We start from the raw sequence: 57,258 nt of genomic DNA, 5'->3' as shown, positions 1-57,258 counted from the left end.
AAGCGAATCGACATCAAGCAGGCTCGTCAGTTGCAGGAACAGCTATCAAAATGGGAGCTGCAACCACTTGAAGAGAAAAACGCATCCAAGAATTTCATGAAAAAGTGACGAGCGACGCCTCGTAAACTCTGACTCGCCTGCCTGTTACAGCCCGTAAGATGCAGCTCCAGTCATCAGGGAGGCTTCATGGATTTTTTAGGAAATCAGAGCAGCGAGATCAAAAAAATGAAGGCGCAGCTTCTGGCTCTCGAAGCGCTTAACTTGGCCTTGATTGAAGCGCTTCGCCCAGAACTGCGAGAAAAATTAGAAAAGCACTTTGAGTGCTATTCCGAAAAGATGAAAACCCAGGTGCTCAACTCCATGGCCACAGATGAGCTGTATGGGTGCTTGCTCGAATCCCTCGATTGTTACCAGCAAAGCCTCAAACAGACCACCGGCTAGCAAGTCCAAATCTGCTTACAAGCAACCCTCCATCATTACCACCGTACTGACTGCGCAGCCATCTGCCTTGTGCAAGGCGGTATGAGTGCAACTGATAGCTGATATAGCCGCCAAGGCATGTTCAGAAAGCATCAAGCAATTCATAATTGATAGCAATATGTGCTGATTGCATGCACATATATCAATAGTTGCACGCATGAGCCTTGGCCCTACACCTCCTTCCGCCTTACTGAACGAGCGCCCTCGACCTCGTCACCTGCGCGAACTGTTCTGGTCGCTGACCTTTCTGGCCCTGCAGGGCTTTGGCGGCGTACTGGCCGTGGTGCAGCGCGAGCTGGTCGAAAAGCGCCAGTGGCTGAGCAACGAGGAATTCATGGAGGACTGGGCCGTGGCCCAGATCATGCCCGGCCCCAATGTGGTCAACCTCTCCATCATGCTGGGCGAGCGCTACTTTGGCTGGCGCGGCGTGCTGGTGGGGCTGTGCGGCATGCTGGCCTTTCCCATGCTGGTGGTCATCAGCCTCACCCTGGTCTATGCGCAGTTTGCAGGCAACCCGGCTGTTGCCGGGGCGCTGCGCGGTATGGGCGCCGTGGCCGCCGGGCTGGTGGCGGGCATGGGCCTCAAGCTGGCGGGCACACTGCGCAAGCATCCGCTGGGCAAATGGTATTGCGCAGGCCTGGCCATTGCCGCCTTTGTGCTGGTGGCCGTGCTGCGTCTGCCGCTGTTCTGGGCTCTGGTTTTGGTGGGCGGCACGGGCTGCGTGCTGACATACCGGAGGCTGACATGAACAACTTGCTCATTCACCTGACGGCCATGGACTGGCTACACCTGCTGGTTTATTTTCTGACGCTGTCGCTGATGGCCGTGGGCGGCGCGATTACGGCTGCACCCGATATGCACCGCTATCTGGTCGACGGCAATCACTGGCTGACCGAAACACAGTTCACCAGCTCCATCGCCATTGCACAGGCCGCACCCGGCCCGAATGTGCTGTTCATTGCCCTGCTGGGCTGGAATGTGGGACTGAACGCTGGCGGCGGCAGCGGCCCTCAAGCATGGACCTTGGGCGCACTGGGCGTGACCATCAGCATGGTGGGCATCTTGTTGCCAAGCTCGCTACTGACCTGGCAAGCGTCGCGCTGGGGTCAGCGCAACCGTGACAAGCGCGGCGTGCGCGCCTTCAAGCAAGGCATGGCACCGCTGGTAATTGGCCTGCTGCTGGCCACAGGCTGGCTGCTAGGCAGCGCCAGCGGTCAGTGGCAAAAGGACTGGAAGCTGTGGCTGCTGAGCCTTGTGTGCACGCTGATGGTCTGGCGCACACGCATTCATCTGCTGTGGCTGCTGGGCGGCGGTGCCCTGCTGGGTGCGCTGCATTGGGTGTGAAAATCAAAGCAAAACAGGCCACTAGCGCTTATGGATAAAGCGCTAGCAGCTATCAATTTGATGCAAACCCATCAAAGTTCAAGACTTGAAAACAGCAAAGGCAACACCTGCGCAGACGGCATGGCGATGAGATGATCGGCCACAGAGTCCAGCTCGCTCGCATGGGGGTTGATGATGACCACGCGTGAATCCGTGCGACGCGCAATCTTTGCCAGACCCGCTGCGGGATAGACCGCCCCCGAGGTGCCCACCACCAGCATCAGCTGGCACTCTTCAGCCGCCTGCTCTGCCTTTGCCCAGGTAGCGCCGGGCAAGGACTCCCCAAACCACACCACCGCGGGGCGCAGCAAGTTGCCACATGCAGGGCAATGGGGCGGCTCACCCGGCGCGGGGTTGTCCAGATCACACTGGGCGCAACGGCGGTTCAGCCAGCGGTTTTTTCTCAGCTCGCCATGCAGACTCAGTACATCGCGGCTGCCCGCCTGCTGATGCAGGCCATCCACGTTCTGTGTAATCAGGGTCATTCGCCCGGGATGCTGCTGCGCCCATTGCGCCAGTGCCAGATGCCCGACGTTGGGCTGCACACCGGCGATCTGCGCACGTCTGTGCTCATACCAGCGCCAGACATAGGGCGGGTCCTTGCGATACCCCGCCTCGCTGGCCATTTCTTCGGGCTTGAACTTCGCCCAGTAACCACTGGTGTCGTCTCTGAAAGTCGGCACTCCCGATTCGGCGCTGACGCCGGCCCCCGTCAAAACGGCCACGTGCGGCGCCTCGTGAATCCACTGGCGTACGGTTGCAATGGAACTCGCCCACGTTGAAGAATTGTCAATAAGTGCTTGAACCAAGGGGAAGTCCTTAAAAATCAAGAAGCAACGTGAAATACTTAAAGTTCACTGCGAGACCTTACATTGCTAGAAATTGCAACCAACCAGCACATGAACGAATCGGGGCGACTTTTCGCACTTCAGCAAGCCATGATGCCAGCTGCCTTGGCATGGGGACTTGTTGATGCCCAAACGTTGGATTTAAGCTTTAGCAACCCGGCCTTGCAGCGTCACCTGCAGCTCTGCCGCCTGCCCACCCCCTTTAAACTGCAAATATTTACACAGGCTAGGCAGGCCATTGCCCAATGCATTGAAACGGGGCAAGACGTCAGCACCGCATTACCCGGCACCACCGGGTGCTGGCACTTTTCCCCGGTTCATGGCGATGCGGGCCTTGATGCCGTGCAGTGTTATGTGCTGCCGCCCTCAGTCACCCTCAACCAGCCCGAACTAGAGCTGGGACTTGGCCATGCCAACCACTTTGAAGCCTTTTTGGACCACCTGCCTTACCAGGTCTGGATTGCAACGCCGCACGGCGAGCTGACCTGGTTTAACCGCGCCCTGCATGAATATGCCTACGGGCAAGTGCAGACCTTGAATCTGAATGAAGGTATCTGGATCGATATCGTTCACCCCGATGATCTGGCCACCGTCAACACCGGTTTGTCACGCGCGCTGATCACGGAGAAGTCGACGGGCTACCGGCTGCGCATCAAGCAGCACGGCGGTGATTACCACTGGTTTTTTGCCTCGCTCTCGCCCGTCAAGAACGATGCAGGGCAAACGCTGTACTGGGTCGGTGCCAACCTCAGCATTGATGGCCTGCGGCAGTCCGAGAATCGGCTTCGCGATCAGGTCACAACGCTCAACCACCAGCTGATGCTCAAGCAGCGGGCGCTGGAGCAATCCGAGACCTATCTGGCACAGGCGCAGAAGATGAGCATGGTGAACCAGCTCTCGGCCGGCGTCGTGCATGACATGAAGAACCTGCTCTTCATCACCGGCCTGCATGCTGGTCTGCTGGAAAAGCATCTGGCCGAGCCCGAGCAGCGCGAGCATGTGGATGTGATTCTCGACACCATTCAGAAAGCTGGCAGTCTGGCCTCGAATTTGACCGGATTCAGTAGCCGCAAATCAATGCAGCTAGCCGCCGCCGATCCGCGTGCGCTAGTCCATGATCTGGAGCCCCTGCTGACCAAGGCCGTGGGGCAGAACGCAGGCCTGCAACTGCATATCGCCGCCAGCGTCTGGCCCATCAGCGTGGACAGGCTGTATTTTGAAAATTCGTTGATCAACCTCTGCATCAACGCACGCGATGCGACCGAAGCGCACGGCCAGATCACGTTGGCAATGGAAAACGTGCTGCTCAAGCGCCCCAGCCATGCGGGTGAGTATGTGATGGTCAGCGTGGCCGATAACGGCATGGGCATGAACGAAGAGGTGCTCGCCCGCGTCTTTGACATGTTCTTCACCACCAAGCCCGAGGGTAAAGGTGCGGGTCTGGGCCTGCCCATGGTGAAAAATTTCATAGACCATGTCCACGGCTTGATTGAGGTGGAAAGCACTCCGGGTCTGGGCACCACCGTCAGCCTTTATTTTCCCCGTGCCCAGCCTCTGCCTGCATCACCAGACTCGCACGAGAGCAGCGCTGAAGGCAAGCAGGCGGCGATATTGCTCATAGAACCCGACCTGGACACCCGCAACGCCATGGCTCAGCGCCTGTATGAACAGGGCTATGGGGTCGTCACGGCCTACCAGCCTGAAGTCGCGCTGCGCTACATCAGCAACGGCATGAAGGTGGATCTCATCATTGCCTCCGATCAGGTTCCCGGCCTGATGAGCGTTGCGCAGATGCAGGAAAAGCTCAGGCTGGAGGAGCGGCGCATCCCCATCGTCTTCACAACCGGCGCAGCCCCCACCGAACGGCCAGATGCCAGCGACTGCGTGGCCCTGCCCAAGCCGCTGGACATGGATTTGCTGGCTCGCACAGTGCAAGACCTGCTGGATGCGAATCGCGCAGACCCGGCCGAGTCCCCATTTGACCAGTCACCGGCCTGAAACCAGCCTGAAAGCGCAAGCTCAATCACTCATAAATAGCCATGAAAAAGGCGCCTCTGCTTTAGCAGAAGGCGCCTGTCTGGCTTAAAGCCGAGGCGGGAATCAGATCTTGGCTGTACCGGCAGCACCACCAACAGCCACAGCACCAGCTGCCACACGCTGGCGCAGAGCCTCGTACAGGCAAACACCGCTGGCCACGGACACATTCAGGCTTTCCACCGCACCCTGCATGGGGATGCTGACCAGCGCGTCGCAAGTCTTGCGGGTGAGCTGACGCATACCATCACCTTCAGCACCCAGCACCAGCGCCGTAGGGCCAGTCAGGTCCACCTGGTAGAGGTGCTTGTCGGCATCGCCGCTGGTACCAATGATCCAGACACCGCGATCCTTGAGTTCTTTCAGGGTGCGGGCCAGATTAGTGACCATGAAGTAAGGCACAGTCTCAGCCGCGCCGCTGGCCACCTTGGCCACAGTGGCGTTGATGCCAGCCGCATGGTCCTTGGGGGCGATCACGGCGTGCACGCCGGCGCCATCGGCCACACGCAGGCAGGCGCCCAGATTGTGGGGGTCGGTCACGCCGTCGAGTACCAGCAGCAAAGGCGCCTTGACGCCGTCGGCCTCAAGATCTTCCAGCAGCTCATTGAGCGTACGCGTGTCCTTGATTTCTTCCACGCGTGCAGCGACGCCCTGATGACCATGCGAGCCAGCCAGCTTGGCGATACGCAGGGAATCGGCTTCGATCAGGCGAACGCCGGCTTCCTTCGCACGGTCCAGAAACTGGCGCATGCGCGCATCGCGGCGCGAGGACTCGAAATAGACTTCGACGATGGATTGGGGGGCGGTCTTCAGACGCACGCCGACGGCGTGAAAGCCGAAAAGAACTTTGGGGGACGACATAGGGCCACATTATCCCGGCCTTTTCATCAAGCATGGATCGCGCAGGGCCATGCCTGGGCTGGCTGCTGTGTTTTTTTATTGCCGCTACACTGCGCCCCCTAAGGGCGAAGCCGCCACTCATCAAGCAGTACCTGCCATGTTTTTGCCGGGTGCAAGTCTTTACATGACGCGCTGAGATCGTCCCGCTGCGCAGGCACAGACCAGCGCCTCTGACCACGAAAACGGCAGGCCACCTTCTTCACCATGTGTATGCATGGCGAGATTTGCCCGTGCCCCCACTCACCCCTTCCACAATAAATACTCAGCATGCTCAACGCTTTGCTCGACAGGCTTAACCGCACCAGTCTGGTGCTACAGATTGTGATTGCCCTGGTTCTGGGCGGACTCGTGGCTTGGCTCGCGCCTGCTGCGGCCCAGCCTGCCTCCCTCTTGGGCACGCTGTTCATATCAGCCCTCAAGGCCGTCGCACCGATACTGGTGTTTCTGCTGGTGATTGCCGCCATCAGCAACCACCGCCCCGGCCAGGAGACGCAGATCAAGCCCGTCATCTGGCTGTACCTGATTGGCACACTGGCTGCGGCCTGCGTGGGCGTTGCTGCCAGCATGCTGTTCCCCTCGGTCATTCACTTTCGTGAAGCACCTGCCGCGCAGGGTGTGCCCGGCGCCATCAGCACGGTACTGATGAATGTACTCAAAAGCGCGTTCGACAACCCCGTCAACGCCTTGCTGCAGGCCAATTACATCGGCATTCTGGCCTGGGCCATTGCGCTGGGTGTTGCGCTGCGCCACGCCAATGAAGTCACGCGCACCGTGCTGGATGATCTGGGCAAGGGCATCACCCGCATCATTCAGGGCATTATTCGACTGGCACCTTTCGGTATCTTCGGTCTGGTCGTTGCTACCTTCTCTGAAGGGGGTCTGGATGCCCTCAAGGACTATGCGCACCTGCTGATCGTTCTGGTGGGCTGCATGCTGTTTGTGGCACTAGTGGTCAACCCCATCATCGTCTGGACCCAGACCCGCCGCAACCCCTACCCACTGGTTCTGACCTGCCTGCGCGAAAGTGCTGTCACGGCCTTCTTCACCCGCAGCTCGGCGGCCAATATCCCCGTCAATCTGGCTCTGGCTGAAAAGCTCAAGCTTGACGAAGACACCTACAGCATCTCCATCCCACTGGGCGCCACCATCAACATGGCAGGGGCGGCCATCACCATCAGCGTGCTGTCGCTGGCCGCCGCTCACACACTGAATATTGCAGTGGATATTCCCACCGCCATCTTGCTGTGCGTGCTGGCGTCCATCAGCGCCTGCGGCGCCTCAGGCGTTGCCGGTGGCTCGCTGCTGCTGATTCCGCTGGCCTGCAGCCTGTTCGGCATCTCTAACGATGTGGCCATGCAGGTTGTGGGCGTGGGCTATGTGATCGGCGTGATTCAGGATTCGACCGAGACCGCCCTCAACTCCTCCACCGACGTACTGTTCACCGCCGCCGCCTGCCGCGCTGCCCAGCGCAAGGCCGGTGAAGAAGTGCCCCGTATCTGATGCAGATTTGATAGCTTCAAGCGCATACTGCACCTACGCAAAAGGCCTGTTTGATACAGGCCTTTTGTGTTTTCAGGGCATCAAGATCAAACCGCCTGACCGGCCTCAATCGTGATACTGCGATCGCACTGTGCAGCAATCCCCCGGTCATGTGTGACCAGAATCAGCGTCGTGCCGCGCTCGCGGTTCAGGGCAAACATCAGCTCCATGATGGTCTGGCCGGTGGCGAAGTCCAGGCTGCCCGTGGGCTCGTCCGCCAGCAAGACAGCTGGCTCCACCACAAAGGCCCGCGCCAGGGCCACGCGCTGCTGCTCGCCGCCCGACATCAGCTTGGGGTAGTGATTGAGACGCTGGCCCAGCCCCACACGCTCCATCATCTGTGTGGCGCGTGCTCTGGCATCGCGCTGGCCATCCAGCTCCAGCGGCAGCATGACGTTTTCCAAAGCGGTGAGATTGCCCAGCAGCTGAAAGCTCTGGAAGACAAAGCCCATCTTCTGCGCCCGCACTGCTGCACGGTCGTCTTCGCTGAGCGAAAACAAGTCCTGGCCCTGGAGCTGAACCGTTCCACGGCTGGGGGTATCAAGACCCGCCAGAATCGACAGCAAGGTGCTTTTGCCCGAGCCCGATGCGCCCACAATGGCTACGGTTTCGCCCTCAGTGAAGCTCAGATTGATATCCCGCAAAATATCCAGCACGCCGGTGGAGTCGCTGACCGACTTGGACAGTTGCTCAACCGCAATCAAAGGAATGGCAAGAGTTTTGGACATGAATCAATTGGACAAAAATAACACCAAGGACAGCCGCCAGAACTTTGCTCTGCAGCGTCGTCACTGTATCGCTGTTGCGCTGATGCTAGCAATTTCGGGGACTTGCGGTGCAGCCGCCGCATCTCACGGAAAAGCCAAAGAAGCGGCCAAGCCCGCTGCATCGACCGCGCCTTTAAAGCCCGGCCCGGTGCTGGTGCTGGGCGATTCCCTCAGCGCCGAGTACGGGCTCACGCGCGGCAAGGGCTGGGTGCAATTGCTGCAGCAGCGTTTGGACGATGAAAAAATCCCGCGCAAAGTGGTCAACGCCAGCATCAGCGGCGAAACCACATCCGGTGGCAGGTCACGACTGCCATCGCTGCTGACCCAGCACCAGCCGGCGCTGGTAGTGCTTGAGCTGGGCGGCAATGACGCCCTACGCGGACTGGCGCTGCAAAGCACGCAGAGCAATTTGCAAGCCATGGTCAAAGCATCAAAAGACTCCGGTGCCCAGGTGCTGCTGGTGGGCATGCAGGTGCCCCCCAATTACGGTGCGGCCTACACCGAGCAGTTTGCCAGCGTGTTTGAAAAGATTGCCAGCGAGCAAAAGCTGCCGCTGGTGCCGTTTCTGCTCTCTGGCTTTGGCGATGCGCCAGATGCCGCGCAATGGTTTCAGTCAGACCGGATTCACCCCAACGCCAAGGCCCAGCCACTGATGCTGGGCAATGTCTGGCCCAAGCTCAAGCCGCTGCTGAAATAAGAGCAGCGGACTCAGTCGCCACTGCTGCCGCCGCCATCCCCGCCACCGTCGCTACTGCTGTCCGAGCAGCTTGAACTGTCGCTTTCATCGCCGCCTGAGCCGTTGAAGTAGCTGTCATTGAAGACATCGCTGCCATCATCGCGGCTGCTCGATGAAGTCCAGCCCTGGGATGCATCTGAGCCGCGCCCCATGTCTGCGGGCTGCGGCGTAAAGACTTTTTTCAACCAGTTCAAAAACTCCATGGCACTCTCACTTTTCTGATTCAGGCGGCAGCATCGGCTTTGGCCTTCACTTCAGCGCTGACGCTGGCGCGGTAAGCATGCCAGCTGGCGCAGCCCAGCACCGGCCCCACCACAATCAAGCCCACGCTGTAGAACAAGAAAGATGCGGCGATCAGCGCGGTGATGATCATCCCCCAGAGCAGCATCACCCCCGTGTTGCTGCCCACCACGCGCATGCTGGTGATGCAGGCCGTCAGTGCATCGGTATCCAGATCCAGAATGGTGGGCAAAGACACCACCATGCTGGCAAACACTAGGCCCGCAAACACGGCGCCGACCGCCGTGTAGATCAGCAAAAACTCCCAGTTTTCGGGTCGTAGCAGGGTCTGCAGCATATTGGCGGTGGTGGGCATGCCCGTATCAAAAGAAATAGCAAACACCACCATGGCGGCGCGGCCCCAGAGCATTTCCAGCACCATCAGCACCATGACCAGCATGCCCATGCTGGCCAGATGTGAATCCCAGCAGGTCAGCGACTCGGACAGCAGTGGCGGTTTGCCCTGCTCCAGCTGCTTGCTTACGTAATACAGGCCCATGGCCATGAAAGGCCCGATCAGCAGACAGCCGCTTGCCATGGACATCACATACTCAGGGCTGGCCCTGAATACCCAGACCATCATTCGCGCCATGCCCCAGAAGCACAGGCCATAAAACAGCGCAATGCCCGGCGCCCGGCGCACATCGCGCAGGCCTTGCGCCAGCCACCGCCAAGGGTAGGCCCAGCTCAACCGCTGTATTTGTAGATTGCCGGACTCTGCCTTGACTTCGGATACAGGGGACGCTTGCATGCGAGAACCTCCTTGTGACCCGTGCGCCGCAGTGCTGCGTGCACTTGATGAGTACAAGTTAACTGCTCACGCTTTAATCGGCATTGCGGAAAGCCCGCATCCGCCTGCGGGTGCGCCATTGATCAAAACAGAAGCGGCCAGCGCCTGTATCTGCTGAATTTCAGACATGAAGTGCCGTGAAATCAGCCTGTACAAGGCGCTGGCCGCTTTTATTTCAATAGCGGATCAATCGCATTACCTTCACTTTAGCCAAAGGCTTTGACCAAGGCCTGCGCCAAGTCAACCTGCAGATCGGCCGCATCTTCCAGGCCAATGGCGAAGCGCACCACCGTGCCGGGTTTGATATGCGGCGTAGCGCGGCTGCGCATTTCTGGCAGTTCGTAGGGCACAACCAGACTGACCGGGCCGCCCCAGCTGTAGCCCAGCTTGAACAGGCGCAGGCTGTCGCAGAAGCGGTCAACCGCCGCCTGGTCAAAGCGCTCGTCAATCACCACGCTGAACAGGCCAGCGGCCACGCCTTCTGCGTTCTGACCCTGAGCACACAGCTGCTTCCAGTGCACATGGCCCGGCGCATCAGGCATAGACGGGTGCAGCACCTGGGCCACGGCGTTTTGCGTGGCCAGCCACTGTGCCAGCTGGCGCGCGGCGCGGTCTTGGGCGTGGTAGCGCAGGCCAATGCTGGGCAGGCTGCGCAGCACGGATTCCGCATCATTGCCGCTCACACCCAGCCCCATGCGCATATGGGCCAGCTTGATGCGCATGTGCAGTGGCTGGTTGCGCGTGATGATGCTGCCCATCAGCACATCGCCGCCGCCACTGGGGTACTTGGTCAGCGCATGGGCGGTGACGTCCACGCCCAGACTGCCGTCGCCCAGCAAGTCAAAAGGACGGAAGGCCAGGCCTGCGCCCCAGGTGTTGTCCAGCACCGTCGTCACGCCTTTTTCGCGGCAAAGGCGCACCTGGGCGATGAGGTCAGGAAACTCCATGGTGACAGAGCCCGGCGCCTCCAGCCACACCAGCTTGGTAGCGGGCGTGATCTTGGCGGCCAGGTCCTCCACATTCATGGGGTCGAAATACTGGTGAGTGATTCCGAAATGGGCCAGCTCACCTTCGGTCAGAGTCTTGTTGGGGCCGTAGGCGTTGTCAGGCACCAGCACCTCATCGCCAGTCTTCAGCAGCGCCAGCGACACCGTGGCAATGGCCGCCAGCCCGCTGGGCACCAGCAGACACTGCAAACCCCCTTCAAGCGATGCCAGACGTTCTTCCAGCGTATAGGTGGTGGGCGTGCCGTGCAGCCCATAGGTGTAGCTGCTCTTGTCCAGCCAGCGACGATCGCGCATGGCCTGCACATTCTCGAAGTACACCGTCGAGGCCTTGTGTACTGCGGTCAGCGGGCCTTCAAAATCCGCTGGAGGCTTGTACGGATGGTGAATCAGATGGGTGGAGAGCTTTTGATCGGCTTGGGTCATGAAGCCATCTTAGCTGCCGCATCGACGAAAAAAAGCCAGAGGGCTTGCGCACTCTGGCTTCATACGAGACGGTAGCTGAAGAGTATCAGCCAGCCTTCACGGTCAGATTGTTGTTGACCGAGGTCACGCCCTTTGCGGCCTTGGCGATATCGCCAGCCTGTGTCTTGATGGCATCAGTCGGTACGGTGCCCGACAGGGTCACGGCGCCAGCCTTGGTGTCCACATTGATTTGCAGTGCGCTGATTTCAGGCGCCTTGATCAGATCGGTCTTGACCTGAGCGGTGATGCCTGCATCGTCCAGTGCTGCGCCAGCCTTGGCGGCGCCTTCTTCAATCTTGTTGCCTGCTGCATCAGCGGCGTTGCTGACTTTCTCGCCAGCCTTGTCCAGTGCATTTGCGGTGGCATCGCCAGCCTTGACTGCACCGTCTTCAATCTTGCTGCCGACATTTTCAGCGGCTTGCTGCGTCTGGGAGATTGCAGAGTCCAGCTTCTGGCCTGCAGTCTTGTCCTCCGACTTGCCGCAGGCAGCCAGGCCAAAAGACAGAGCAGTAATGGCAAGGATTTGTGCGGAACACTTAAAAAATTGAGTCATCGCTATTGCTCCCTTATTTCTTACATAAATTTGACGGTTAACTTTAACGACTCAATATTTGCACCCTCATACGAACTATTCGCGCATGACCGTAGGACAACTCTGATGCCGCCTCTGGAAATATGCTCGTTGACAACCTGGGCCGCAATAGTAGTTAGCCTGACATTTCAGGCCTCTGGCTTCGCCCTCATGCGTGGGTGCCGTACAAATGCCAGCCCCAGCACAGAGCCCAGCACCATCACAAAGCAGGCAAATGCGGTCACGGCCGCCTGAATGCCCCAGCGATCGGCAATCCAGCCCACCGCCATCATGGGCAGCATGGAGCCCAGCAAGCCAATCGTCTGATAGGTGGACAGCATGCCCGCCCGGTTATCGGGCCGCGCAATGCGGCCTACCATGGTCATGCCCGCCAGCATGCACATGCCGTGGCCCAGTGCGGTCAAGCTCACACCCAGTACAAACAACAAGGTTGATCCCATCTGCAAGTTCACAACCAGCATGGCGTTGCTGGCCACCAGCAGCGCCATCCCGGTGAATCCGCAGCGATGCAGCGCCAGCCGCGCAGCCACCAGCTGGATGCAGGCAGACACCAGCAAAATGACCGCAATCGCGGTGCCAATAACGACCGGGCCGCTCCACGGAATCATCTGCTGCAAGAACAGCGGTGCCATGGATGCATAAAGACCAAAAACGCCAAAGGCCACAAACGGATAGCCACAGGTCAGGATGAAGGCCAGAGAGTCCTCACCCGCAGGCCAGGTCAACCGGGGCCTGCAATCTTGCCAGCGCAGGCGGCTGGGTCCTGATGCAGCCTGTGATGCGGATTGCGGCAGCTTCAGCAAGGCGATGGCCGCGACACCCGCACAGCCCAGCACCAGTGGCGCTACATAGGCCATCATCAAGGGCTGCGGCAGCCACTGCCCGGCCATACCGCCAATCAGCGGCCCCAGACCAAAACCCAGCACATTGAGAAAGCTGGCTACCATGGCCACGCGCTGGGGGCGCAGCCCGGTAGAGCCGCTGGCGGCCAGCACCGTCAGCCCCGTGGTAGCGCTGATGGTGATCAGGCTGGAAGCCACTCCCACCATGAAGCGACCCACGATAAGACTAGGCAGATTCCACGCCAGCATGGAGATCAGCGTACCCACCAGCGTCAGCAACAAAAAGCACAGCAGCACGCGCTGAAAGCCAATGCGATCGGGCAGTCGCCCCAGAAACAGCAGCGCACACAGGCCGCCGCACATATAAAGCACATAGATCATCGAGATATCGCTGGCCCGCAACTGCCAGGCCTGCTGGTACAGCGCATACAGCGGGCTGATCAGCGCCGCGCCCATGACACCGACCACCAGGGCGAAGCCCACCCACCAGGCAGAGGCCTGCGTGGCTGCGGCGCCTGCCTGCCATGTATTGCTTTGCGGCATTGTTTTGTCTCTTTGATGAGGCTGTCAGGCACCGTCAATGAGCCATCGAATGACTCTGCGCGCATGCTCTGCAGCCACTTGCTTGTGATGAAAACATTATCTGCAGCAGAGCTTTGGCATGCATAGACCAAACAGAGGATATAAGCCTCCAGCGCTTATTGATCATGTGCATACAGCTATGTTTTCAGAAGCAAGAATGTCGCCATCAAAGCCAGAATAAACACCAAAAGCTATACTTTGCGGCCTAATGACAGCAGGATCCCCCGGCATGAGCCCGAATGCTTTTTTGCGCCCTTTGGTCTGTTTGAGCCTGCTTGGCCTTGCCGCCTGCGGCAGCAACCCACCCTCCCCCACCGCTGCGGCCAATGCGCCTTCCTCCTCGCCAGCCACCACGGCATCTGCGCCCCCAATCAAGATTGGTCTGGCTCTGGGCGGTGGTGCAGCCAAGGGCTTTGCCCACATCGGCGTCATCAAGATTCTGGAGGCCAACGGTCTCACCCCTTCGTTTGTCGCAGGCACCAGCGCAGGCAGCGTGGTGGGTGCGATGTATGCCAGCGGCATGAATGCGTTTGAGCTGCAGGAAAAAGCCGTGGCACTCGACGAAGCCAAGATTCGTGACCTGCAGTTTTCCTCGGGCGGCCTGGTGCTGGGCCAGAAGCTGGAAGACTATGTAAACGAGCAAGTGCAGCGCAAGCCCATGGAGCAGTTAGCCAAGCCCTTTGTGGTCATCTCCACCCGTCTTGAAGATGGCGAGCGCACCGTGTTTGCGCGCGGCAACGTGGGCCAGGCCGTGCGCGCCTCCAGCAGCGTGCCGGGTGTGTTCCAGCCCGTGACGATTGGCAAGTATCACTATGTGGATGGCGGTATCGTCAGCCCCGTTCCCGTGGATGCCGCGCGCAATCTGGGTGCCGACATCGTGATTGCCGTGGACATTTCCAACAAGGCCAGCGGCAAGACCCCTGCCAACATGCTGGGTGCGCTCAACCAGTCGATTGCCATCATGGGCCAGAAACTGGGGCAAGCCGAGCTGGCACGCGCCGACATCATCATTCGCCCCAAGGTTCTGGACATTGGCCCGGCCGATTTTGCGCAGCGCAGCCACGCGATTGTGGAGGGCGAGAAAGCCACCACTGCCCTGATGCCGCAAATCCGCGAACGCATTGCCCAGCTGCGCGCCGAACGTACCAAGGCCATGCAGACCGCACAGCTCAAGGCGCAGGAAGACAAACACCAGGAATGCCTGAAACAGCGCTCGAGACTGCAAAAGCTGTCCGGCATGGTTGGCATGAGTGATGACTGCGAAAAGCCCTGAAGCTGCACCTACTCCATAAAAAAGCCCGCTACTGCGGGCTTTTTTGATGCCAAAACTAGGTTTTCAGAAGGCTTCTTCTTCCATATTCGCACAAGTCATATCCCGTGCCTTGACCACCTGCAGCCATGCGCCGATACGCGGCAGCTCGTAGTGAAAGAAGTAGCGCTGCGCCGCCATGCTGCCGCGGTGGGCCGCAATCGCCAACCCCTCGTCCTTGGCCAGCACGGTCAGTGCCACATCCAGCCAGATCCAGCCCAGCACAACATGACCAAAGGCCTGCATATAGGGCACGGCATTGGCCAGCGCTTCCTGCGGATTGTCAGTGGCCCAGGCAGCCTTGGTGGTAGAGCCCACATCCGCCAGAGCCCGGGCCAGCTGGTTGGCATAGGTACTCAGCTTTGCCTGTTGCAGCGCCTTTTGAATCGTGGCGTTGATGCGCGTGGCCAGCAGTTGCAGACCCTTGCCGCCCTCCATGATGACTTTGCGGCCCAGCAAATCCATGGCCTGAATGCCATGCGTGCCTTCGTGAATCATGTTCAGGCGGTTGTCGCGCCAGTACTGCTCCACCGCAAAGTCGCGCGTGTATCCATAGCCGCCATGAATCTGAATGGCCAGAGAATTGGCCTCCAGGCAGAACTCGCTGGGCCAGCTCTTGGCAATGGGCGTCAGCACCTCCAGCAGCAGCTTGGCTTGTGCCGCCTGCTCGCCCTCGCCCGTGTTCTGCTCATCCACCAGTTTTGCGCACAGCAGGTTCAGCGCCAGCGCGCCTTCGCAATAGGCTTTTTGCGCCAGCAACATGCGCTTGACATCTGCGTGCTCAATGATGCGCGACTGCGGCTTGCTTGCATCTTTGCCGCCGCTACCAATCGGGCGACCTTGCGGGCGGCTTTGCGCATATTCCAGACTGGCGTAATAGCCCGCCATGCCCAGCATGGATGCAGCCATTCCGATGGAGATGCGCGCCTCGTTCATCATGTGGAACATGCACTTGAGACCCTCACCAGGCTTACCCACCAGATAGCCAATGGCTCCGGCCCCATGGCCGTCAAGCCCGCCACCCTGCTCGCCGCGGACCGGGTACTTGCCTTCACCAAAATTGAGCAGCGTATTGGTCGTGCCGCGCCAGCCCAGCTTGTGGTTCAGACCTGCCAGCGCCACATCATTGCGCTCGCCAGTCAACTGACCTTGGGTGTCGACCAGCTTTTTGGGAACGATGAACAGCGAGATACCTTTGACGCCGGGCACAGGCTTGCCATCGGGGCCGGGAATTTTGGCCAGCACCAGGTGCACGATGTTTTCGGTCAGCTCATGGTCTCCTGCGCTGATCCACATCTTGTTGCCCTTGAGGCGGTAACGTGGCCCCAGCGCTTCGCTTTCAAAATCAGCACCATCGGGCTCGGCCCGCGTGGCTATATCGGACAGGGATGAGCCCGCCTGCGGCTCGGACAGCGCCATGGTGCCAGCCCAGCGGCCGTTGAACTCATTGGCGGCAAACACGGTTTTTTGCAGCTCCGTTCCGTGGGCCATGATGGCGTTGGCATTGCCCGACGTCAGCATGTTCGAGCCAATGCTGATCGAAGCGGCGGCAAAAAAACAGTTGGCAGCTGACTCCACCACATAGGGCAGCTGCATGCCGCCAATTTCATAATCTTGCGCAGCGCTGAGCATGCCTGAGTCGGCATAGGCCTCGCGGGCGTCGTAGGTGCACTGGGGCAAGATGACTTTTTCGCCATCAAACTGCGGCTCCTGCGTATCCACCGTGCGATTGAACGGCGCGTATTTCTCACGGGCAATGCGCTCGCAGATGTCCATCACGGCATCAAAGGTGTCGCGCGAATGGTCAGCAAAACGGGGGCGGCGGCTCAAATCTTCGGCCTGCAGCCAGTCGTAGAGCAAGAAATCAATGGTGGAGCGCAGGCGCATATCAATATTCCATCAAAAACTGCTGCAGCGCTTTACCAGTCAGCGCTTACAGCTATCAATTTCAATAAACACAGGCCCATAAAAGGCCGCACCCTTGCGGGACTGCGGCCTTGAGCAGTGTTTAAAGAACTTCGAAAACAGCCGCTGCACCCATGCCGCCGCCGATGCACATGGTCACGCACACGCGCTTGGCACCGCGGCGCTTGCCTTCGATCAACGCATGGCCCGTCAGGCGCTGGCCCGAGACACCATAGGGGTGACCCACGGCAATCGCACCGCCGTTGACGTTGAGCTTGTCAGCAGGAATGTCCAGAAAATCGCGGCAATAGATAACCTGTACGGCAAAGGCTTCGTTCAACTCCCACAGATCGATGTCCTTCACCGACAGGCCCAATTTTTTGAGCACCTTGGGAATGGCATAGATGGGGCCAATACCCATCTCATCAGGCTCGCAACCAGCCACCGCAAAGCCCAGAAAGCGACCCAGGGGCTTAAGGCCCTTGCGCGATGCATAGGCTTCGCTGACCACGGCGCAGGCCCCGGCACCGTCAGAGAACTGGCTAGCGTTGCCGGCCGTAATCACACCGCCGGGCAATGCGCTGCGCAGGCCGCTGATGCCTTCTTTGGTAGTGCCTTCGCGAATGCCTTCATCCTGGCTGACGGTCACTTCCTTGGTGATCAAGCCGCGCACCTTGTCCACCACGCCCATCACCGTCTTCATGGGAGCGATTTCGGCTTCGAACAGACCGGCTGCCTGCGCGGCAGCGGCTTTTTGCTGGCTGGAAGCACCGTACTCATCCTGCGCATCGCGGCTGATGTTGTAGCGTTTGGCAACCTGCTCGGCCGTCTGCAGCATGTTCCAGTAGATCTCGGGCTTCATGGCAGTCAGCTCGGGGTCAAACGCCATATGCGGATTCAGGTGAGGCTGAACACAGGAAATGCTTTCCAGTCCACCGGCCACCAGCACATCGTTTTCGCCCGCGATGATGCGCTGGGCCGCCAGTGCGATCGACTGCAGACCCGAGGAGCAGAAGCGGTTGATAGTCATGCCGGATGTCGTCACCGGCAAACCAGCGCGCACGGCAATCAGGCGGGCGACGTTGGCACCGGTCGTGCCTTCGGGCAGCGACATGCCCATGATCACGTCTTCGACTTCAGCGCCATCGATGCCGGCACGCTCCACGGCGGCCTTGACTGCATGAGCGCCCATGGTCGGGCCGTAAGTCATATTGAAAGCGCCCTTCCAGCTCTTGGCCAGCGGGGTACGGGCGGTAGAAACAATCACTGCGGATGTCATGTTCTGTCCTTTAAATCTGGGAGTTGCTTGGCTTGATCATTCGCTTAAGCGAACTGCTTGCCTTCGGCAGCCAGTTGGGCCAGCAGCGGCGCGGGCTGCCAGAACTTGGCATCGTCATTGGGGTTCTGGGCAAAGCGACCCATGGCCTGCACCACGTTGAACAGGCCCACTTCGCCGGCGTAATGCATGGGGCCACCGCGCCACAGCGGGAATCCGTAGCCAGTCAGATAGACCATGTCGATATCGCCGGACTTACCTGCAATGCCTTCTTCCAGAATGTGCGCGCCTTCATTGACGAGAGCGAACACCAGTCGCTGCACGATTTCCTCATCTGAAATCTTGCGCGGCGTAATGCCAAGGCTCTTGCGGTGCGCATCAATCATTTGGGTGACCACATCAGACACCAGCGCATCGCGCTTGCCGGGCAGGTAGTCGTACCAGCCCGCACCAGTCTTCTGACCGAAGCGGCCCAGCTCGCACAGGCGGTCTGCGCTGGCGCTGTACTTCATGTCGGGCTTTTCCTGATAACGGCGCTTGCGAATGGCCCAGCCAATGTCGTTACCGGCCAGATCGCCCATGCGGAACGGGCCCATGGCAAAGCCGAATTTCTCGATGGCCTTGTCCACCTGCTGGGGCGAAGCGCCCTCGTCCAGCAGAAAGCCCGCCTGGCGCGAGTACTGCTCGATCATGCGGTTGCCGATAAAGCCGTCGCACACGCCCGAGACCACCGCCGTCTTTTTGATCTTCTTGCCCACCTTCATCACCGTGGCCAACACATCCTTGGCCGTGGCTTTGCCGCGCACCACTTCCAGCAACTTCATCACATTCGCGGGGCTGAAGAAGTGCATACCGACCACGTCCTGCGGGCGCTTGGTGAAGGCGGCAATCTTGTCCACATCCAGCGTGGAGGTGTTGGACGCCAGAATCGCACCGGGTTTGGCCACCTCGTCCAGCTGCTTGAACACGACTTCTTTGACACCCAGCTCTTCAAACACGGCTTCGATAATCAGGTCGCAGTTTTTGAGGTCCTCATAAGCCAGCGTGGTGCTCAGCAGCGCCATGCGCTGGGCGTATTTGTCTTCCTTGAGCTTGCCTTTTTTGACCTGCGCTTCGTAATTCTTCTTGATCGTGGCAACGCCGCGTTCCAGCGCCTCGGCTTTAGTCTCCAGAATGGTGACTGGGATGCCAGCATTCAGGAAGTTCATGGCGATGCCGCCACCCATCGTGCCCGCACCAATCACGCCCACAGCCTTGATGTCACGCACCGGCGTATCGCTGGGCACATCGGCAATTTTTGATGCCGCACGCTCAGCCATGAACAGGTGGCGCAGCGCGCGCGACTCGGGCGTCATCATCAGCTGCATAAAGGCCTCGCGCTCCAGCGCCATGCCTTCGTCAAACTTCTTGGTGGTGGCGTTCTTTACCGCTTCCACACAGCGCATGGGTGCCGGGAAGTTCTTGGACATGCCCTGCACCATGGTGGCTGCAAACTCAAAGTAGGCATCGCCCTTGGGGTGTTTGCATGGCAGGTCACGCACGCGTGGCAGGGGGCGCACATCGGCCACTTCCAGTGCAAAGGCTTTTGCCTCGGCCATCAGGGTCTCTGGCGATGCTGCCATCTTGTTGAACAGCTTCTGGCCCGGCTGCATGGCCAGCATTTCGCTCATCACGGTCTCGCCGCTGACAATCATGTTCAGTGCGGGTTCCACACCCAGTGCACGTGGCAGGCGCTGCGTGCCACCTGCGCCGGGCAGCAGGCCCAGCTTGACTTCAGGCAGGGCCACGGCCGTGCCGGGCGCAGCAATGCGGTAATGACAGCCCAGGGCCAGCTCCAGCCCACCGCCCATGCAGACGCTGTGAATGGCGGCGATCACAGGTTTGGTCGACAGGTCCAGTTCCTGAATGACGGAGATCAAATGCGGCTCGCGGTAGGCATCTTCCTTGCCGAACTCGGTGATATCGGCTCCGCCCGAGAAGGCCTTGCCAGCACCCGTGATGACAATGGCTTTCACCGCTGCATCTGCCAGGGCCTTGTTCAGACCATCCACAATGCCGCGGCGTGTGGACAGCCCCAGGCCATTGACCGGCGGGTTGTTCAAGGTAATGACGGCGATGGCACCGTCCACTTTGTATTCAGCAGTCATGCTGTTGTCCCCTATGCGATAGAAAAGAACGATCGTGCGTTTTTGATTGTAGGAATTTCTGGGCAATGCGCCACTGCGGTTTGTCCCGACCGAGACAAGCAATCACCAAGTCTTGGCAAAACCCTCCCCCCCAACCCAGAGACATCAAGCAAGGGCCGCCCCGCAGCGAAGATGTCGTCCCTCTCCCGCAAAGCAAGAGAGAGAGGGGGGAAGGCGCAAAGCGCCTCAGGAGGAACCTTCAGACTTCCAGCCACTCCTTGCGCACTTTTTCATTGGCGCGCAGGCTGTCAGGGGTTCCGTCAAAGACGATATGGCCATGGCCCATGACCAATGCCCGGTCTGAGATATTCATGGCGATGGTCAGCTTTTGCTCAATCAGCAGCACGGACACGCCGCGGTCCTTGATCTTTTTGAGGTACTCGCCCACCAGCTCGACGATTTTTGGAGCCAGACCTTCCGTGGGTTCATCAATGATGATGAGATCGGGGTCGCCCATGAGCGTGCGGCACAGCGTGAGCATCTGCTGCTCGCCGCCCGACATCACGCCCGCCTCGGTATGCTGGCGCTCCTTGAGTCGCGGGAACATGTTGTACATGTCGTCAAAACCCCAGCGGCTGCCTTTGCTCTTGCCTTTCTGACCCAGCATCAGGTTCTGATGCACGGTCAGGTTCGGGAACACATCGCGGCTTTCAGGCACATAGCCAATGCCCAGATGGGCGACCTCATAGGCTTTTTTGCCTTTGAGATTCTTGCCCTTCCAGTCAAGAGCGCCCTCCCAGTGCACCAGTCCCATGATGGCCTTGGCCGTCGTGGAGCGCCCCGAACCATTGCGCCCCAGCAGCGCCACAATTTCACCGGCATTGACCTGAAAGTCCACGCCATGCAGCACATGGCTTTTGCCGTAATAGGCATGCAGATCATTAATCTTCAGCATCTCAATGCCCTCCCGCCTGTTGATCTGCCACGGAAGAACCCAAATAGGCTTCCTGCACCCGCGCATTGGCACGCACCGCCTGTGGTGTGTCAAAGGCAATCACCTCGCCATAGACCACCACGGCAATCTTGTCCGCCAGCCCGAAGACCACGCCCATGTCGTGCTCCACCGTCAGCAGCGTTTTGCCTTCCGTCACTTTTTTGATGAGCTGGATGAAATGCGCGGTTTCGCTATTGCTCATCCCTGCCGTGGGTTCGTCGAGCAGGATGACGCTGGCACCGCCGCCAATGGTGATGCCGATCTCCAGCGCACGCTGCTCGGCATAGGTCAGGTTCACGGCCAGCGTGTCGCGCTTGCGGTGCAGGCCAATCATCTCCATCAGCTCATTAGCGCGCTCATTGGCGTCATGCAGATTGGAGAGAAAGCGCCAGAAGCTGTAGCGATAGCCCAGGCTCCAGAGCACGCTGCAGCGCAGGTTCTCAAACACCGACAGCTTGGGAAAGATATTGGTGATCTGAAAACTGCGCGACAGGCCCATGCGGTTGATCTCGAACGGCTTTTGCCCGTTGATACGCTGGCCGTGGAGCAAGATGTCGCCGCTGCTGGGCTCAAAGCGGCCGCTGATCAGGTTGAACAGCGTGCTCTTGCCCGCACCATTGGGGCCGATGATGGCAATGCGCTCGCCCGCATTCACAGCCAGATTGGCACCGCGAATGATTTCAGTCTTGCCAAAGTTCTTGCGCAGGTCGCGCAGCTCCAGCGCATAAGGCTTGCCTGCAGACTGAGTTGCTTGCGCAGTTGGTTGATGAATGGCAATGCTGGACATGGATCAACCCTCCCCTTTCTTGATGCTTTCTTCTATCGCTTCCTGAATCTGGCCCCAGCGGCGCGCCGTCACGCGACGCGCGGTCTCCAGCAAGCCCAGCCCCACTACAAAAATCACAATGGCAACCGTCCAGGTGGCGGCAACGCTGGTGTCCAGCTGCGTGCCCATGAATGGAACCTTGGAGCCCATCGCTGCGTTGAGCTGCATGTGATAGATCATCTCGATCAGCGAAGCCGCACCGACCAGCGTGATTGCGCCTGCCACCAGTACGCCCAGATAAGGCTTGATCAGGCGCTTGAAGTGGCCGAACTTGGCAACGCGCAGATTCATCATGATCAGGCTGGCTACGCCGCCGGGTGCATACATGACCATCAGCAAAAAGACCAGACCCAGATACAGCAGCCAGGCCTTGGTCAGCTCGGACAGCAGCACCGAGGCCAGCACCAGCAGCACAGCGCCGATGATGGGGCCGAAGAAGAAGGTGGCACCACCCAGGAAGGTGAAGAGCAGATAGCCGCCCGAACGCACCACGCTGACGCTATCCATGGCCGTGATGATCTCGAAATTGATAGCAGTCAACCCGCCACCAATACCGGCAAAAAAGCCCGCAATGATGAAAGCAAAGTAGCGCACACGCTGGGTGTTGTAGCCCACAAACTCCACACGCTCGGGGTTGTCACGCACAGCATTCAGCATGCGGCCCAGCGGTGTGCCGGTGAAGGCGAACATCGCTGCAGTGCAAACAAAGCAGTAGGCCGCAATCAGGTAGTAAACCTGCAGACCCGAGCCAAAGTCCAGCCCGAAGAACTTGCTGTAGACACGGTCCGTGGTGATGCCGCCCTCGCCACCAAAGAACTCTGGGAACATCAGCGCCATGGAGGCGACCAGCTCACCCAAGCCCATGGTGATCATGGCAAAGGTGGTGCCCGATTTTTTGGTAGTCACATAGCCAAACAGAGCAGCGAAGAACATGCCCGCAATGCCGCCCACAATGGGGATGAGCACCAGCGGAATAGGCATGGCACCGGCGGCCGCCTTGTTCATGGCGTGAATGGCCAAAAACGAGCCCAGACCCGTGTACACCGCATGCCCGAAGCTCAGCATGCCACCCTGCCCCAGCAGGATGTTGTATGACAGGCAAATGATGATGAGGTAGCCAATCTGGCTGAGCATGGTCAACGCCAGCGAGCTGGTGAAGATCATCGGTGCCACGATCAAGGCCAGCGCAAACAGACCCCAGATCAGGATACGCCCGATGTTCAGGGGCTTGAAGCGGTAGTGCGCCTGCGCCTCGCCCTTGTCTGCAGCAGAAGAATTCATGGAAGTTTTTGCAATCGAAGACATGGCTTAATCTCCTCTCGTGCCCAGCAGGCCCTTGGGGCGGAAGATGAGAATCAACACCAGAAACAGGTACGGCAGAATGGGCGCAACCTGCGACAGCGTCAGGCGCAGCACAGGCCAGCCAAAGGTGGATTCATTGACCGTCTGGCCCATGGAGGCAAACAGCCCGGCCAGCGACCAGTCCAGCGCCACGGCAAAGGTCTGCAGCACGCCAATCAGCAGCGAAGCGACAAACGCCCCTGCAAGTGAGCCCATGCCGCCCACGACCACCACCACAAAGATGATGGAGCCCACCGATGCCGCCATGGCAGGCTCGGTCACATAGGTATTGCCGCCCAGCACGCCCGCCAGCCCGGCCAGCGCACAGCCGCCGCCGAACACCATCATGAAAACGCGGGGCACGTTGTGGCCCAGCGCCTCGACCATGTCGGGGTTCTTCAGTGCAGCCTGAATCACCAGCCCAATACGGGTGCGAGTCAGCAGCAGCCAGACCGCCACCAGCATCAGCATGGCCACCAGCATCACAAAAGAGCGTGACTTGGGGAACTGCGTGCCGTACAGCGTAAACAGCGGGCCTTGCAGTGCGGTCGGCAGCGCATAAGGCACGGTGCCGCGGCCCCAGATCAGTTGCACCACTTCCAGAATCAGGTACGACAGGCCGAAGGTCACCAGCAGCTCTGGCACATGACCGTATTTGTGCACGCGGCGCAGGCAGTAGCGCTCAAACAGCGCGCCCAGCACGCCTACCAGCACGGGGCACAGAAGCAGTGCAGGCCAGAAACCCACAATGCCGCTGAGCGTGTACGCGAAATACGCGCCCAGCATATAGAAGCTGGTGTGGGCGAAATTGAGCACGCCCATCATGCTGAAAATCAGCGTCAGGCCCGAGCTAAGCATGAAGAGCAGCAGCCCGTAGCTCACGCCGTTGAGCATGGATATGGTGAAAAATTCAGGCGTCATCGACAAGCCTTGTTCTCAAAAAAGCAAAGAGATCGCTGCAGCCCGGCGCCTGTTGGGCTTTTTTATGGATGGCGCACCGGCTGCAGCACGAGGGTGATGGCTCAGCTCGGGCGCTTCATCTGGCAACTGGTGGGCGTGCTGGCCACATAGGGCTCGTAGTACTTCACCGGCGCAAAGGTGTAGCCGGTGTTTTCCGCGTCATACGGGAACTTGCCGCCAGCCTTTTGCCACTTGGTGATGTACAGGCCCTGTTGCAGCTGGTGGTCAGACTTGCGCATCTCAACGTTGCCGTTGAAGCTCTTGAGCTTCATTCCTTCGAGTGCCGCAGCGACCTTGACCGGATCGGTAGAACCCGTCTTCACAAAGGCGGCATCCAGCAAGGCAAACACGTGATAGATGGAGCTTTGCGTGAGGTCGTCGCTGAACTTCTTCTTGAAGCTAGCCATGCTGGCCTGAATGGGCTGACCCATGTTGTAGTGACCATAGGCCACCGTGTAGACCTTGCCATCAGACGCCGCGCCCATGGCCGTGGGCGAACCGGCGCCAAAGGCATAGTAGGTAAAGAACTTGACGTTGTTCAGACCCGCATCATTGGCGGCCTTGATGAGCAGCGACAGGTCGGCCCCCCAGTTGCCAGTAATGACGGTGTCGGCACCTGACTGCTTGATCTTGGCGATATAGGGGGCGAAGTCACGCACCTGCGCCAGCGGCGAAAAATCATCGCCCACAATTTGCACATCGGGGCGCTTGGCTTTGAGTAGCTCCTTGGCGTACTTGGATACCTGCTGGCCGTGGCCGTAGTTCTGGTTGATCAGATAGACCTTCTTGACCTCGGCATCGTCCTTCATGAAGGTGGTCAGCACTTCCATCTTCATGGAGGTGTCGGCATCAAGGCGGAAGTGCCAGTAGCTGCATTTGCTGTTCGTCAGGTCAGGGTCAACGGCTGCATAGTTGAAATACAGCAGCTCCTTGCCCTTGTTGCGGTTGTTGTGCTTTTCCAGCGCATCCATGATGGCCAGCGCCGGGCCGGAGCCGTTGCCCTGTGCGACATAGCGCACGCCCTGATCCATGGCGGAGCGCAGTGCGGCCGTGGTTTCTTGCGGGCTGAGCTTGTTGTCCAGCGCCACCACCTCGAACTTCACACCCGAGGCATTTTTTTGATTGAATTCTTCGGCCAGCAGCTGAAAAGTCTTGAGCTGATTGGTACCCACCGCCGCCATCAGGCCAGACAAGGGATCAATCCAGGCCATCTTGACCGTCTCGCCTTTTTGAGCCCAGGCACCACCCGCACTCACCGCCATAGCCGAAACGGCCACTGCACGCATAACCCATTTCATACTTGTCTCCTTACCTTGTTTTTGCTAGTTAATGACGCCAATCTACCGGCCGGTAGACTTTTCCCCGTGGGGGAAAGCCTTAGTAACTATCACGCAGGCGACTTTCATGGCGGTTTTGAGGCCGTTGCCGACACTTGGGTGACACATGCAGAAATTTGCACCGTGATGTGAAACACCCATCCACATGCCGCGCCCCCAGGGCAGAGACAAAAAAGGGTGCCGCGCGGGCACCCTTGGCATCCCTGCCGCTCAGGCTCAGGAAGGTCGTTTCATCTGGCAGCTGGTGGGCGTGCTGGCCACATAGGGCTCGTAATACTTCACCGGCGCAAAGGTGTAGCCCGTGTTCTCAGAATCCATGGGGTACTTGCCGCCTGCCTTATCCCAGCGCAGGATGTACAGACCCTGCTGCAGCTGGTGGTCGGTCTTGCGCATCTCGACATCACCGTTGTAGTTCTGGAACTTCATGCCCTCCATGGTTGCCGCCACCTTGACCGGATCAGTTGTCTTGGCCTTGGCAAAGGCGTGGTCGAGCATGTTCAGACCCGTGTAAACGGTGCCGGTGTACATATCGTCATTGACCTTGGCCTTGAAGCCCTTGACGATCTTTTCCATGGTGCCCGGGATATTCAGATGACCGTAGCCCACCATATAAACCTTGCCCGCAGCCGCTGCGCCCATGGCAGTGGGCGCTCCCGTGGCAATGCCGTAGTAGGTATAGAACTTGACGTTGTTCAAGCCCGCATCGTTGGCGGCCTTGACGAGCAGCGCCAGGTCAGAGCCCCAGTTGCCGGTAATCACCGTATCGGCACCGGACTGCTTGATCTTGGCCACATAGGGCGCAAAGTCACGCACCTGAGCCAGGGGCGAGAAGTCGTCGCCCACGATTTCCACATCGGGGCGCTTGCGCTTGAGCATTTCCTTGGCGTACTTGGAAACCTGCTGGCCGTGCGAATAATTCTGGTTGATCAGATAGACCTTTTTGACCTCGGGCACGTCCTTCATGTACGTGGTCAGCGCCTCCATCTTCATGGAGGTATCGGCATCCAGACGGAAGTGCCAGTAGCTGCACTTGCTATTGGTCAGGTCAGGATCCACTGCGGCGTAGTTGAGGAACACCACTTCCTTGCCCTTGTTGCGGGCATTGTGTTTTTCCAGCGCATCGATGATGGCCAGCGCCGGGCCAGAGCCATTGCCCTGAAACACATAGCGCACGCCCTGATCCATGGCTGAGCGCAGCGCGGCCGTGGTTTCTTGCGGGCTCAGTTTGTTGTCAATACCAATGATTTCGAACTTGACGCCTGAAGTGCTGGCCTTGTTGATCTCTTCGGCAGCGTACTGCAGACTTTTGAGCTGGTTGGAGCCCAGCGCAGCCATCAGGCCCGAAAGCGGATCAATCCACGCGACCTTGACGGTCTCCCCCTTTTGCGCCATTGCAGTTCCCGCGCACGCCAGGATCACCGATGCCGTCAAAGCCTTGTATGCAAACTTCATAGAGCGTCTCCATTGGTGTTTATGAGCGAGGGTCAGACTAAGCGGCAAGCCCGCCGTTGCCGCTTGGGGGTTGCCCTAGCGCATATCACGTTGGCGACTCTGGTAGGTTTGTGACGACCTGAACTATCAAAAAACATAGCTGCTTGCGCATACAGATAAAGCGCTACAGGCCTTTATATTTCGAAGCATGGCAAAACCAATGCCTCGCCTGCGCCTAGAGCGGCAGTTGGTTTTCCGTCAAAGGCAGGCCATTGGCAGCCGTCAGCACCTGCGGCTCAGACAGGTCCTTGCCCTCCAGCTTTGAGACGACCTCTTCCATGAATTTGTCAAAACTCAGCTTGCGTGCCTTTACCCGGACCAGCAGCTCTGCCACCTCAGGTATTTGATCAACACGCGCACCGCCGATCAAAGCCAGACACAGATAGTTCAGCAGATCACGCGTCCCCGTGAGCCCATAACGGCGAGCAAACACCAGTTGCTGCCGCGCAAACCAGTGCATGGCCAGCGGCGGCAATTTGTCGCGCAGCCGCACCTGATTCAGATTGACGTAATAGATCAGTAAATCGGGCACATTGCTCTGCACCAGCGCATCAACTTGCGCAGCACTCAGCTGCAGCGGCAATGGCGCAGCGGGCTCGTTAAAGTCCGTGACCGTATATTCATGCAGACGACCAGAGCGGCTCCAACACCACCAGCGCGAAATCAGCCCCAGCAAGGCGCGGCTCTGCGCGGGTTTCAGCACGGGCTCAATGCGGCTTTGGGTGTCCAGATCGCTCTGCCCCAGAAGGACTGCCAGCACCGCTGGGTCCCAGAAGGCCAGATAGCTGCTGTCCTTGTCCGGCATTTTCGGGTCCATGGCGCGGCGCAGATGGGCAATCAGCACAGCCATCTCGCACTCGCTCGCCAGCAAGGTCGCACAGGGGCTGGCCTGCACCATATCCAGCACCGCATTCAACAAATCTTGTTGCGGCTTTTTCAATGGCTGGCCGCTGCGCCCTAGGTGAACCAGCCAGGGGCTGACTTTGCCCTCCTTGGTGCTGCGCGTGAATGCAAACAAGGCCTCGGCACCGCTTTCGGGCACCAGCGCCAGCAAGTCACGGTTCTGCGCGGCATCCAGCAGCAAATACAGCTTCAAGGGCTTATTGGCAGGTTGACCCGAGGATTTGATCTGCGACCAGCGCTGCGGCCAGGTCTGGCGCGCCGGCTTCACCTCGTGCCAGGTTTGTACCTTGCTCATGGCAGCTCCTTGTTCACAAAAGGAGAACGCTGCTGGGCGCGACGCGCAAGGCATTCCATGCAGACCACACGCGGCGCAGCCACGCTGGCTGTCTGGGCCACGGCATCTGGCGAGCAGGCGGCGGCAGGCCCAGCTATTGCACCCAGCCCACCGAGTAAACCGGCACCCAGAAGATGGCGGCGCAGCAGGCCCGAAGCGGGCTCATCCAAGGATTGGCAACAACAGGCAGGCAACTGCGGCTGAACACTGTGCATAGCAAGAGCCCAAAAACGAAACGGCCATCATCGCATGATGATGGCCGGGGCTGCAGGGCTCTATGCGCCCAGAAAAGCCGCTATTAAAGCGTCGGCAGCTTGTAATCCTTCAGTTCCTCGCGCAGACGAGTCTTGAGCATCTTGCCCGTGGCACCAATCGGGATAGCCGCCACAAACACGACATCATCAGGAATCTGCCACTTGGCGGTCTTGCCTTCGTAGAACTGCAGCAATTCCTCACGCGTGACCTCGGCCCCCGGCTTTTTGACCACGGCAACAATCGGGCGCTCATCCCACTTGGGGTGCGGCATACCAATACAGGCGGCCATGGCGACAACGGGGTGAGCCATGGCGATGTTTTCAATGTCGATGGAGCTAATCCACTCGCCGCCGGACTTGATCACATCTTTGCTGCGGTCGGTGATCTGCATATAGCCATCGGCATCAATCGTCGCCACGTCACCCGTGGGGAACCAGCCGCGCCCATCCGCACCGCGTACCAAGGGGTTGCCGCTGCCTTTGTAATAGCTGTCGATGATCCACGGGCCGCGCACCAGCAGGTCGCCATAGCTCTTGCCATCCCAGGGCTGCTCCTCGCCAGCGTCGTTGACGATCTTCATGTCCACACCAAAGATGGCGCGGCCTTGCTTCTGGCGGACCTTCACTTGATCTTCAGAAGACAGCGCAAGATGCTTGTTCTTCAGCGTGCAAGCGGTGCCCAGCGGGCTCATCTCGGTCATGCCCCAGGCGTGCAGCACATCCACGCCATAGTCATCCTGAAAGGCGCTGATCATGGCCGGCGGGCAGGCCGAGCCACCAATCACCGTGCGCTTGAGTTTGGAAAAACGCAGGCCAGCGGGCTTCATATAGCTCAGCAGCATCTGCCACACCGTAGGCACACCAGCCGCAAAGGTCACGCCTTCTGCCTCAATCAGTTCATAGACCGATTTGCCATCCAGCGCCGGGCCGGGAAAGACCAGCTTACAGCCCGTGAGCGCTGCCGAATACGGCAGACCCCAGGCGTTAACGTGGAACATGGGCACCACTGGCAGCACAGAATCGCGCGCCGACAGGCACATCACATCAGGCAGCGCCGCTGCATAGGCGTGCAAGACGCTGGAGCGGTGGCTATAAAGCGCCGCCTTGGGATTGCCCGTAGTGCCACTGGTGTAGCACATGCTTGAGGCCGTGTTTTCATCGAACTGCGGCCAGGTGTATTGATCGGATTTGCCTGCAATCCAGGTCTCGTAGCTCACTAGACCCGGAATGCCACTGTCTGCCGGCACCTTGTCCGCATCGCACAGCACCACCCATTGGCTGACATGCGGACACTTGCTGTGCACCGCAGCAATGATGGGCAAAAAGCTCAGATCAAAGCACAGGGCCTTGTCCTCAGCGTGGTTGATGATCCAGGCAATCTGCTCAGGATGCAGGCGCGGGTTAATGGTGTGCAGCACCCGGCCCGAGCCGCTGACGCCAAAGTACATCTCCATGTGGCGATAACCATTCCACGCCAGACTGGCCACTCTATCCCCCTGCGCCAACCCCATTGCGTCCAGCGTATTGGCCAGCTGGCGCGCACGGCCTGCCATGTCCTTATAGGTATAACGATGGATATCGCCTTCCACACGACGGGAGACAATTTCCCCGTCGCTATGGTTGCGGGCAGCAAACTCGATCAGGGAAGAAATCAGCAGTGGCTGGTTTTGCATCAAACCCAACATAGGCACGTCTCCTGGATATCGTTGTGGTGGTCGGCAGCCATCCTAGCGCGAGCTTTCCGGACGTCACCCCAGAACTGTCACCAATGCGAAATGGAAATGACGTTTCCCCGCATCCCTCCTATGAACCATGTTGAACACCTCAGGGAAAGACCTAGGCATTCGCCAGCACTGCGCCGGGATATTGACTCCGGCTTCCAATGCCTCTGCCAACAACCCTGCAAGCTCTGGCTTTGCTACGGCTCAAGCACAATGACTGCATGAGCGAATCCACTGCCCCGCGATGGCACAGCCCTGGCCGATTCGAAGCCCTGGGCCCGGCATTTTTCACCTATCTTCAACCCACGCCCGTACCGGCACCGCACTGGGTAGCCACCAGCGCCAGTACCGCGCAACTGATGGGTCTGAACCCTGCATGGCTGCAAACCGACGAGGCACTTCAGACCCTCAGCGGCAATGCCGTGACAGTGGCCGTGACAGGCGACTACAAGCCGCTGGCCAGCGTTTACAGCGGCCACCAGTTCGGCGTCTGGGCCGGGCAGCTGGGCGACGGCCGCGCCATCATGCTGGGCGAGACTGAGCAAGGCTTTGAAGTCCAGCTCAAAGGCGCAGGCCGCACGCCCTACTCGCGCGGCGGCGATGGCCGTGCCGTGCTGCGCTCATCCATTCGTGAATTTCTGTGCAGCGAAGCCATGGCCGCACTGGGCATTCCCACCACCAGAGCCTTGGCGCTGACTGGCTCGCCCCTTTCCGTGGCGCGCGAGACCATGGAAACAGCTGCCATCGTCACCCGCGTGGCCGAGAGCTTTGTGCGCTTTGGCCACTTCGAACATTTCGCCGCGCGCGACATGCAAGCACAGCTGAAAGCGCTGGCCGATCTGGTCATTGACCAGCACTACCCCGAATGCCGTACCGCCACAGCGCTGCAAGGCAATGCCTACGCCAACTTTCTACAGGCCGTGAGCGAGCGCACCGCCCGCCTGCTGGCCCAGTGGCAGGCCGTGGGCTTTTGCCACGGGGTGATGAACACCGACAACATGAGCATTCTGGGCCTGACGATTGACTACGGCCCCTTCCAGTTTCTGGATGCGTTTGATCCCGGTCATATCTGCAACCACAGCGACAACCAGGGCCGCTACGCCTTCAACCGCCAGCCCCAGGTCGCCTACTGGAACCTGTACTGCCTCGGCCAAGCCCTGCTGCCACTGATTGGCAGTGAAGAGCTGACTATTGCGGCGCTGGAGTCGTACAAAACCGCCTTCCCAGCGGCTTATGCCACGCAAATGCTGCGCAAGCTTGGCCTACCCGAAGATGCTGCGGGCACAGCGCCTGCCGATGGCCGCTTTGCCCTGCTGGTCAACCCGCTGCTACAGATACTGGCCGACAACAAGGTGGACTACACCATCTTCTTCACACGCCTGACCGAAGCCGTGCAGCAGGCACAAGATGGAAACGTCGACTTCGAACCACTGCGGGACATCATTCTGGACCGCGCCACGTTCGACGCCTGGTCGCTCACCTATTCAGAGCAGCTAGCGCAGGTAGATCAAGCGCAAGCGGCAGATTTGATGCAAAAATCCAATCCCCGCTTCGTGATGCGCAACCACCTGGGTGAAACCGTGATTCGCGCCGCACAAGGCGGCGACTTTGCGCCGGTGCAGCAAATGCTGGCCGTGCTGCAAGCACCTTATGACTCGCACCCGGCCCACTCAGACTGGGCCGGCTTCCCGCCCGACTGGGCTACCACCATTGAAATCAGCTGTTCATCATGAGCTTTCCTATCCAGAAAACCGATGCCGAATGGCAAGCCCTGCTGCAGGAAAAAGGCGCCGAGCCTGCTGCGTTTCAGGTCACCCGCCACGCAGCCACCGAGCGTCCCTTCACCGGCAAGTACGAAAAGTTCTGGGCCGATGGCAGCTACCACTGCGTCTGCTGCGGCGCCAAGCTGTTTGACTCGCACACCAAGTTTGATGCCGGCTGCGGCTGGCCCAGCTTTGATCTGGCCGTACCCGGCGCGATCACGGAAATCACGGACCGCACTCACGGCATGGTCCGCGTGGAGACCGTTTGCAGCAGCTGCGGCGCGCATCTGGGCCATGTCTTCCCTGATGGCCCCACAGACACCGGCCTGCGCTACTGCATGAACTCGGCCTCTCTGGATTTCCAGAACGACTCTCAAAAATAAGAGCTGCCTGCGCTTGATGTGAAAGCGTTTGAGCCTGCTTTGACTCAAATCACCTCTCAAGCGTGCCTCTTGGGCTTCTTGGTTTTGATAGCTAAAACCGCCCGCCGCACAAGCCTTTGACGCAGGTATGGCTGGCTCTTTGGTGCATGATGACTATTTACCGCTGCGCCGGGAACCTTGCCCGGTTGGCGCACTCTGAAATACCAGAACGACTTACATTTCGCGCATGAAGCTGCTGATTGATTTTTTCCCCATCATCCTGTTTTTCGTGGCCTTCAAGGTCTGGGGCATCTATGCCGCCACAGGCGTGGCCATTGTGGCCACCATTGCGCAGATCGCTTATCTGCGCATCAAGACCGGCAAGATCGAGCCCATGCAATGGGTCAGTCTTGGCGTGATTGTGCTGTTTGGCGGTGCCACGCTGCTGGCCCACAACGAAGACTTCATCAAGTGGAAACCCACGGTGCTGTACTGGCTCATGGGCGCGGCGTTGCTGTTTGGCCAGCTGATCTTCAAAAAGAACCTGCTGCGCTCCGTCATGGGTGCGCAGCTGCAGCTGCCTGATGCGGTATGGCTCAAGCTCAACTGGGCATGGACCGCCTTCTTCGCCGGCATGGGCGCACTCAACCTCTGGGTGGCCTTTAACTTTGACACCGATGCCTGGGTCAACTTCAAGCTGTTTGGCGGCATGGGTCTCATGGTCGCCTTCGTCATCGCGCAAGCCATCTACATGAGCCGCTACCTGCCCCAGGACAGCTCTCAAAACAACGGCGAAGCCAAGGACAAGCAGCCATGAGCGTCACCATCAGCGCCCCCGCCATGGACGCCGCTTTGCGCGAGCGCCTGCAGCCAACCCAGCTCGAAGTCATTGACGAAAGCTACCAGCATGCAGGCCATGCTGGAGCCAACGACAGCGGCGTAGGCACCCATTTCCGCATCCGCATTGCCTGCCCCGGCTTTGACGGAAAAAGCCGCGTAGCGCGCCATCGCCTTGTGTATGATGCGTTGCAGGACTTCATTGACCAAGGCGTTCACGCCATCGCTATTGAAGTTTTATGACATCAGGCTCCGCAATGCGGAGCCTGTTGCATATGGGCTGAACTAATTCACTTTTTTCAATCAAGACTCGAATGAGCATGAATCAAAAGCAAATGGCCCGCATGGTGGGCGCCGCAGTTCTGGGCTTTGCCGCCCTGTCCGCATCGGCACAAAACGTGGCCATCGTCAATGGCAAGGCCGTTCCTCTGGCCCGCGTCAACGCGCTGAAGGCACAAATCGAAGCCAGCGGCCAGCCCATCGCCCCCGAGATGGACAAGATGATCAAGGACGAAGTCATCGCCCGCGAAATCTTCATGCAAGAAGCCAGCCGCCGTGGCCTGGCCGCCTCTGACGCCTACAAGCAGCAGATGGAAATGGCACGCCAGACCGTGCTGATCCGTGCACTGTTTGAAGACTTCCAGAAGAAGAACCCCGTGACCGATGCCGAAGCCAAGGCCGAGTACGACAAGTTCGTGGAAGCCAATGGCGGCAAGGAATACAAGGCCAGCCATATCCTGGTCGAGTCCGAAGACCGCGCCAAGGCCATCATTGCTGAAGTGAAGGCTGGCAAGAGCTTTGAAGAAATCGCCAAGAAGGAATCCAAGGACCCCGGATCGGGTGCCCGTGGTGGCGATCTGGACTGGGCCAACCCCAACAACTACGTGCCCGAGTTCACCGAAGCGCTGATCAAGCTCAAAAAGGGCGAACTGACTGCAGTCCCCGTGAAGAGCCAGTTTGGCTGGCACATCATCCGCATGGATGACGAGCGTCAGGCTGAAATGCCCAAGTTTGAAGACGTCAAGCCTCAGATCATGCAGCAACTGCAACAAACAAAGCTGCAACAATTCCAGGATCAGCTGCGCAAAAACGCAAAAGTCCAGTAACATGCTCTTACGCCAGTCCTGAAAAGAACTGGCTAGACCATCACCAAAGCCCGCGTCAAGCGGGCTTTTTTTATGCCTGTTGCGGTGCTTATTGCACTGGGTCTGCTACAGATTCCGTAGCTTCAGGCGCCTTCTCAGGCTTGTCCTGGCGCTTTTCACTGGCCTTGCGCGGGCGGCAATTGGGTGGCTTCAACGCGGTGCCTGCCGCTGATTTTTCATCCTTTGGGGCATCGCCATTCGCGCCGATTTTTCGGTCCTGAGCGTCATCGACCAGCGGGCACAGAGGTAATTTCGCCTGAACTTCAGGGTTTTGCTGCGGTGCAATATCTGCAGTTGCAAGCGATTTTTCAGCGGTATGCGGTGTTGCCTCACCCACACTGGAAGCACGCGCCTTGGCAGTTGGCGCCATTCTTGCCGAGCGCTCCATGGATGGCGCGATGGATGGCGCTGGTGCGGCCATGGGAGGCGTAGCGTTTGCTAGAGCTGGTGCAGCCTGTTCTCGCACGGGCGCTTGCACTTTTGCTTCTGTATCCATAGCTGCTGGCGCTTTATCCTCAAGCGCTTCAGCCCAATTTTCCTTTGATTTTTGAGCCATTGATGCCGAGCGCCCCCCCTTGTTGACTGCCGGTGCGACTTCTGCGGCAACCGATTGACCGGCATCTGCCGCTGCAGCATCTGTAGCTGCCGGGCTTGGCTCGGGGGATAACGCAGGCGCTGGCGCAGCCGGTTCAGCCACCACAGCGGGGCGTGTGTCCGGCTCCACGCCAATGCCTTTGTCGGATCCATCCCACCAAGCGGCGTGCTGCAGCATCAGCCAGCCGACCAGCCCGACAGCAGCCAGCCCGCCCAGCGCGTGGCGCAGCCAGAAGCGGTCGTTGACGGCAGGCTGGCTCTGTGGTTTTGCGCTCTCTTGCGAGGCGTCGGCTGCGCGCTGTTTGGCGCGGGCCAGTATGGCGGCACTGCTTTGCGCACTGGGGCCACGGTCATCGGCCACGGCTTGCTGATACAGCTCGCGCAGCACATCGGGCTTGCTGCCTTGCTCTGATTCAGGGGTGATGCTCATGCCAGTTCCTCCAGCGCCGCACGCAGCTTGGCACGCGCATAGCGCAGGCGGCTTTTCGCCGTTTCTTCGGCCACGCCGGTGGCATGGGCAATCTCGGCCACCGTCATATCGGCCTCCACCTGCAATAAAAAACACTCGCGCTGCTCGGTGGGCAACTGCGCCAGCGCGGCCAGCAGGGCCTGCGCCATCAGCTGGCGATCAAGCTGGTGATCAGGCTCAAAGCCCGAGGCGGCAAACAGACTATCGGCCAGCCGCATGGACTCTTCCGTATCTGCTGACAGGCTGACGCCGGGCCGCTGCCTGCGCCAGTGATCGACCAGCCGGTGGTGCGCCATGGTGAACAGCCAAGTCGTGAACTTGCTGCGCACCTCATAGCGCGCAGCGTTGTCCACCACCGCAAACCACAGGTCTTGGGCCAGATCATCGGCCAGCGCCCCATCGCCCGTGTTGCGATAAAAATAGCGCCACATGCGCAGCCGGTGGCGGCCATACAGCTGCTCAAACGCTGCGGCCTGCCCTGCTGCATAGCTTTGCATCAGGACCTCATCAAGGATGGCAGATGGCGCCAGCGGCTGTTCGGACATGACCGCGATTATGCAAATTTCGCGGGCATGTCTCTACGCTCCTGTTTCAGCAGTGGTTAGTTGCGGGGTGGATCAGGCACAAAACCTGAGTCAGCGGGAAAGGGGCTTGGCGAGCGGGTGACCGGCGGGCGTGGCCGGGGCTCACGAATCACACCCTTGGCTACCAAGTTCTCATAGCTGTCGTAGCGGATACGCACCACGCGGCGGGGACTATTCGTGTCCGCTTCAAACGCGGTCTGGCTAACCTGAGAGTTCTCTACCGCGCCATGGCCCGTGCCCAGCGATGGCGCAGGTGAAGGTGCGGCTGACGGCGCACGCTTGGCCATGCTGCTCTTGCTTGCGGCATTCGGTGCAGCCACATCAGCAGCTGCGGCAGAAGGCTCTGCAGTAGCCCTGGCGCTCGACGCAGACTCATAGACCGGGCCTTCATAGGCAACGGGCTCTGGCAGCTTTTCACGGTACAGCGCCACACCAATCACGCCCACATCTCTGGGGCGACCCGTACGGCTGGCATAGGACATATCGCTTTGCGAGAAGTAAAACGCTGCGACGCTCTCGTTGCTCTTGCGCCAGCCTGTCACGTCATAGCTGTCTGCCGCATCCAGTACATAGCCGTTTTCAGCACGCGAGCTGGCCGTCTTGCCGTTGACGGCATTGACACCATCGACGCTGATGACCGCCATGATGCGGCGATCTTCCAGGCTGCGAACGCGCACCGCATAGTTGGCACCGGGGCGGCCCGCCACCCACAGTTCGCCCTCAAAGGCGTAAAGCGGCAGCACGCGGCCCGTGGCGCGTTCAACGATGCTGATATCCGCCACCCGGTGGCGCTCATTGCCACGCATCCACGCACTGGCGCTACCCACGCTGGCGGCGAGCAAGGTACAGATCAATGACGCACGCAGCAGATGGCTGCGCGTCATAGAAAAGCCGTGAGAGGGTTGAGTGGTGGTTTGAGCGATAGGTTGAGCGGTACTGCGATTAGAAAACATGAACGTACTCTCCTGAAAATTCAGTGACGACAGACTTGTCATCCACTGAAACGCAGCAGCAGCGCCAACGGGGTTAAACATCGCTCTCTTTGTTTGCAAGTATTTGCAACACAGCTTTGACCAGCGGCCAAGGGGCTCGCACAGCCTTCTCTGGCACAATCGCCCTCGCTAGGGGTGTCCTGACGACAACAAGTCAAGGCTGAGAGAGTCCCTTTGAACCTGATTGCGCAGAGCCACTGGCTCTGCCCGAGATCATCCTCGCGCAGGGAAGCTGTCCAAGGTGTCATGCCGCGGCACGCTATGACTTCAATAGCTATCTGCGCAACCCACACGGCCCCTGCTTCGTTTTTCTGGCGGAGCATTCATGAATTCTTCCTCTTCAACACCGGCCAATCAGGCCTTGGCCCCCGTGGCCGCGCAAGATCGCGTCTTTGTCTGGCGCGACCATGCCTCGCTGTGGTTCAGTCTGGGCGTGGGCCTGCTGGTCATGCAGATGGGTGCCTATCTGCTGCCCGCGCTCAGCCCCGTACAGGCGCTGATGGCGATTGGTCTGGGCTCCGTCGTCGGCGCGGGCCTGCTGGGTTGGGTGGGCAAACTGGGCTGCGACAGCGGCCTTTCAAGCGCGGGGCTGATGCACAGCGTTTATGGCCGCAACTTTGCGCGCCTGCCGATTTTTCTGAACATCATTCAGCTGCTGGGCTGGGGCAGCTTCGAGCTGGTGGTGATGCGCGATGCCACCGTGGCGCTGGGCAAGCAAAGCGGCGCCATGACGGCGGCTTACTGGCCCTGGCTGGCCACGCTGATCTGGGGCAGCGTGATTTTGCTGCTGATGAGCGGCAACATGACCACGCTGGTGCGCCGCATCATCTCGCGCGTTGCGCTGCCGCTGGTGATTGTGTCGCTGCTGTGGCTGAGCTGGCAGTTCCTCGCCATGGCCAGCACCACTGGCTTCGCTACGCTGATGAGCCGCGAAGGCACAGGCGGCATGAGCATGCTCAGCGCCGTGGACCTGGTGATTGCCATGCCGATTAGCTGGCTGCCGCTGGTGGCCGACTACGCCCGCCACGGCAAAAGTGGCAAATCTGCGCTGACCGGTGCCTGGACGGGTTTTGCGTTGGCCAATATCTGGTGCTATTCGCTGGGTGTGCTGGTGGCGCTCACGCTGCCCAGCGAAGACCTGGTCACCGCCCTGCTGCTGGCCCAGGGCGGCCTTATCGCCCTGTCGCTGATTTTGCTGGATGAGGTGGACAACGCCTATGGCGATGCTTACTCGGGTGCCATGTCGGCCCACAGCATCTTGCCCGCGTGGAGCATTCGCCGCTGGGGCCTGCTGATTGCAGCGCTGTGCACCGGTCTGGCCATGGTGCTGCCCATGCATAGCCTTGAGCCATTTTTGCTGCTGCTCAGCTCCTGCTTTGTGCCGCTGTTTGGCGTGATGCTAGGACGTCTGGCCTTTGGCACCAATGCTGTAGAGCTGATGCGTGACGCACCCGCTGTGCGCTGGGATGCCGTGGCCATCTGGGTGCTGGGCATCGCCTTCTACCACCTGCTGCCTTATGTGACGACAGCCATGGGCTCGGCCCTGCCTACGCTGGTGCTGACGTTTACCGCCGCTGTAGCCACCCGCCAGCTGCAGCACAGCGGTCAACCCGTGCAGGCTTGAGTCTCAAAAAACATGGCTGCAAGCGCATATCAATCAAGCGCTTGCAGCCGTTTCGGCTTGATTACTTTGCGCCAGCCGCCTGAAGCAACTGCGCCACTGCCTTCTGGCCGCGCTGGCGGGCATGGGCCAGTGCCGTCACCCCATCTTTATCGGGCAGGTTCAGATCAGCCCCGGCCTCAATCACCGCTTTGATGATGGCCTGATGGCGCGGGCCACCGTCACTCAGCACCACGGCTTCCACCAGACAAGTCCAGCCCAGCCGGTTAACGTGGTTCACATCCACACCGGCCTTGATCAGCGCCAGCGCCGTCTCCACATGGCCGCGCTCGCAGGCCGGAATCAGGGCTGTGCCGCCATAGCGGTTGGTGCTTTTAAGGTCAGCGCCGTAAGAGAGCGTCATGCGCACAATCTCCAGCCGCCCCTGCGCGCCGGCCAGCAGATAGGCGCTGTCCTGCATCTGGTTCTTCAGATTGGGGCTGGCACCATGCAGCAGCAATGAGCGCGCCACCTCGATATGGTTAGCCGCAGTGGCCAGCAGCAGCGGCGTATTGCCCTGCCCATCCTGCACATCCACCTCGGCGCCCTGGCTCAGCAACTGGCGCACCTTGACGGCATCGCCGTCGCGGGCGGCCTGCAGCAGCAAGGGGCCGAGCGACTTCACATCAGCACTCAACGCTCCCGAACCCCGCTGAGCGCCCGGCACAGCCGTCCCGGACGGTGTCGCCGCCTCAAGCGGCGTGGACAAAGAGGCAGCCACTGCCAGCAGGCTCCACAACTTGATCATGAGCATCCTTTCCGGGTTCTACCCTGTTCAGCCCCTGTCAGCTTTCTACAGGAACTATAGCTACCTACGCAAGTCTGATGCGGGTTAGAACCACTTTCAGCAAGAAAAGGAGAATCTGCCCCGTGCTCTGTAACCCAAGCCGCACAGCCACCTGGATCCGTAAGGCGGCGACCTCCGCCGCCAGTTCAGCCTTCATTGCACTGACCGCCCTCAGCACCAGCCTGATGCCCGCCGCCGCCCAGGCGCAGGAGTTCGTCAGCATCAAGGGCAATAGCGTGAACGTGCGCGAAAAGCCCAGCACCCGCTCCTCCACCCAGTGGGAGCTGAGCAAGGGCTACCCGCTGCAAGTCACCCAGCGCAAAAGCCAGTGGCTGCGCGTCAAAGACTATGAAGCCACGCTGGGCTGGGTCCACGCCCCGCTGACCAGCAAGAGCCCGCATATGGTGGTGACGGCGCGCACAGCCAATCTGCGCTCAGGCCCCGGCCAAAAGCACGGCCGCGTGGGCCAGCTCAAGCAGTACGAGGTGCTGCAGACGCTGAAAAAGCAAGGCAGCTGGGCCCAGGTGCAGCGCAGCAACGGCCAGAGCGGCTGGGTCGCCAAGAGCCTGGTCTGGGGCTGGTAAGCCAGCGTCCACCCGGACAAAACAGACAGAACAGACAAAAGGCCTGCAATGCAGGCCTTTTCGCTTTAGAGAGAAATCAGCCTTGCACAATCCGCTGCGCACGCGGTGCGTAGCCGTGGTTCAACGGGCCATGGCCGTGGCCGGTATAGACGTCAGCACCTGCCGCAATCGCGCCCAGAATATAGCGGCGCGCCTCGGTCACCGCCTGCGCCAGCGGCAGGCCCTGCGCCAGGAATGAGGCAATGGCCGACGACAGCGTGCAGCCCGTGCCGTGGCCGTTGTGGGTCACGATGCGCTGCGACTGCAAACGCAGATAGTCGCTGGCAGACTGACCCTCCAGACCCAGTACATCCATGACCACATCGCCATTCAGGTGCCCGCCCTTGAGCAGCACTGACGGCGCGCCCAAGGCGAGCAAATCTGCCACCGCGGCATCCAGTGCCGGAATGCCATCAATGCTGCGGCCCAGCAGCAATGCGGCTTCGTCCAGATTGGGGGTGATGACCGTGGCCAGCGGGAACAGCTCCTTGACCAACGCCTGCGCTGTCTCCGGAACAATCAGACGGTCGCCGCTGGTGGCCACCATCACCGGGTCCAGCACCACATTGGTGAGCTGGTGACGGCGAATGGCATCGGCCACCACACTCACCACCTCAGGCGTGGCCAGCATGCCGATCTTGACCGCATCCACGCCAATGTCGCTCACCACGGCATCAATCTGGTCGCGCACGGTGTTGAGCGGAATGCCGTGAATCCCAGTCACGCCCAGCGTGTTCTGCACGGTGATGGCGGTAATGGCCGTCATGCCATAGCAGCCCAGAGCCGCGCAGGTCTTGAGGTCGGCCTGAATGCCGGCACCGCCGCCGCTGTCCGAGCCAGCGATGGAGAGCACGCGCGCATAGCGTTTTTGGGGGGAGCCGGAGATGGGGGAAGAAGCAGTCACTGTCATGGAGAAAAATTATCGCCCATGCGCATGATCAATGCGCGGTGTTTACGGTTGTGCTGTAATGCCCGACGGACGAAACAGGGGTGTCCTTCAGGCAAAACTGCCTGCGCGGACTGAGAAACACCCTGAGGGCCATGCCCTCTGCACCCGATCCAGATCATGCTGGCGTGGGGAGTTTCACAAGCTGCAAGGCATGCCGCGTTTTGTCCTGCACATGGCTGGGGTTCATGTGCAAGGCTGAAAAACGAATTGCACATGTCATTGCTACAAGCTTCTTCAAAGATCGCCATTCTGGGCGGCGGCCTCATGGGTCGCCTCCTGTCCTTGGCGCTGGCCCAGCGCGGTCACTCCATTGATCTCTATGACGCCCATGGCCCGCAAGGCGATGGCGCTGCCGCACGCGTGGCCGCTGCCATGCTGGCGCCGCTGGCCGAGTCGGCCATTACCGAGCCCGGCGTGGTGCGCATGGGCCAGCACGCGCTGAACCGCTGGCCTGAGCTGATCGGTCAATTGAACCAGCCGGTGTTTCTGCAGCAAAACGGCACGCTGATTCTCTGGCACCGCCAGGATCAGAGCGATGCCGCACGCTTTTTCGGCCTGCTGGAGAAAAACCGCCGCATCAACCCCAGCCTGCCGGCCATGGAAGAAAAAACGGGCGCTGCGCTGCAGGAGTGCGAGCCCGCGCTGCAAGGCCGCTTCAACCAGGCCGTGTACCTGCCCGGCGAAGGTCAGCTGGACAACCGCCAGCTGCTGGCTGCGCTGGTGGAAAAGCTCACCGCTCTGGGCGTTAACCTGCACTGGGACAGCCCGCGCGAGTTGAGCGACTTCCGCCCCGGCGAAGCGGGTCAGCCCGACTTTGTGTTTGATTGCCGGGGTCTGGGCGCCCGCACGCAGTGGAAGGATTTGCGCGGCATTCGCGGCGAGGTGGTGCGTATTCATGCGCCTGAAGTCACGCTGGCCCGCCCCACGCGTTTGATTCATCCGCGCTACCCCATCTATATCGCGCCCAAGGAAGATCACCTGTTCGTCATTGGCGCCACCGAGATCGAGTCCGACGATATGTCGCCCGCCAGCGTGCGCTCGACGCTGGAGCTGCTCTCTGCCGCCTACACCGTGCACCCCGGCTTTGCCGAAGGCCGGATTGTGGAGATCGCCACCCAGTGCCGCCCCACCCTGCCCGATAATCTGCCCGCCATACGCCTGATGGCCCCGCGCACCATGGAAGTCAATGGCCTGTACCGCCACGGCTTCATGATCTCGCCCGCCATGCTGGACGTGGTGCTGGAGCTGGTGGACCACAATGACTCGCCACTGGCCCGCGAATTTGATGTCGCAATCCACCGAGCCTGAACTTTGGCGCACAGCACTTGCACCCGCAGCGCGCACAAGCAATGCGGCGCAGGGGTTTAAGTTAGCGCCAGCCTATTTTTTCGTTGTAAAGCCATGAAGATCACCCTCAACCAGCAAGCCACCGACCTGCAAGCCAACGCCACAGTGGCCGATGCGCTGGCGCAAATGCAGGCCAAGCCCCCATTTGCCGTGGCGGTCAATACGATTTTTGTGCCCAAGACGCAGTACGCCGCTCACACGCTCAACGAGGGCGACAAGATGGAAGTCATCTCCCCCGTTACCGGCGGCTAAAACCAACAAGAACAAATCATGAACACCAAGACTACCGACGACGCACTGGTTCTCTACGGCCAGCGCTTTGAAAGCCGCCTGCTGCTGGGCACTTCGCGCTATCCATCGCCAGCGATTCTGGAAGCAGCTGTTGAGCGCTCCAAGCCCGCCATGGTCACCGCTTCGCTGCGCCGCCAGGGCAGCAATACGGCCGATGCCGCCGAAAACGGTGCCAGTTTCTGGGAGCTGCTGCGCAAGCTGAACGTGCCCGTGCTGCCCAATACCGCTGGCTGCATGACGATTCAAGAAGCCGTCACCACGGCCCAGATGGCCCGTGAAGTGTTTGACACCCCTTGGATCAAGCTCGAGCTGATCGGCGACGACTACACGCTGCAGCCCGATACGCTGAACCTGGTCGAAGCCGCCTCCATCCTCATCAAGGACGGTTTTCAGGTGCTGCCCTACACCACCTACGACCTGGTGCTGTGCCAAAAGCTGGTGGATGTGGGCTGCCAGGCCGTCATGCCCTGGGCCGCGCCCATTGGCACGGGCCGTGGTCCCGTCAACCCCTACGCCATGCAAATGCTGCGCGAGCGCCTGAAGGTGCCGCTGATTGTGGATGCCGGTCTGGGCCGCCCATCGCATGCCTGCACGGTGATGGAGTGGGGTTATGACGCCGTTTTGCTGAACACCGCCGTCGCTCTGTCTGAAGACCCCGTGGCCATGGCCGGAGCCTTCTCGGATGCCGTCAACGCCGGTCACGCCGCACACCGCGCAGGTGCCATGGCCGAGCAGAACTCCGCCCAGCCCAGCACCCCCGTGCTCGGCACCCCTTTCTGGCATCAGGAATAAAGGCCGCCATCATGGACTCCGCAGAAATTCAGGCACTGGCACAAGCCCTCATTCACCAGCATGGCGCGGCCTTTGGCGCGCAGTTGCACCACGACGCCAACTCGGTCGAACTGACACCTCAGCCCGTGCCGCCTGCGCTGCGTGGCGAGCCCGCCTATCTGGCCGCGCTTGAGGCCTGCAGTGCGCTGGGCTTTATTGCCGTGGATGCGGAGACTCTGGCTCAAGCCTGGCAGCGCCAGAGCGAGCGCACCAACCAGTTCGACGTCACGCACTGGCCCGATGAGCCGCGTGACTTTGGCCTGAGTGGCGCTGACCCCGCGCAGGCCTTTGCCCACTGCCCGCGCAATCTGGGCCTGTATGGCGTGCTACCCACTGCCGAATGGGTGGGCCGCATGGCCCGCGCTGGCGTGCCCACGGTGCAACTGCGCTTCAAGTCCGATGACAAAGCCGCTGTAGCCCGCGAGATCAAGGCCGCTGTCGATGCGGTCAAGGACACCGGCGCACATCTGTTCATCAACGACCATTGGCAGGCCGCGCTGGATGCGGGTGCCTACGGCATCCACGTCGGGCAAGAAGACCTGGATGTGATCGGTCATCGTGATCTGGAGACCATTCGCACATCGGGCACGCGCTTTGGCGTCTCTACCCACGGTTACGCCGAAATGGTGCGCGCCCATGCCGTGCAGCCCAGCTATATCGCGCTGGGCGCGGTCTTCCCCACCACGCTCAAAAAGATGGCCACGGCACCCCAAGGTCTGGCGCGTCTGGCCGCTTATGTGCGTTTGATGAAGCAGTACCCGCTGGTCGCGATTGGCGGTATCTCTGAAGACATGTTCCCCGCCGTACGCGCCACAGGTGTGGGTTCCATCGCCGTGGTACGCGCTTTGGTCAACGCCGCAGACCCGGAAGCGGCTGCCAAGCACTTGCTGGAGCGCATGCAGGCAGCTGTTTAAAAGCGTCAAAACTCCCAAAACAATAGCTGCTAGCGCTTGATATACAAGCGCTAGCAGCTATTTCTATTTAAAACTCCGAATGCCCGCTGCCTGCGGGCATTTCTGTTTCAGGCAGCCCGAGAAGCCCCTCTCGATCTGGGTTTTCTGCATTGGCGCAAGCCCACTTCGCAGTACAAGTGGACGCACAGGTGACAACCCTGAGCCTTACAACCCCTGCAGCACCGGTCCCACACGCGACAATGGGCCGGTTACCAGTCACGCATAAGACAGAACATGGACGAACCAATTCTTAGTATTGAAGAACGTGAGGCGATCAACTCTGGTCGCTGGTTTTCATCCCTTTCGCCCTCTTTGCGGCACGACATTCTTCGATGCGCTTACGTCAAACGATACAAAGATGGAATGCTCATCTGCGCTCGCGGCGAACCGCCCGAGGAGTGGATTGCCTGCGCACGTGGTGCGGTGCGAGTCAGCTCCACCTCCATCACGGGCAAGCAGATCACGCTGACCTATGTGGAGCCGGGCATCTGGTTCGGCGATGTGGCGATCCTGGACGGCGACAAACGCACGCACGATGCCTATGCCCATGGCGAGACCACGCTGATGTGCGTCTCCAAGGCGGACTTCAAGCGCATTCTTTCCCAGCATGTGGAGTTCTCCGAAGCCATGCTGCGCCTGAACGCGCGCCGGGTTCGCCAGCTCTACGGTCTGGTGGAAGACCTCAACACTTTGCCGCTGCGTGCGCGTCTGGCCAAGCAGTTGCTGCACCTCACACGCAGCTATGGCGTGATGAGCCTGTCGGACAGCAGCGAGATTCGCATCGGTCTGCATCTGGCGCAAGAAGAGCTGGCACAGCTGCTGGGTGCATCGCGCCAGCGTGTGAATCAGGAACTCAAGTCCATGGAGCGCGAGGATGTGATTCGCATCGAACCGGGCGGTCTGATCGTGCGCGACCGGGCTACGCTGCTGCGGATTGCCGATACGGATCATTAGGACTCCCCCTGAGCCGCTTTGCGGCTTCCCCCTCTCTCGCTTTGCGGGAGGGGGACGATGCCATCGCTGCGAGACGGCTCTTGCTTGGCATCCCTGGCCTAGGTTGCGCCAGTTTTAAAGTTCAGCGCACGCTGACAGACTCTTTTGCCTTGGTTGCATTCGACCAATCAGGCTTTCCGGGCGTTCTGCCCCTCTCTTCTCCTTCACGCATTCGCTCGCTGCACCTTTCGTGGCGCGTGGCGGGCTGCGCCTTGGCCACCACAAATCGAACAAAGGATTGAACCTGCATGAGCACTTTTGACCATTTCGTCGGCACCCGCGCGGTGTCAGATCAGCATGCTTTTGATATCGAGGTGATGACCGCCTGGCTAAGTCAGCATGTCCAGGGCTTTGAGGGGCCGCTGCAGGTTGAGATGTTCAAGGGTGGCCAGTCCAACCCCACCTACAAGCTGGTCACGCCCGGCAAAAGTTATGTGATGCGTGCCAAGCCCGGCCCGGTGGCCAAGCTGCTGCCTTCGGCTCATGCGATTGAGCGCGAGTACCGCGTGATGAAGGGTCTGGCTGGCACCGATGTGCCCGTGCCGCACATGTATGCGCTGTGCGAGGACGAATCCATCATGGGCCGCGCCTTCTACATCATGGAATTTATGGAGGGCCGCGTACTCTGGGATCAGTCCCTGCCCGGCATGACGCCCGAGCAGCGCGCCGAGATTTATGACGAGATGAACCGCGTGATTGCGGCCCTGCACAGCGTGAAGTTTGCCGATCAGGGTCTGGCCGACTATGGCAAGAGCGGCAACTATTTCGAGCGCCAGATTGGCCGCTGGAGCAAGCAATACGTCGCCTCCGTCACCCAGCCCATTCCCGAGATGGACCAGCTGATGGCATGGCTGCCCGCCAACATGCCCGCCAGCGCCAGAGATGAGAGCCGCGTCTCCATCGTGCATGGCGACTATCGGCTGGACAACCTGATGTTCCACCCCACCGAGCCGCGCGTGATCGCCGTGCTGGACTGGGAGCTGTCCACGCTGGGCCACCCACTGGCCGACTTCAGCTACCACTGCATGAGCTGGCATATCCCGGCCGAGCTGGGCCGTGGCATTGCGGGGCTGGATATTGCCGCTTTAGGCATTCCTGCCGAGGCCGATTACATCCGCCGTTACTGCGAACGCACGGACCTGCAAGACATCGCCACGCTGCACCGCGACTGGAACTTTTACCTGGCCTACAACATGTTCCGCATCGCGGCGATTTTGCAAGGCATTGCCAAGCGCGTGGAAGCCGGAACGGCCTCCAGCGCCCAGGCCAAGGCCTCTGGCGACACCGCCCGCCCCATGGCTGAGCTGGCCTGGTCCTTCGCCCAGCGCAGCTAAGTTTTTAACCACGACATTTTTTCGTCTGATAACAAGGAGCACTCATGGACTTCGACTACGCGCCCAAGACCAAGGACCTGCAGCAACGCCTGCTCAAGTTCATGGATGAATACATTTACCCGGCAGAGAAAGACTATGCCGCCGAACTGCTGGCCAACACCGCCGCCGGCAAGCGCTGGACGCCACTTGAGACCATTGAAAAGCTCAAGCCCAAGGCCCAGGCCGCCGGCCTGTGGAACCTGTTTTTGCCCGTAGACAGCGCCGAAGCCTCGGGCTACCACGGAGCAGGCCTGACCAACCAGGAATACGCACCGCTGGCCGAAATCATGGGTGCCGTGCCCTGGGCCTCTGAAGTTTTCAACTGCTCGGCGCCCGACACCGGCAATATGGAAACCATTGCCCGCTACGGCAGTGCCGAGCTGAAAGACCGCTGGCTCAAGCCTCTGCTGGAGGGCAAGATTCGCTCCGCCTTCGCCATGACGGAGCCCGAAGTAGCCTCGTCAGACGCCACCAATATCTGCACCCGCATCGAACGCCAGGGCGACGAATACGTCATCAACGGCCACAAGTGGTGGATTTCCGGTGCTGGCGACCCACGCTGCGCGGTCTACATCACCATGGGCAAGACCGATCCCGAGGCCGCCAGGCACTCTCAGCAGAGCATGATCATCATCCCGGCTGATGCCAAGGGCATTCGCATCGTTCGCCCGCTGAACGTGATGGGCTATGACGATGCGCCCCACGGCCACATGGAGATGTATTTTGAAAACGTGCGGGTGCCCGTGGGCAACATCCTGCTGGGCGAGGGCCGTGGCTTTGAAATCGCTCAGGGTCGCCTTGGCCCAGGCCGCATTCACCACTGCATGCGCCTCATCGGTCTGGCCGAGCGTGCGCTGCAGCTGATGTGCAAGCGCGCCAGCAGCCGCACCGCTTTTGGCAAGACCGTGGCCCAGCAGACCGTGACGCAAGAACGCATTGCCGAGGCGCGCTGCAAGATCGACATGGCCCGCCTGCTGACACTCAAAGCCGCCTGGCTGATGGACGTGGCTGGCAACAAGGTAGCCCGCACCGAGATCGCCATGATCAAGGTGGTCGCACCCAGCATGGCCTGCGAGGTCATCGACTGGGCCATGCAAGTGCACGGCGGCGGCGGCATGTGTGATGACTTCCCTCTGGCCTATGCCTACGCGGCAGCGCGCACACTGCGCTTTGCCGACGGCCCGGATGAAGTACACCGCAACGCCATTGCCAAGTGGGAACTGGGCAAGTACGGCAGCTACGGCAAGAACGCCGAAGTGCCGGTGACACGCGGCGGCTAAGTTTCAGCCAGCGCTTGAAAGCGACCCCGCATGCCGATGGCTGCGGGGTTTTCATTTTTCCTGGATGCTCCTACCGCTATCAATCAGGAAGCTGCTTGCGCTGGATTTGCATTCAGTTCAAATACAAAACTATTCAAAATCAATATAAATAAGGCGCAAGCAGCTTCTCTATTAATAGCATCAAACCCGCCAGACCGGCTTGCTATAGTGGCCCGATGAAGCTTGCCCATCGACTGCTGACCATCGCTCTGGCCGCATGGTGCCTGCTGATTTCCTCGCTAGTCTCTGCACAAACGCCATCCACTGAGCCGCTGCGCGTGGGCTCCAAACGCTTTACCGAGTCCTATATCCTGGCCGAAATACTGGCCCAGACCGCGCAGAGCGCAGGCGTCAAAACGCAGCTGCGCCAAGGGCTAGGCAATACCGCCATCGTTTATGAGGCCCTGCGCTCGGGCCAGATTGATGTCTATGCTGAGTACACCGGCACCATTGCGCAGGAAATCATCAAAGACCCAGCGCACAGCAATCTGGCCGAGCTAAACCGCGCCCTCGCGCCCATGGGATTTGCGGCGAGCGTGCCGCTGGGCTTTAACAACGGCTATGCGCTAGCCATGCACCGCGACACGGCACGCAAGCTGGGCATTAGCCAGCTCAGCGATCTGGCCCGCCACCCCGAGCTGCGCTACGGCCTGTCCAACGAATTCATGGGCCGCGCCGATGGCTGGAAAGGGCTGGCTCAGCGCTACCAGCTCAGCGCCACGCCCAAGGGGCTGGACCACGGCATTGCCTATGAAGCCATTTCTCAGCAGCACATTGACCTGATGGACATCTACACCACAGATGCCAAGATTGATTTTCTGAAGCTGCAGGTGCTGCAAGACGACAAGGCCTACTTTCCGCGTTACGACGCCGTGCTGCTGTACCGCGCTGACCTACCCCAGCGCCAGCCCGCCGCATGGGCCGCGCTGCAGTCATTGCAAGGCCGCATCAATGAAGCGCAGATGATTCAGATGAACGCGCAGGCTGAGTTGCAGGGCCAGAGCTTTTCCAGCATTGCCCGCCAGTTCACCAGCGGTGCAGCGCAGCCCTCATCGGCCCAGCATCAGACCCGCAGCTTTGCAAGCCAGCTTTGGCAACGGCTGGTGGCCGATGACTTGTGGCGGCTGACTGGGCAGCACCTGCTGCTGGTGCTGGTTTCAGTGGGCATTGCGGTGCTGATTGCTGTGCCAGCAGGCATTGCGCTGTTTCCGCATACCCGGCTGCGGGCGCTGGCGCTGGGGGCGGCGGGGGTCATGCAGACCATTCCCTCGCTGGCCCTGTTGGCCGTGCTGATTGCGGCGATGGGCGCTATTGGACGCGCACCCGCACTGGTGGCATTAACGGCCTATTCCATACTGCCCATTTTGAGCAATACCTGCGCGGGTCTGGCTGAAGTCTCACCCGGACTGCGCAACGCCGGGCTGGCGCTGGGCATGTCCCGCACTACGCTGATGCGATGGATTGAGCTGCCCATTGCCATGCCAACGATCACTGCGGGCATACGCACCGCCTGCGCCATTGCGATTGGCACGGCCACCATTGCCGCCTTTATTGGCGCTGGCGGACTGGGAGAGCGCATCGTTACCGGCCTGGCCCTGAACGACAGCGCGCTGATGCTGGCAGGCGCCCTGCCCGCCGCCGGGCTGGCGCTCATCAGCGAACTGGGGTTTGAGCTCTGGGAGCGCGCGCTGCGCCGCAAGCGGCTGCAGCGCTAGGCTCACAAGCCCTCGGCTTCGACCTTAAAAAGTCTCCCATTCGTCATCACCTGCCGTTGTGCTGCCGGGTTTGGGCTTGGCAACCGGCTTGCTGGCGGACAAAGCCACCGGGCTGGCTGCTGCTTTACCAGCAGGCTTGATAGATGGCCGGGCCTGCGCAGGTGCCATCACTCGAACGGTTGCTTGGCGAAAATGGGCAGTTGGTGCCAGAGCCGGCATGGCCTGTGCATCGAGCTTGAAGAAGCTCACGGTCTCGGCCAGCGCTGCCGCCTGTCCGCGCAAGGCATCCGTCGCTGCAGCGGCTTCTTCCACCAGCGCGGCATTTTGCTGGGTCATCTGATCCATCTGCGTGACGGCTTGCGTCACTTGCTCAATGCCCGAGGTTTGCTGGTGGCTGGCCACCGAGATCTCACCCATGATGTCGGTGACGCGGCGCACGCTCATCACGATTTCGTCCATGGTTCTGCCCGCCTCATCGACCTGATTGCCGCCCTCTTGGACCTTGGCAACAGAGTCATCAATCAGCTGCTTGATCTGCTTGGCTGCCTCGGCCGAGCGCTGGGCCAGCGTACGCACTTCAGACGCCACCACGGCAAAGCCGCGACCTTGATCGCCAGCACGTGCCGCCTCCACCGCCGCATTCAGCGCAAGAATATTGGTCTGAAAGGCGATGGAGTCAATCACGCCAATGATGTCCACAATCTTGCGCGATGAATCATTGATGGCCGACATGGTCTGCACCACCTGCGCCACCGTGGCACCGCCACGCACGGCGACCTGCGATGCAGCAGCGGCCAGCTGATTGGCCTGCTGGGCATTGCCCGCGTTTTGCTGCACGGTAGAGGTCAGCTCTTCCATGGAGGCCGCAGTCTGCTCCAGCGAACTGGCCTGCTCTTCGGTGCGTGAAGACAGATCTTGATTGCCGCTGGCAATCTGGCTGCTGGCCGAGGCGATGGAGTCCGTACCCTGACGCACCTGCCCCACAATACGCTGCAAGCTGGTGTTCATATCCTTGAGCGCCTGCAGCAGCTGGCCAATTTCATCCTTGCTTTGCACTGTGATCTGGCCGCTGAGATCGCCCTTCGCCACAGACTGCGCCAGCTCTACTGCCGACTCCAGCGGCCGCGAGATAGAGCGTGCAATCAGCACGGCCAGAGTCACGCCGGTGGCCATGGCACCCAGCAGCAGCGCGATAACCCACCAACGGGCAGCGCCATACAAGTCATCGCCAGCCTGATTGGCGGCCTCGGTGGCCTGTGCATTGATCTCAGCCAGCTCATCAATCTGAGCGTTAATGTTGAGAACGATCTTGAGCGCATCGCCACGCAGAATCTCGCCAGCGTCGTCACTGAGCAACTGGTGCGAATACTTCACCACCTTGGCCGTCTGCTCCGCATAGCTCTGCAGCTGCTTGCCCACATCAGCCAGCAGCGCGCGCTCTTTATCGGTCTTGATGTACTTGGCGTAATCCTGCTGGTTCTTCAGCAGCTCATCCCACAGCCTGGGCATGCTTTTGTCATACGCCGCCATTTCCTCGGTCGTCTGCGCGATCACATGCTGCATGGTCTGCGAGCGGTAGCGCTGCAGCTGGTAGCGCATGTCCTGCAAGGTGCGCGCAGCGGGCAGCCACTGGCGAGTCAGATCTGTGGCCGTGGCGTTGACGCGCTCCATCTGAACCAGCCCATACAGGCCCGATACCGCGCTGATCAGCAAGATAAACACAAAAGACACCAGCAGCTTATGAGCCAGCTTGAGATTGCGAAAGAATGTCATGAGGGGGAGGAGTAAGAAACCGACGACCGGTGAGGCCGGATACCGGCAGGCGCAGAGACAGGCGGTGAACCCATTGAGAGAAGACGCCTTCAGCAAGGCTTTGAGAATTCTATGCAGGATTTGTTACCCGAGGTAACAGGTCTTATGAATAAAAGTGATGCAGCTGTTACAAACGCTGCAGTCCCTGAAAATACCGCGCTAATGGCGCTGTAAAAACCCTCTCAAAGGCCATTGCAGCGCCGCAGCCCCTTGGCATGAGAAAATCAGCAGTTATTTATCAACAAGAACACTACGGATTCACCATGGAAGCAGAACGCGTCAACTCTATCGGCAACACCCTCCAAGATCTGTCCGAGCGCACGGCAGATCTCCGGAGGTATCTTTGACTACGATGCTAAATACGAACGCCTGCGCACAGTAAACGCCTCGCTGGAAGACCCTGCCGTCTGGAACGACCCCAAAAAGGCACAGGAGCTGGGCAAGGAAAAGAAGTCGCTCGACAACGTCGTGCTGACGCTGGAAAAGCTCACCGCCGAGCTGGCTGACAACGCCGAGTTGTTCGAGATGAGCAAGGAAGAAGGCGATGACGCCGGCCTTGAAACCATCGAAGCCGAAACCGCCAAGCTCAAGCCGCTGATCGAAGAACTCGAGTTCCGCCGCATGTTCGGTGGTGAGGCCGATCCGCTGAACTGCTTCATCGACATTCAAGCCGGTGCCGGTGGTACCGAAGCCTGTGACTGGGCCAGCATGCTGCTGCGCCAGTACCTGAAGTACGCCGAGCGCAAAGGCTTCAAGGCGACAGTCGAAGAAGAGACTCCGGGCGATGTAGCCGGCATCAAGAGCGCGACCATCAAGGTGGAAGGCGAGTACGCCTATGGCCTGCTACGCACGGAAACCGGCGTGCACCGCCTGGTGCGCAAGAGCCCGTTCGACTCGTCCGGCGGCCGCCACACCAGCTTCTCGTCGCTGTTCGTCTACCCCGAGATTGATGACTCTATCGAGATCAACATCAATCCGTCTGACGTGCGTACCGACACCTACCGTGCCTCTGGCGCTGGTGGTCAGCACATCAACAAGACCGACTCTGCCGTGCGCCTGACCCACATGCCCACAGGCATCGTGGTGCAGTGCCAGGATGGCCGCTCGCAGCACAGCAACCGTGATGTGGCATGGCAACGCCTGCGCTCGCGTCTGTATGACTACGAGATGCGCAAGCGCCAGGAAGAGCAGCAAAAGCTCGAAGACACCAAGACCGATGTGGGCTGGGGTCATCAGATCCGCTCCTATGTGCTGGACAACAGCCGCATCAAGGACTTGCGCACCAACGTCGAAGTCTCTGCCACCCAGAAGGTGCTGGACGGCGACCTGGATGTGTTTATCGAAGCCTCGCTCAAGCAAGGCCTCTGATCCTCGAAAGGAATCGATATGCTGCAACTGCGTGACGGGCAAGCCCCGGCCACCGCCATTTACCGCGCCGACTACGAGGCTCCGGCCTGGTGGATCGACACGGTGGATCTGACTTTTGACCTGGACCCGGCCAAGACGCGCGTGCTGAGCAAGATGCGCGTGCGCCGCAACCCCGATGTGCCAGCTCAGGCTCTGCGCCTTGATGGTGACGAGCTGAATCTGGCCCGTGTCATGGTCAACGGCGGTGGAACCTCGTTCAAGATGGACGGCGACCAGCTGGTGCTGGAGAACCTGCCCGAAGGCAATGAGCCTGTAGAGCTGGAGATTTTCACCACCTGCTGCCCCGCCAAGAACACCAAGCTCATGGGCTTGTATGTGAGCGAGGACACGTTCTTCACGCAGTGCGAAGCAGAAGGCTTCCGCCGCATCACCTACTTCCTGGACCGCCCTGATGTGATGGCCATGTACACCGTCACACTGCGCGCCAGCAAGGCTCAGTACCCGGTGCTGCTGTCCAACGGCAATCTGGTGGAGTCCGGTGAGCTGGAAGATGGCCGCCACTTTGCCAAGTGGGTCGATCCGCACAAAAAACCCAGCTACTTGTTTGCACTGGTCGCTGGCAACCTCGTCGCCCGCGAGCAAAAGATCAAGAGCCGTGCCGGCAACGAGCACCTGCTGCAAGTCTTTGTGCGCCCCGGCGATCTGGAAAAGACCGAGCACGCCATGAACTCCCTCATGCACTCTGTGGCATGGGATGAGGCGCGCTTTGGTCTGAGCCTTGACCTGGACCGCTTCATGATCGTCGCCACCAGCGACTTCAACATGGGCGCCATGGAAAACAAGGGCCTGAACATCTTCAACACGAAGTACGTTCTGGCCAGCCAGGCTACGGCCACCGATACCGACTACGCCAATATCGAATCCGTCGTCGGCCACGAATACTTCCATAACTGGACAGGTAACCGCGTCACCTGCCGCGACTGGTTCCAGCTCTCGCTCAAGGAAGGCCTCACGGTCTTCCGCGATCAGGAATTCAGCATGGACATGGCGGGTGCCGCATCGGCGCGGGCCGTCAAGCGCATCGACGATGTGCGTGTGCTGCGCACCGTGCAGTTCCCTGAAGATGCCGGCCCCATGGCTCACCCCGTGCGCCCCGACAGCTATATCGAGATCAACAACTTCTACACGGTCACGATCTACGAAAAGGGCGCGGAAGTCGTGCGCATGCAGCACAACCTGGTAGGCCGCGAAGGCTTTGCCAAGGGCATGAAGCTGTACTTCGAGCGCCATGACGGCCACGCGGTGACTTGCGACGATTTCTCGCAAGCCATTGCCGATGCCAACCCCGAATCGGCGTTGGCCCAGAACCTGCAGCAGTTCCGCCGCTGGTATAGCCAAGCCGGCACGCCCGTGCTCAAGGCCGTGGGCCAGTACGACGCTGCCGCGCAGACCTACACGTTGACGCTATCGCAAAGCTGCGCCCCCACCGTGGGCCAGAGCGAGAAGCTGCCTTTTGTCATTCCCGTGCAAATGGGCCTGCTCACGGCTGCCGGTCAAGCCATTGCGCTGCAACTACAAGGCGAGAAAGCTGCTCAAGGCGCCAGCCGCATGCTGGTGCTGACCGAAGCCGAACAAAGCTTTGTCTTCACCAACGTGCCAGAAGCCCCTGTCCCATCACTGCTGCGCAGCTTCAGCGCCCCCGTGGTGCTGGACTGCGAATTCAGCGATGCCGATCTGCTGACCCTGCTGGCACACGACAGTGACCCATTCAACCAATGGGAAGCCAGCCAGCGTCTGGGTCTGCGCTACGCTCTCAAGTCTATAGCTGCTCCCGCTAATACAGCAAGCGCTAGCGGCCAATCTGGCACTGAAATTCTGCCCGCAGATTTTGTGCAAGCCATGCGCCGCGTGCTGCAAGATGACAAGCTGGACGCAGCGTTCAAGGACCTGGTGCTCACGCTCCCATCCGAGAGCTACATCGCCGAACAGCTGGCCGAGGTCGACCCGCAACGCGTGCACGCCGTGCGCGAAGCCATGATCTTGCAACTGGCCACCACGCTGCAACCCGAATGGGAAGCCACATGGGAAGCCAACCGCGACACCGGTGCCTACACGCCTGACCATGTCAGCGCAGGCCGCCGCGCCCTCGCCGGTCGTGCCCTCTCCATGCTGTGCCTGAATGCTGCTCAAACAGGTGACACCATCTGGCCCGGCAAGGCCTACCAGCGCTGCAAGGATGCAGGCAACATGACCGACCGCATGGCCGCTCTGGCTGCTCTGGTCTACAGCGCAAGCCCCTTGGCAGAGCAGGCACTGCAACGCTTTCATGCGCTGTTCAAGAACGATGCGCTGGTGCTGGACAAATGGTTTGCCCTTCAAGGCGCTGCCAGCGACCGCGGCGGCAATGTGCTGCCCGCTGTCCAGGCGCTGATGAAGCACCCTGACTTCCAGATCAAGAACCCCAACCGCGCACGCAGCCTGATCTTCAGCTACTGCAACAACGCTGGCGCCTTCCACCGCGCCGACGCCGCCGGGTATGCCTTCTGGGCCGATCGCGTGATCGAGATTGATGGCTTCAACCCCCAAGTTGCCGCCCGCCTCACCCGCGTGATGGACCGCTGGAAAAAGCTGCCCGAGCCCTACCGCGCCGCAGCCCGCACAGCCCTTAAGCGCGTAGCCGCCAAGACCGACCTGTCCAACGATGTGCGCGAGGTGATTACCCGCGCGCTGGCGGACTGACAAGTACCCCTGCGCCGCTTAGCGCAAGGGGCACTGAAATGCAGATCATTAGCAGATGCACACCCCATCAACGCATCTGCTCGTATTTTTAGGAGTTGAACCATGAAAAAGAACATCAGCCTGACCCGCTACCTGGTCGAGCAGCAACGCGTGGACGGCCTCATTCCCGGCCAGCTGCGCCTGCTGCTGGAAGTGGTAGCCCGCGCCTGCAAGCGCATCAGCTTTGCCGTGAACAAGGGCGAACTCGGTGACGTGATGGGCACGGCCGGCAGCGAAAACGTGCAAGGCGAAGTGCAGAAAAAGCTGGACATCATCGCCAACGAAACACTGATCGAAGCCAACGAATGGGGCGGCCACCTGGCAGCCATGGCCTCCGAAGAAATGGAAGGCATCTACGTGGTGCCCAACCGTTATCCTCAGGGCGAATACCTGCTGATGTTTGACCCGCTGGATGGCTCATCCAACATCGACATCAACATGTCGATTGGCACCATCTTCAGCGTACTCAAGAAGCCTGAAGGCCACCCCGGCGTTCATGAAAGCGACTTCTTCCAGCCCGGCACTCAGCAAGTGGCCGCCGGTTACTGCATCTACGGCCCCCAGACCACTCTGGTGCTGACTGTGGGTGACGGCGTTGCCATGTTTACCCTGGATCGCGAGCAAGGCTCCTTCTTGCTGGTCGAAGAGAACGTCAAGATCCCTGAAGACACCAAGGAATTCGCCATCAATATGTCGAACATGCGCCACTGGGACGAACCCGTGAAGCGCTATGTGGACGAAGTGCTGGCCGGCAAGGAAGGCCCGCGCCAGAAGGACTTCAACATGCGCTGGGTAGCAGCCATGGTCGCCGACGTACACCGCATCCTGTGCCGCGGCGGCGTCTTCATGTACCCCTGGGACAAGCGCGAGCCACTGAAGCCCGGCAAGCTGCGCCTGATGTACGAAGCCAACCCCATGAGCTGGCTGATCGAACAAGCCGGCGGCATGGCCACCAACGGCCGCGAGCGCATTCTGGACATCCAGCCCACCCAGCTCCACGAACGCGTCAGCGTCGTCCTCGGATCCAAGAACGAAGTGGAACGCGTAACCCGCTACCACCTGGAAGCGGACGAAAAAGCGCTATAATTTTCGACTAACGCCGGTGTAGCTCAGTCGGTAGAGCAGCTCATTCGTAATGAGAAGGTCGCGTGTTCGATTCATGTCTCCGGCACCAAGTAAATAAAGAAAAGCCCGCTATCTAAACGATAGCGGGCTTTTCTTCTTTTTTGCTCCGTGTAGCCCCTGTGTAGCCGCCGGTACAGAATTTTGGTCTTAACGCTGCAAGCCTGCTGGCGCTGCTTTTCCTCACTGACTTCAGATCTTGCCGTTTTGTGGTGTCACAGGTGCACACCAAGGCGACGCCTCTGTTTGCACATGAGGTGAGGTTTTATGAGGTCCGCCCTGCATAGATTCGACAGGCCAGACTCGCATCAGCGAACTACAAGCTGCTCCATCAATCTGCTCCGGTACGCTCCCTAGGCGCAACACACCTGCATCAGTCCCGGTCTTGAAGGCAGATTGCTGGAGCCTTTTTTTGCACCCCTCCGCCTCGTCACCTTAACTTTTATTAACAGGCCGCAGCCTGACCTCTAGTTTCACCATCTTGCGCGCACGCGCGTGTTGCTCTCAGTGGTCTGGCATGGCGTTGTTGCATAAATCAGTCTGCGCGAGCCGCTAGGCTCGCCGCATGAGCAA

The 57,258-nt window shown here is 60.0% G+C and carries 52 protein-coding genes, 1 tRNA gene and 1 riboswitch (1 of these 54 only partly in view); of the genes, 27 read left to right on the top strand and 26 right to left on the bottom strand.

The genetic code is table 11. From position 1 onward, the window contains the following. The 4 genes from RSF91_RS13820 to RSF91_RS13805 form a co-directional block, all read left to right on the top strand. Positions 1–108, top strand: the 3' portion of a protein-coding gene (locus tag RSF91_RS13820) for a GAF domain-containing protein (RefSeq protein ID WP_332568958.1). It extends 498 nt beyond the left edge of the window; 108 of the gene's 606 nt are visible here — the last part of the coding sequence; its start codon lies off the left edge, out of view; the stop codon is at positions 106–108. Positions 109–186: 78 nt separating this feature from the next. Then, positions 187–441 carry a hypothetical protein gene (locus RSF91_RS13815; protein WP_332568957.1) on the top strand — a complete coding sequence of 85 codons (255 nt, stop codon included), beginning with the start codon at positions 187–189 and terminating at the stop codon, positions 439–441. A gap of 196 nt (positions 442–637) precedes the next feature. Further along, entirely contained in the window at positions 638–1,228 is a 591-nt protein-coding gene (locus tag RSF91_RS13810) for a chromate transporter (RefSeq protein WP_332568956.1), read from the top strand. Then, positions 1,225–1,824: a chromate transporter gene (locus tag RSF91_RS13805; protein WP_332568955.1), complete on the top strand. Its 600-nt coding sequence runs from the start codon at positions 1,225–1,227 to the stop codon at positions 1,822–1,824. Before RSF91_RS13810 ends, RSF91_RS13805 begins: the two co-directional genes overlap by 4 nt. 71 nt (positions 1,825–1,895) lie before the next feature. Here RSF91_RS13805 and RSF91_RS13800 read toward each other — a convergent pair whose 3' ends face one another. Beyond that, positions 1,896–2,672 carry an SIR2 family NAD-dependent protein deacylase gene (locus RSF91_RS13800; RefSeq protein WP_332568954.1) on the bottom strand — a complete coding sequence of 259 codons (777 nt, stop codon included), beginning with the start codon at positions 2,670–2,672 and terminating at the stop codon, positions 1,896–1,898. 201 nt (positions 2,673–2,873) lie between these two features. Here RSF91_RS13800 and RSF91_RS13795 point away from each other — a divergent pair, with 201 nt between their 5' ends. Continuing rightward, on the top strand, positions 2,874–4,709 hold the full coding sequence (locus RSF91_RS13795) for a hybrid sensor histidine kinase/response regulator (protein ID WP_332568953.1): 1,836 nt from the start codon (positions 2,874–2,876) through the stop codon (positions 4,707–4,709). 102 nt (positions 4,710–4,811) lie between these two features. Here the strand turns inward: RSF91_RS13795 and rlmB are convergent, their stop codons facing one another. Beyond that, the gene (gene rlmB / locus RSF91_RS13790) at positions 4,812–5,606 is read right to left on the bottom strand and encodes a 23S rRNA (guanosine(2251)-2'-O)-methyltransferase RlmB (RefSeq protein ID WP_332568952.1); all 795 of its coding nucleotides are present in this window, start codon (positions 5,604–5,606) and stop codon (positions 4,812–4,814) included. Between the two features lie 306 nt (positions 5,607–5,912). Here rlmB and sstT point away from each other — a divergent pair, with 306 nt between their 5' ends. Continuing rightward, positions 5,913–7,145, top strand: a complete 1,233-nt coding sequence (gene sstT / locus RSF91_RS13785; protein WP_332568951.1) for a serine/threonine transporter SstT — start codon at positions 5,913–5,915, stop codon at positions 7,143–7,145. Between the two features lie 86 nt (positions 7,146–7,231). Here sstT and RSF91_RS13780 read toward each other — a convergent pair whose 3' ends face one another. Further along, the gene (locus tag RSF91_RS13780; protein WP_332568950.1) at positions 7,232–7,912 is read right to left on the bottom strand and encodes an ABC transporter ATP-binding protein; all 681 of its coding nucleotides are present in this window, start codon (positions 7,910–7,912) and stop codon (positions 7,232–7,234) included. Here RSF91_RS13780 and RSF91_RS13775 point away from each other — a divergent pair. Next, complete coding sequence (locus RSF91_RS13775) at positions 7,911–8,648, top strand: arylesterase (protein WP_332568949.1); 738 nt, start codon at positions 7,911–7,913, stop codon at positions 8,646–8,648. The two genes, RSF91_RS13780 and RSF91_RS13775, sit on opposite strands and share 2 nt — an antisense overlap. A gap of 11 nt (positions 8,649–8,659) precedes the next feature. Here the strand turns inward: RSF91_RS13775 and RSF91_RS13770 are convergent, their stop codons facing one another. The 5 genes from RSF91_RS13770 to RSF91_RS13750 all read right to left on the bottom strand — a co-directional run bounded on the left by RSF91_RS13770 (position 8,660) and on the right by RSF91_RS13750 (position 13,202). After that, the gene (locus RSF91_RS13770) at positions 8,660–8,890 is read right to left on the bottom strand and encodes a hypothetical protein (RefSeq protein WP_332568948.1); all 231 of its coding nucleotides are present in this window, start codon (positions 8,888–8,890) and stop codon (positions 8,660–8,662) included. A gap of 20 nt (positions 8,891–8,910) precedes the next feature. Then, the gene (locus RSF91_RS13765; protein ID WP_332568947.1) at positions 8,911–9,717 is read right to left on the bottom strand and encodes a DUF2189 domain-containing protein; all 807 of its coding nucleotides are present in this window, start codon (positions 9,715–9,717) and stop codon (positions 8,911–8,913) included. 245 nt (positions 9,718–9,962) lie between these two features. After that, the gene (locus tag RSF91_RS13760; protein ID WP_332568946.1) at positions 9,963–11,186 is read right to left on the bottom strand and encodes a PLP-dependent transferase; all 1,224 of its coding nucleotides are present in this window, start codon (positions 11,184–11,186) and stop codon (positions 9,963–9,965) included. A gap of 85 nt (positions 11,187–11,271) precedes the next feature. Beyond that, positions 11,272–11,778 (bottom strand): BON domain-containing protein, encoded by a 507-nt coding sequence (locus tag RSF91_RS13755; RefSeq protein WP_332568945.1) that lies wholly within the window; start codon positions 11,776–11,778, stop codon positions 11,272–11,274. Between the two features lie 167 nt (positions 11,779–11,945). After that, complete coding sequence (locus RSF91_RS13750) at positions 11,946–13,202, bottom strand: MFS transporter (RefSeq protein ID WP_332568944.1); 1,257 nt, start codon at positions 13,200–13,202, stop codon at positions 11,946–11,948. 268 nt (positions 13,203–13,470) lie between these two features. Here RSF91_RS13750 and RSF91_RS13745 point away from each other — a divergent pair, with 268 nt between their 5' ends. After that, complete coding sequence (locus RSF91_RS13745; protein ID WP_332568943.1) at positions 13,471–14,514, top strand: patatin-like phospholipase family protein; 1,044 nt, start codon at positions 13,471–13,473, stop codon at positions 14,512–14,514. Positions 14,515–14,577: 63 nt separating this feature from the next. Here the strand turns inward: RSF91_RS13745 and RSF91_RS13740 are convergent, their stop codons facing one another. From RSF91_RS13740 to RSF91_RS13685, 12 genes are all read right to left on the bottom strand, one after another. Further along, on the bottom strand, positions 14,578–16,437 hold the full coding sequence (locus RSF91_RS13740; RefSeq protein WP_332568942.1) for an acyl-CoA dehydrogenase: 1,860 nt from the start codon (positions 16,435–16,437) through the stop codon (positions 14,578–14,580). 121 nt (positions 16,438–16,558) lie between these two features. Further along, on the bottom strand, positions 16,559–17,734 hold the full coding sequence (locus RSF91_RS13735) for an acetyl-CoA C-acyltransferase (RefSeq protein ID WP_332568941.1): 1,176 nt from the start codon (positions 17,732–17,734) through the stop codon (positions 16,559–16,561). 44 nt (positions 17,735–17,778) lie between these two features. Continuing rightward, on the bottom strand, positions 17,779–19,878 hold the full coding sequence (locus RSF91_RS13730; RefSeq protein ID WP_332568940.1) for a 3-hydroxyacyl-CoA dehydrogenase NAD-binding domain-containing protein: 2,100 nt from the start codon (positions 19,876–19,878) through the stop codon (positions 17,779–17,781). Positions 19,879–20,116: 238 nt separating this feature from the next. Next, positions 20,117–20,812 carry an ABC transporter ATP-binding protein gene (locus RSF91_RS13725; protein ID WP_332568939.1) on the bottom strand — a complete coding sequence of 232 codons (696 nt, stop codon included), beginning with the start codon at positions 20,810–20,812 and terminating at the stop codon, positions 20,117–20,119. A 1-nt stretch (position 20,813) separates the two neighbouring features. Next, complete coding sequence (locus RSF91_RS13720) at positions 20,814–21,638, bottom strand: ABC transporter ATP-binding protein (RefSeq protein WP_198460942.1); 825 nt, start codon at positions 21,636–21,638, stop codon at positions 20,814–20,816. Positions 21,639–21,641: 3 nt separating this feature from the next. Next, positions 21,642–22,982 (bottom strand): branched-chain amino acid ABC transporter permease, encoded by a 1,341-nt coding sequence (locus RSF91_RS13715; RefSeq protein ID WP_332568938.1) that lies wholly within the window; start codon positions 22,980–22,982, stop codon positions 21,642–21,644. 3 nt (positions 22,983–22,985) lie between these two features. After that, positions 22,986–23,939: a branched-chain amino acid ABC transporter permease gene (locus RSF91_RS13710; RefSeq protein ID WP_332568937.1), complete on the bottom strand. Its 954-nt coding sequence runs from the start codon at positions 23,937–23,939 to the stop codon at positions 22,986–22,988. A 101-nt stretch (positions 23,940–24,040) separates the two neighbouring features. Further along, positions 24,041–25,276, bottom strand: coding sequence for a branched-chain amino acid ABC transporter substrate-binding protein (locus tag RSF91_RS13705; protein WP_332568936.1), 1,236 nt, complete (start codon positions 25,274–25,276; stop codon positions 24,041–24,043). 255 nt (positions 25,277–25,531) lie between these two features. Continuing rightward, positions 25,532–26,767 (bottom strand): branched-chain amino acid ABC transporter substrate-binding protein, encoded by a 1,236-nt coding sequence (locus tag RSF91_RS13700; protein ID WP_332568935.1) that lies wholly within the window; start codon positions 26,765–26,767, stop codon positions 25,532–25,534. A 214-nt stretch (positions 26,768–26,981) separates the two neighbouring features. Further along, positions 26,982–28,004 (bottom strand): DUF4123 domain-containing protein, encoded by a 1,023-nt coding sequence (locus RSF91_RS13695; RefSeq protein ID WP_332568934.1) that lies wholly within the window; start codon positions 28,002–28,004, stop codon positions 26,982–26,984. After that, positions 28,001–28,213, bottom strand: a complete 213-nt coding sequence (locus RSF91_RS13690; RefSeq protein WP_332568933.1) for a hypothetical protein — start codon at positions 28,211–28,213, stop codon at positions 28,001–28,003. The genes RSF91_RS13695 and RSF91_RS13690 overlap by 4 nt, the downstream gene beginning before the upstream one ends. 128 nt (positions 28,214–28,341) lie before the next feature. After that, on the bottom strand, positions 28,342–29,982 hold the full coding sequence (locus RSF91_RS13685; protein WP_332568932.1) for a 3-(methylthio)propionyl-CoA ligase: 1,641 nt from the start codon (positions 29,980–29,982) through the stop codon (positions 28,342–28,344). Positions 29,983–30,239: 257 nt separating this feature from the next. Between RSF91_RS13685 and RSF91_RS13680 the strand changes: the two genes are divergently transcribed. The 5 genes from RSF91_RS13680 to RSF91_RS13660 all read left to right on the top strand — a co-directional run bounded on the left by RSF91_RS13680 (position 30,240) and on the right by RSF91_RS13660 (position 34,086). Next, positions 30,240–31,751: a protein adenylyltransferase SelO gene (locus RSF91_RS13680; protein ID WP_332568931.1), complete on the top strand. Its 1,512-nt coding sequence runs from the start codon at positions 30,240–30,242 to the stop codon at positions 31,749–31,751. Next, positions 31,748–32,164, top strand: a complete 417-nt coding sequence (gene msrB, locus RSF91_RS13675) for a peptide-methionine (R)-S-oxide reductase MsrB (protein ID WP_332568930.1) — start codon at positions 31,748–31,750, stop codon at positions 32,162–32,164. The genes RSF91_RS13680 and msrB overlap by 4 nt, the downstream gene beginning before the upstream one ends. Before the next feature lie 226 nt (positions 32,165–32,390). Continuing rightward, positions 32,391–32,960, top strand: a complete 570-nt coding sequence (locus tag RSF91_RS13670; protein ID WP_332568929.1) for a septation protein A — start codon at positions 32,391–32,393, stop codon at positions 32,958–32,960. Next, positions 32,957–33,223 (top strand): BolA family protein, encoded by a 267-nt coding sequence (locus RSF91_RS13665; RefSeq protein WP_099737296.1) that lies wholly within the window; start codon positions 32,957–32,959, stop codon positions 33,221–33,223. Before RSF91_RS13670 ends, RSF91_RS13665 begins: the two co-directional genes overlap by 4 nt. 71 nt (positions 33,224–33,294) lie before the next feature. After that, complete coding sequence (locus RSF91_RS13660) at positions 33,295–34,086, top strand: peptidylprolyl isomerase (protein ID WP_442878855.1); 792 nt, start codon at positions 33,295–33,297, stop codon at positions 34,084–34,086. Positions 34,087–34,174: 88 nt separating this feature from the next. On the opposite strand, the gene RSF91_RS13655 is transcribed toward RSF91_RS13660, so the two are convergent. The 3 genes from RSF91_RS13655 to RSF91_RS13645 are packed head-to-tail and all read right to left on the bottom strand — an operon-like array spanning position 34,175 to position 36,725. Further along, on the bottom strand, positions 34,175–35,149 hold the full coding sequence (locus tag RSF91_RS13655) for a hypothetical protein (protein ID WP_332568928.1): 975 nt from the start codon (positions 35,147–35,149) through the stop codon (positions 34,175–34,177). Then, complete coding sequence (locus tag RSF91_RS13650) at positions 35,146–35,733, bottom strand: sigma-70 family RNA polymerase sigma factor (protein WP_332568927.1); 588 nt, start codon at positions 35,731–35,733, stop codon at positions 35,146–35,148. Before RSF91_RS13650 ends, RSF91_RS13655 begins: the two co-directional genes overlap by 4 nt. A gap of 56 nt (positions 35,734–35,789) precedes the next feature. After that, positions 35,790–36,725, bottom strand: a complete 936-nt coding sequence (locus tag RSF91_RS13645) for a hypothetical protein (protein WP_332568926.1) — start codon at positions 36,723–36,725, stop codon at positions 35,790–35,792. A gap of 364 nt (positions 36,726–37,089) precedes the next feature. Between RSF91_RS13645 and RSF91_RS13640 the strand changes: the two genes are divergently transcribed. Further along, positions 37,090–38,388: a purine-cytosine permease family protein gene (locus RSF91_RS13640; protein ID WP_332568925.1), complete on the top strand. Its 1,299-nt coding sequence runs from the start codon at positions 37,090–37,092 to the stop codon at positions 38,386–38,388. Between the two features lie 61 nt (positions 38,389–38,449). Here RSF91_RS13640 and RSF91_RS13635 read toward each other — a convergent pair whose 3' ends face one another. Next, a complete protein-coding gene (locus tag RSF91_RS13635) occupies positions 38,450–39,178 on the bottom strand; it encodes an ankyrin repeat domain-containing protein (protein WP_442878854.1) in 729 nt (242 codons plus the stop codon). A 116-nt stretch (positions 39,179–39,294) separates the two neighbouring features. On the opposite strand from RSF91_RS13635, the gene RSF91_RS13630 reads away from it, so the two are divergent. Further along, on the top strand, positions 39,295–39,795 hold the full coding sequence (locus RSF91_RS13630; protein ID WP_332568923.1) for an SH3 domain-containing protein: 501 nt from the start codon (positions 39,295–39,297) through the stop codon (positions 39,793–39,795). Between the two features lie 76 nt (positions 39,796–39,871). Here RSF91_RS13630 and thiD read toward each other — a convergent pair whose 3' ends face one another. Next, a complete protein-coding gene (gene thiD, locus RSF91_RS13625) occupies positions 39,872–40,744 on the bottom strand; it encodes a bifunctional hydroxymethylpyrimidine kinase/phosphomethylpyrimidine kinase (RefSeq protein WP_332568922.1) in 873 nt (290 codons plus the stop codon). A 66-nt stretch (positions 40,745–40,810) separates the two neighbouring features. Continuing rightward, positions 40,811–40,932: riboswitch (TPP riboswitch) on the top strand. A gap of 64 nt (positions 40,933–40,996) precedes the next feature. Between thiD and RSF91_RS13620 the strand changes: the two genes are divergently transcribed. The 8 genes from RSF91_RS13620 (at position 40,997) to RSF91_RS13585 (ending at position 49,605) form a co-directional block, all read left to right on the top strand. Beyond that, complete coding sequence (locus tag RSF91_RS13620) at positions 40,997–42,091, top strand: FAD-dependent oxidoreductase (protein ID WP_332568921.1); 1,095 nt, start codon at positions 40,997–40,999, stop codon at positions 42,089–42,091. Between the two features lie 93 nt (positions 42,092–42,184). After that, positions 42,185–42,382 (top strand): sulfur carrier protein ThiS, encoded by a 198-nt coding sequence (thiS, locus tag RSF91_RS13615; protein ID WP_332568920.1) that lies wholly within the window; start codon positions 42,185–42,187, stop codon positions 42,380–42,382. An 18-nt stretch (positions 42,383–42,400) separates the two neighbouring features. Continuing rightward, positions 42,401–43,213: a thiazole synthase gene (locus tag RSF91_RS13610; protein WP_332568919.1), complete on the top strand. Its 813-nt coding sequence runs from the start codon at positions 42,401–42,403 to the stop codon at positions 43,211–43,213. A gap of 11 nt (positions 43,214–43,224) precedes the next feature. Then, entirely contained in the window at positions 43,225–44,166 is a 942-nt protein-coding gene (gene thiE, locus RSF91_RS13605) for a thiamine phosphate synthase (RefSeq protein WP_332568918.1), read from the top strand. A 273-nt stretch (positions 44,167–44,439) separates the two neighbouring features. After that, the gene (locus tag RSF91_RS13600; RefSeq protein WP_099737308.1) at positions 44,440–45,159 is read left to right on the top strand and encodes a Crp/Fnr family transcriptional regulator; all 720 of its coding nucleotides are present in this window, start codon (positions 44,440–44,442) and stop codon (positions 45,157–45,159) included. Between the two features lie 287 nt (positions 45,160–45,446). Then, complete coding sequence (locus RSF91_RS13595; protein WP_332568917.1) at positions 45,447–46,532, top strand: phosphotransferase; 1,086 nt, start codon at positions 45,447–45,449, stop codon at positions 46,530–46,532. A 44-nt stretch (positions 46,533–46,576) separates the two neighbouring features. Next, entirely contained in the window at positions 46,577–47,851 is a 1,275-nt protein-coding gene (locus tag RSF91_RS13590) for an acyl-CoA dehydrogenase family protein (protein WP_332568916.1), read from the top strand. Between the two features lie 215 nt (positions 47,852–48,066). Continuing rightward, a complete protein-coding gene (locus RSF91_RS13585; RefSeq protein ID WP_332568915.1) occupies positions 48,067–49,605 on the top strand; it encodes an ABC transporter permease/substrate-binding protein in 1,539 nt (512 codons plus the stop codon). A gap of 24 nt (positions 49,606–49,629) precedes the next feature. On the opposite strand, the gene RSF91_RS13580 is transcribed toward RSF91_RS13585, so the two are convergent. Then, positions 49,630–51,378: a methyl-accepting chemotaxis protein gene (locus RSF91_RS13580; RefSeq protein ID WP_332568914.1), complete on the bottom strand. Its 1,749-nt coding sequence runs from the start codon at positions 51,376–51,378 to the stop codon at positions 49,630–49,632. 302 nt (positions 51,379–51,680) lie between these two features. Between RSF91_RS13580 and prfB the strand changes: the two genes are divergently transcribed. The 4 genes from prfB to RSF91_RS13560 all read left to right on the top strand — a co-directional run bounded on the left by prfB (position 51,681) and on the right by RSF91_RS13560 (position 56,737). Further along, a protein-coding gene (gene prfB / locus RSF91_RS13575) for a peptide chain release factor 2 (protein ID WP_099737313.1) occupies positions 51,681–52,785 on the top strand; the annotation gives its coding sequence in 2 pieces (ribosomal slippage) (positions 51,681–51,761 and positions 51,763–52,785; 1,104 coding nt in all). Positions 52,786–52,803: 18 nt separating this feature from the next. Continuing rightward, complete coding sequence (pepN, locus tag RSF91_RS13570) at positions 52,804–55,524, top strand: aminopeptidase N (RefSeq protein WP_332568913.1); 2,721 nt, start codon at positions 52,804–52,806, stop codon at positions 55,522–55,524. A gap of 102 nt (positions 55,525–55,626) precedes the next feature. Beyond that, entirely contained in the window at positions 55,627–56,649 is a 1,023-nt protein-coding gene (locus RSF91_RS13565; protein ID WP_099737315.1) for a class 1 fructose-bisphosphatase, read from the top strand. A 12-nt stretch (positions 56,650–56,661) separates the two neighbouring features. Next, positions 56,662–56,737 (top strand) — tRNA-Thr (locus RSF91_RS13560). Positions 56,738–57,258 lie beyond the last annotated feature (521 nt).

Origin of the sequence: Comamonas sp. (assembly GCF_036643215.1) — a bacterium.
GTDB lineage: Bacteria > Pseudomonadota > Gammaproteobacteria > Burkholderiales > Burkholderiaceae_C > Comamonas.
Note: the sequence above shows the minus strand (reverse complement) of the source record. Positions and strands in the feature narration are given on the sequence as shown.

Coding starts and splice junctions, on each gene's coding strand:
- RSF91_RS13745 (WP_332568943.1), top strand. CDS start 13,471: ATGAGCCCGAATGCTTTTTTGCGCCCTTTGGTCTGTTTGAGCCTGCTT.
- RSF91_RS13775 (WP_332568949.1), top strand. CDS start 7,911: ATGAATCAATTGGACAAAAATAACACCAAGGACAGCCGCCAGAACTTT.
- RSF91_RS13815 (WP_332568957.1), top strand. CDS start 187: ATGGATTTTTTAGGAAATCAGAGCAGCGAGATCAAAAAAATGAAGGCG.
- RSF91_RS13765 (WP_332568947.1), bottom strand. CDS start 9,717: ATGCAAGCGTCCCCTGTATCCGAAGTCAAGGCAGAGTCCGGCAATCTA.
- RSF91_RS13600 (WP_099737308.1), top strand. CDS start 44,440: ATGGACGAACCAATTCTTAGTATTGAAGAACGTGAGGCGATCAACTCT.
- sstT (WP_332568951.1), top strand. CDS start 5,913: ATGCTCAACGCTTTGCTCGACAGGCTTAACCGCACCAGTCTGGTGCTA.
- RSF91_RS13720 (WP_198460942.1), bottom strand. CDS start 21,638: ATGTCCAGCATTGCCATTCATCAACCAACTGCGCAAGCAACTCAGTCT.
- RSF91_RS13730 (WP_332568940.1), bottom strand. CDS start 19,878: ATGACTGCTGAATACAAAGTGGACGGTGCCATCGCCGTCATTACCTTG.
- RSF91_RS13685 (WP_332568932.1), bottom strand. CDS start 29,982: ATGTTGGGTTTGATGCAAAACCAGCCACTGCTGATTTCTTCCCTGATC.
- RSF91_RS13805 (WP_332568955.1), top strand. CDS start 1,225: ATGAACAACTTGCTCATTCACCTGACGGCCATGGACTGGCTACACCTG.
- thiE (WP_332568918.1), top strand. CDS start 43,225: ATGGACTCCGCAGAAATTCAGGCACTGGCACAAGCCCTCATTCACCAG.
- RSF91_RS13740 (WP_332568942.1), bottom strand. CDS start 16,437: ATGCGCCTGCGCTCCACCATTGATTTCTTGCTCTACGACTGGCTGCAG.
- RSF91_RS13725 (WP_332568939.1), bottom strand. CDS start 20,812: ATGCTGAAGATTAATGATCTGCATGCCTATTACGGCAAAAGCCATGTG.
- RSF91_RS13650 (WP_332568927.1), bottom strand. CDS start 35,733: ATGTCCGAACAGCCGCTGGCGCCATCTGCCATCCTTGATGAGGTCCTG.
- RSF91_RS13780 (WP_332568950.1), bottom strand. CDS start 7,912: ATGTCCAAAACTCTTGCCATTCCTTTGATTGCGGTTGAGCAACTGTCC.
- RSF91_RS13680 (WP_332568931.1), top strand. CDS start 30,240: ATGAGCGAATCCACTGCCCCGCGATGGCACAGCCCTGGCCGATTCGAA.
- rlmB (WP_332568952.1), bottom strand. CDS start 5,606: ATGTCGTCCCCCAAAGTTCTTTTCGGCTTTCACGCCGTCGGCGTGCGT.
- RSF91_RS13670 (WP_332568929.1), top strand. CDS start 32,391: ATGAAGCTGCTGATTGATTTTTTCCCCATCATCCTGTTTTTCGTGGCC.
- RSF91_RS13645 (WP_332568926.1), bottom strand. CDS start 36,725: ATGTTTTCTAATCGCAGTACCGCTCAACCTATCGCTCAAACCACCACT.
- RSF91_RS13580 (WP_332568914.1), bottom strand. CDS start 51,378: ATGACATTCTTTCGCAATCTCAAGCTGGCTCATAAGCTGCTGGTGTCT.
- RSF91_RS13585 (WP_332568915.1), top strand. CDS start 48,067: ATGAAGCTTGCCCATCGACTGCTGACCATCGCTCTGGCCGCATGGTGC.
- RSF91_RS13665 (WP_099737296.1), top strand. CDS start 32,957: ATGAGCGTCACCATCAGCGCCCCCGCCATGGACGCCGCTTTGCGCGAG.
- RSF91_RS13640 (WP_332568925.1), top strand. CDS start 37,090: ATGAATTCTTCCTCTTCAACACCGGCCAATCAGGCCTTGGCCCCCGTG.
- RSF91_RS13655 (WP_332568928.1), bottom strand. CDS start 35,149: ATGAGCATCACCCCTGAATCAGAGCAAGGCAGCAAGCCCGATGTGCTG.
- RSF91_RS13695 (WP_332568934.1), bottom strand. CDS start 28,004: ATGAGCAAGGTACAAACCTGGCACGAGGTGAAGCCGGCGCGCCAGACC.
- thiS (WP_332568920.1), top strand. CDS start 42,185: ATGAAGATCACCCTCAACCAGCAAGCCACCGACCTGCAAGCCAACGCC.
- RSF91_RS13810 (WP_332568956.1), top strand. CDS start 638: ATGAGCCTTGGCCCTACACCTCCTTCCGCCTTACTGAACGAGCGCCCT.
- msrB (WP_332568930.1), top strand. CDS start 31,748: ATGAGCTTTCCTATCCAGAAAACCGATGCCGAATGGCAAGCCCTGCTG.
- RSF91_RS13620 (WP_332568921.1), top strand. CDS start 40,997: ATGTCATTGCTACAAGCTTCTTCAAAGATCGCCATTCTGGGCGGCGGC.
- pepN (WP_332568913.1), top strand. CDS start 52,804: ATGCTGCAACTGCGTGACGGGCAAGCCCCGGCCACCGCCATTTACCGC.
- RSF91_RS13715 (WP_332568938.1), bottom strand. CDS start 22,982: ATGTCTTCGATTGCAAAAACTTCCATGAATTCTTCTGCTGCAGACAAG.
- RSF91_RS13590 (WP_332568916.1), top strand. CDS start 46,577: ATGGACTTCGACTACGCGCCCAAGACCAAGGACCTGCAGCAACGCCTG.
- RSF91_RS13760 (WP_332568946.1), bottom strand. CDS start 11,186: ATGACCCAAGCCGATCAAAAGCTCTCCACCCATCTGATTCACCATCCG.
- RSF91_RS13770 (WP_332568948.1), bottom strand. CDS start 8,890: ATGGAGTTTTTGAACTGGTTGAAAAAAGTCTTTACGCCGCAGCCCGCA.
- RSF91_RS13710 (WP_332568937.1), bottom strand. CDS start 23,939: ATGACGCCTGAATTTTTCACCATATCCATGCTCAACGGCGTGAGCTAC.
- thiD (WP_332568922.1), bottom strand. CDS start 40,744: ATGACAGTGACTGCTTCTTCCCCCATCTCCGGCTCCCCCCAAAAACGC.
- RSF91_RS13635 (WP_442878854.1), bottom strand. CDS start 39,178: ATGCTCATGATCAAGTTGTGGAGCCTGCTGGCAGTGGCTGCCTCTTTG.
- RSF91_RS13595 (WP_332568917.1), top strand. CDS start 45,447: ATGAGCACTTTTGACCATTTCGTCGGCACCCGCGCGGTGTCAGATCAG.
- RSF91_RS13755 (WP_332568945.1), bottom strand. CDS start 11,778: ATGACTCAATTTTTTAAGTGTTCCGCACAAATCCTTGCCATTACTGCT.
- RSF91_RS13705 (WP_332568936.1), bottom strand. CDS start 25,276: ATGAAATGGGTTATGCGTGCAGTGGCCGTTTCGGCTATGGCGGTGAGT.
- RSF91_RS13700 (WP_332568935.1), bottom strand. CDS start 26,767: ATGAAGTTTGCATACAAGGCTTTGACGGCATCGGTGATCCTGGCGTGC.
- RSF91_RS13660 (WP_442878855.1), top strand. CDS start 33,295: ATGAGCATGAATCAAAAGCAAATGGCCCGCATGGTGGGCGCCGCAGTT.
- RSF91_RS13565 (WP_099737315.1), top strand. CDS start 55,627: ATGAAAAAGAACATCAGCCTGACCCGCTACCTGGTCGAGCAGCAACGC.
- RSF91_RS13610 (WP_332568919.1), top strand. CDS start 42,401: ATGAACACCAAGACTACCGACGACGCACTGGTTCTCTACGGCCAGCGC.
- RSF91_RS13750 (WP_332568944.1), bottom strand. CDS start 13,202: ATGCCGCAAAGCAATACATGGCAGGCAGGCGCCGCAGCCACGCAGGCC.
- RSF91_RS13735 (WP_332568941.1), bottom strand. CDS start 17,734: ATGACATCCGCAGTGATTGTTTCTACCGCCCGTACCCCGCTGGCCAAG.